Source organism: Streptomyces sp. NPDC005483 (assembly GCF_040606035.1).
Taxonomy (GTDB): domain Bacteria; phylum Actinomycetota; class Actinomycetes; order Streptomycetales; family Streptomycetaceae; genus Streptomyces.
The window spans coordinates 229,744-282,702 of the sequence record NZ_JBEXEA010000005.1; the positions used below are offsets into that span (position 1 = coordinate 229,744).

43 protein-coding genes, 2 tRNA genes and 2 pseudogenes (1 of these 47 only partly in view) are annotated in these 52,959 nt (G+C 71.0%); 23 read left to right on the forward strand and 24 right to left on the reverse strand.

The features are described 5' to 3' along the window. A protein-coding gene (locus tag ABZT06_RS12280) for a hypothetical protein (protein WP_355738799.1) crosses the window boundary here: on the forward strand, positions 1-118 show its final stretch. 857 nt of this gene lie to the left of the window's left edge; 118 of the gene's 975 nt are visible here — the last part of the coding sequence; its start codon lies beyond the left edge, outside the window; its stop codon occupies positions 116-118. A gap of 72 nt (positions 119-190) precedes the next feature. Here the strand turns inward: ABZT06_RS12280 and clpX are convergent, their stop codons facing one another. The 5 genes from clpX to ABZT06_RS12305 form a co-directional block, all read right to left on the reverse strand. Then, on the reverse strand, positions 191-1,477 hold the full coding sequence (gene clpX / locus ABZT06_RS12285) for an ATP-dependent Clp protease ATP-binding subunit ClpX (protein ID WP_053846477.1): 1,287 nt from the start codon (positions 1,475-1,477) through the stop codon (positions 191-193). A 160-nt stretch (positions 1,478-1,637) separates the two neighbouring features. Beyond that, positions 1,638-2,318: an ATP-dependent Clp protease proteolytic subunit gene (locus tag ABZT06_RS12290; protein ID WP_020136160.1), complete on the reverse strand. Its 681-nt coding sequence runs from the start codon at positions 2,316-2,318 to the stop codon at positions 1,638-1,640. A 70-nt stretch (positions 2,319-2,388) separates the two neighbouring features. After that, positions 2,389-2,997 carry an ATP-dependent Clp protease proteolytic subunit gene (locus ABZT06_RS12295; protein ID WP_355739323.1) on the reverse strand — a complete coding sequence of 203 codons (609 nt, stop codon included), beginning with the start codon at positions 2,995-2,997 and terminating at the stop codon, positions 2,389-2,391. Between the two features lie 326 nt (positions 2,998-3,323). Further along, on the reverse strand, positions 3,324-4,733 hold the full coding sequence (gene tig, locus ABZT06_RS12300) for a trigger factor (RefSeq protein ID WP_355738804.1): 1,410 nt from the start codon (positions 4,731-4,733) through the stop codon (positions 3,324-3,326). A 196-nt stretch (positions 4,734-4,929) separates the two neighbouring features. Continuing rightward, positions 4,930-5,006: transfer RNA gene (locus tag ABZT06_RS12305), tRNA-Pro, on the reverse strand. Between the two features lie 483 nt (positions 5,007-5,489). Between ABZT06_RS12305 and ABZT06_RS12310 the strand changes: the two genes are divergently transcribed. Continuing rightward, a tRNA-Gly gene (locus ABZT06_RS12310) sits at positions 5,490-5,563 on the forward strand. A gap of 72 nt (positions 5,564-5,635) precedes the next feature. Here the strand turns inward: ABZT06_RS12310 and ABZT06_RS12315 are convergent. Next, the gene (locus ABZT06_RS12315; RefSeq protein ID WP_352383949.1) at positions 5,636-5,830 is read right to left on the reverse strand and encodes a hypothetical protein; all 195 of its coding nucleotides are present in this window, start codon (positions 5,828-5,830) and stop codon (positions 5,636-5,638) included. Between the two features lie 365 nt (positions 5,831-6,195). Between ABZT06_RS12315 and ABZT06_RS12320 the strand changes: the two are divergent. Continuing rightward, positions 6,196-7,316 (forward strand): annotated as a pseudogene (locus ABZT06_RS12320) (acyltransferase family protein). On the opposite strand, the gene ABZT06_RS12325 reads toward ABZT06_RS12320, so the two are convergent. Both ABZT06_RS12325 and ABZT06_RS12330 read right to left on the reverse strand, forming a co-directional pair. Next, positions 7,313-7,768 carry an HD domain-containing protein gene (locus ABZT06_RS12325; protein ID WP_355738807.1) on the reverse strand — a complete coding sequence of 152 codons (456 nt, stop codon included), beginning with the start codon at positions 7,766-7,768 and terminating at the stop codon, positions 7,313-7,315. The pseudogene ABZT06_RS12320 and the gene ABZT06_RS12325 overlap by 4 nt on opposite strands. A gap of 632 nt (positions 7,769-8,400) precedes the next feature. Then, on the reverse strand, positions 8,401-9,582 hold the full coding sequence (locus tag ABZT06_RS12330) for a PP2C family protein-serine/threonine phosphatase (protein WP_355738809.1): 1,182 nt from the start codon (positions 9,580-9,582) through the stop codon (positions 8,401-8,403). A 169-nt stretch (positions 9,583-9,751) separates the two neighbouring features. Between ABZT06_RS12330 and ABZT06_RS12335 the strand changes: the two genes are divergently transcribed. Next, positions 9,752-10,981, forward strand: coding sequence for a GNAT family N-acetyltransferase (locus tag ABZT06_RS12335; protein WP_355738812.1), 1,230 nt, complete (start codon positions 9,752-9,754; stop codon positions 10,979-10,981). Positions 10,982-10,991: 10 nt separating this feature from the next. Here the strand turns inward: ABZT06_RS12335 and ABZT06_RS12340 are convergent, their stop codons facing one another. After that, complete coding sequence (locus tag ABZT06_RS12340; RefSeq protein WP_355738815.1) at positions 10,992-11,807, reverse strand: DNA-formamidopyrimidine glycosylase family protein; 816 nt, start codon at positions 11,805-11,807, stop codon at positions 10,992-10,994. Between the two features lie 291 nt (positions 11,808-12,098). Continuing rightward, positions 12,099-12,584, reverse strand: coding sequence for a ribose-5-phosphate isomerase (locus tag ABZT06_RS12345; protein ID WP_355738818.1), 486 nt, complete (start codon positions 12,582-12,584; stop codon positions 12,099-12,101). Positions 12,585-12,788: 204 nt separating this feature from the next. On the opposite strand from ABZT06_RS12345, the gene ABZT06_RS12350 reads away from it, so the two are divergent. Then, entirely contained in the window at positions 12,789-14,201 is a 1,413-nt protein-coding gene (locus ABZT06_RS12350; RefSeq protein WP_355738821.1) for an amino acid permease, read from the forward strand. Between the two features lie 80 nt (positions 14,202-14,281). Here ABZT06_RS12350 and ABZT06_RS12355 read toward each other — a convergent pair whose 3' ends face one another. Further along, positions 14,282-17,125, reverse strand: a complete 2,844-nt coding sequence (locus tag ABZT06_RS12355) for a protein kinase (RefSeq protein ID WP_355738824.1) — start codon at positions 17,123-17,125, stop codon at positions 14,282-14,284. A gap of 194 nt (positions 17,126-17,319) precedes the next feature. Between ABZT06_RS12355 and ABZT06_RS12360 the strand changes: the two genes are divergently transcribed. After that, positions 17,320-18,048 carry an LPXTG cell wall anchor domain-containing protein gene (locus ABZT06_RS12360; RefSeq protein ID WP_355739325.1) on the forward strand — a complete coding sequence of 243 codons (729 nt, stop codon included), beginning with the start codon at positions 17,320-17,322 and terminating at the stop codon, positions 18,046-18,048. A 73-nt stretch (positions 18,049-18,121) separates the two neighbouring features. Next, a complete protein-coding gene (locus ABZT06_RS12365) occupies positions 18,122-19,417 on the forward strand; it encodes an FAD-binding oxidoreductase (RefSeq protein WP_355738827.1) in 1,296 nt (431 codons plus the stop codon). Here the strand turns inward: ABZT06_RS12365 and ABZT06_RS12370 are convergent. After that, positions 19,407-19,982, reverse strand: a complete 576-nt coding sequence (locus ABZT06_RS12370) for a biotin transporter BioY (RefSeq protein ID WP_355738830.1) — start codon at positions 19,980-19,982, stop codon at positions 19,407-19,409. The two genes, ABZT06_RS12365 and ABZT06_RS12370, sit on opposite strands and share 11 nt — an antisense overlap. Positions 19,983-20,402: 420 nt before the next feature. On the opposite strand from ABZT06_RS12370, the gene ABZT06_RS12375 reads away from it, so the two are divergent. The 8 genes and pseudogenes from ABZT06_RS12375 to ABZT06_RS12410 all read left to right on the forward strand — a co-directional run. Then, a complete protein-coding gene (locus ABZT06_RS12375; RefSeq protein ID WP_355738833.1) occupies positions 20,403-21,605 on the forward strand; it encodes an ROK family protein in 1,203 nt (400 codons plus the stop codon). Positions 21,606-21,785: 180 nt separating this feature from the next. Beyond that, on the forward strand, positions 21,786-22,853 hold the full coding sequence (locus ABZT06_RS12380; protein WP_355738836.1) for an ABC transporter substrate-binding protein: 1,068 nt from the start codon (positions 21,786-21,788) through the stop codon (positions 22,851-22,853). After that, positions 22,850-23,698, forward strand: coding sequence for an ABC transporter permease (locus tag ABZT06_RS12385; protein ID WP_355738839.1), 849 nt, complete (start codon positions 22,850-22,852; stop codon positions 23,696-23,698). The genes ABZT06_RS12380 and ABZT06_RS12385 overlap by 4 nt, the downstream gene beginning before the upstream one ends. Then, the gene (locus ABZT06_RS12390) at positions 23,674-24,399 is read left to right on the forward strand and encodes an ABC transporter ATP-binding protein (protein ID WP_355738842.1); all 726 of its coding nucleotides are present in this window, start codon (positions 23,674-23,676) and stop codon (positions 24,397-24,399) included. The genes ABZT06_RS12385 and ABZT06_RS12390 overlap by 25 nt, the downstream gene beginning before the upstream one ends. Continuing rightward, positions 24,396-25,733, forward strand: coding sequence for an LLM class flavin-dependent oxidoreductase (locus tag ABZT06_RS12395; protein ID WP_355738845.1), 1,338 nt, complete (start codon positions 24,396-24,398; stop codon positions 25,731-25,733). The genes ABZT06_RS12390 and ABZT06_RS12395 overlap by 4 nt, the downstream gene beginning before the upstream one ends. Positions 25,734-25,748: 15 nt before the next feature. Beyond that, positions 25,749-26,645 carry a TauD/TfdA family dioxygenase gene (locus ABZT06_RS12400; protein ID WP_355738848.1) on the forward strand — a complete coding sequence of 299 codons (897 nt, stop codon included), beginning with the start codon at positions 25,749-25,751 and terminating at the stop codon, positions 26,643-26,645. Between the two features lie 113 nt (positions 26,646-26,758). Next, complete coding sequence (locus ABZT06_RS12405) at positions 26,759-28,150, forward strand: amino acid permease (protein WP_355738851.1); 1,392 nt, start codon at positions 26,759-26,761, stop codon at positions 28,148-28,150. A gap of 70 nt (positions 28,151-28,220) precedes the next feature. After that, a pseudogene (locus ABZT06_RS12410) lies at positions 28,221-28,655 on the forward strand (superoxide dismutase); the annotation flags it as partial. A gap of 122 nt (positions 28,656-28,777) precedes the next feature. On the opposite strand, the gene ABZT06_RS12415 reads toward ABZT06_RS12410, so the two are convergent. The 3 genes from ABZT06_RS12415 to ABZT06_RS12425 all read right to left on the reverse strand — a co-directional run bounded on the left by ABZT06_RS12415 (position 28,778) and on the right by ABZT06_RS12425 (position 31,868). Then, a complete protein-coding gene (locus ABZT06_RS12415) occupies positions 28,778-29,554 on the reverse strand; it encodes an SAM-dependent methyltransferase (protein ID WP_355738854.1) in 777 nt (258 codons plus the stop codon). A gap of 12 nt (positions 29,555-29,566) precedes the next feature. Continuing rightward, complete coding sequence (locus ABZT06_RS12420; RefSeq protein ID WP_355738857.1) at positions 29,567-30,196, reverse strand: histidine phosphatase family protein; 630 nt, start codon at positions 30,194-30,196, stop codon at positions 29,567-29,569. A gap of 229 nt (positions 30,197-30,425) precedes the next feature. Beyond that, the gene (locus ABZT06_RS12425; RefSeq protein ID WP_355739328.1) at positions 30,426-31,868 is read right to left on the reverse strand and encodes an FGGY-family carbohydrate kinase; all 1,443 of its coding nucleotides are present in this window, start codon (positions 31,866-31,868) and stop codon (positions 30,426-30,428) included. Between the two features lie 99 nt (positions 31,869-31,967). Here ABZT06_RS12425 and ABZT06_RS12430 point away from each other — a divergent pair, with 99 nt between their 5' ends. The 3 genes from ABZT06_RS12430 (at position 31,968) to ABZT06_RS12440 (ending at position 34,774) form a co-directional block, all read left to right on the forward strand. Continuing rightward, positions 31,968-33,011, forward strand: coding sequence for a 2-hydroxyacid dehydrogenase (locus tag ABZT06_RS12430; protein WP_355738860.1), 1,044 nt, complete (start codon positions 31,968-31,970; stop codon positions 33,009-33,011). A 20-nt stretch (positions 33,012-33,031) separates the two neighbouring features. Next, positions 33,032-34,456 (forward strand): FGGY-family carbohydrate kinase, encoded by a 1,425-nt coding sequence (locus ABZT06_RS12435; RefSeq protein ID WP_355738863.1) that lies wholly within the window; start codon positions 33,032-33,034, stop codon positions 34,454-34,456. A 111-nt stretch (positions 34,457-34,567) separates the two neighbouring features. Next, entirely contained in the window at positions 34,568-34,774 is a 207-nt protein-coding gene (locus ABZT06_RS12440; protein ID WP_355738866.1) for a hypothetical protein, read from the forward strand. Here ABZT06_RS12440 and ABZT06_RS12445 read toward each other — a convergent pair whose 3' ends face one another. Next, entirely contained in the window at positions 34,775-35,437 is a 663-nt protein-coding gene (locus ABZT06_RS12445) for a DsbA family protein (RefSeq protein WP_355738869.1), read from the reverse strand. It lies immediately after the preceding gene. Positions 35,438-35,573: 136 nt separating this feature from the next. On the opposite strand from ABZT06_RS12445, the gene pepN reads away from it, so the two are divergent. Both pepN and ABZT06_RS12455 read left to right on the forward strand, forming a co-directional pair. After that, the gene (pepN, locus tag ABZT06_RS12450; protein ID WP_355738872.1) at positions 35,574-38,159 is read left to right on the forward strand and encodes an aminopeptidase N; all 2,586 of its coding nucleotides are present in this window, start codon (positions 35,574-35,576) and stop codon (positions 38,157-38,159) included. A 206-nt stretch (positions 38,160-38,365) separates the two neighbouring features. Continuing rightward, on the forward strand, positions 38,366-39,412 hold the full coding sequence (locus tag ABZT06_RS12455; RefSeq protein ID WP_355738875.1) for a hypothetical protein: 1,047 nt from the start codon (positions 38,366-38,368) through the stop codon (positions 39,410-39,412). Positions 39,413-39,478: 66 nt separating this feature from the next. On the opposite strand, the gene ABZT06_RS12460 is transcribed toward ABZT06_RS12455, so the two are convergent. The 6 genes from ABZT06_RS12460 to ABZT06_RS12485 all read right to left on the reverse strand — a co-directional run bounded on the left by ABZT06_RS12460 (position 39,479) and on the right by ABZT06_RS12485 (position 45,842). Beyond that, positions 39,479-40,681 (reverse strand): glycosyltransferase, encoded by a 1,203-nt coding sequence (locus ABZT06_RS12460; RefSeq protein ID WP_355739331.1) that lies wholly within the window; start codon positions 40,679-40,681, stop codon positions 39,479-39,481. Positions 40,682-40,825: 144 nt separating this feature from the next. Beyond that, positions 40,826-41,962: a serine hydrolase domain-containing protein gene (locus ABZT06_RS12465; protein ID WP_355738878.1), complete on the reverse strand. Its 1,137-nt coding sequence runs from the start codon at positions 41,960-41,962 to the stop codon at positions 40,826-40,828. Positions 41,963-42,061: 99 nt separating this feature from the next. Next, positions 42,062-43,825, reverse strand: coding sequence for a TIGR03767 family metallophosphoesterase (locus tag ABZT06_RS12470; RefSeq protein WP_355738881.1), 1,764 nt, complete (start codon positions 43,823-43,825; stop codon positions 42,062-42,064). Positions 43,826-44,058: 233 nt separating this feature from the next. Further along, the gene (locus tag ABZT06_RS12475) at positions 44,059-44,505 is read right to left on the reverse strand and encodes an NUDIX hydrolase (RefSeq protein WP_355738884.1); all 447 of its coding nucleotides are present in this window, start codon (positions 44,503-44,505) and stop codon (positions 44,059-44,061) included. A gap of 9 nt (positions 44,506-44,514) precedes the next feature. Further along, the gene (locus ABZT06_RS12480) at positions 44,515-45,396 is read right to left on the reverse strand and encodes a pyridoxamine 5'-phosphate oxidase family protein (RefSeq protein WP_355738886.1); all 882 of its coding nucleotides are present in this window, start codon (positions 45,394-45,396) and stop codon (positions 44,515-44,517) included. A 2-nt stretch (positions 45,397-45,398) separates the two neighbouring features. Next, on the reverse strand, positions 45,399-45,842 hold the full coding sequence (locus tag ABZT06_RS12485) for a VOC family protein (protein WP_355738887.1): 444 nt from the start codon (positions 45,840-45,842) through the stop codon (positions 45,399-45,401). Between the two features lie 124 nt (positions 45,843-45,966). Here ABZT06_RS12485 and ABZT06_RS12490 point away from each other — a divergent pair, with 124 nt between their 5' ends. Beyond that, positions 45,967-46,509, forward strand: coding sequence for a CGNR zinc finger domain-containing protein (locus ABZT06_RS12490; RefSeq protein WP_355738890.1), 543 nt, complete (start codon positions 45,967-45,969; stop codon positions 46,507-46,509). Positions 46,510-46,751: 242 nt separating this feature from the next. Beyond that, positions 46,752-50,045: a S8 family serine peptidase gene (locus ABZT06_RS12495; RefSeq protein WP_355738893.1), complete on the forward strand. Its 3,294-nt coding sequence runs from the start codon at positions 46,752-46,754 to the stop codon at positions 50,043-50,045. 60 nt (positions 50,046-50,105) lie between these two features. Here the strand turns inward: ABZT06_RS12495 and ABZT06_RS12500 are convergent, their stop codons facing one another. Together ABZT06_RS12500 and ABZT06_RS12505 are read right to left on the reverse strand one after the other, a co-directional pair. After that, entirely contained in the window at positions 50,106-50,813 is a 708-nt protein-coding gene (locus tag ABZT06_RS12500; protein WP_355738896.1) for a hypothetical protein, read from the reverse strand. A gap of 1 nt (position 50,814) precedes the next feature. Further along, positions 50,815-51,336: a sigma-70 family RNA polymerase sigma factor gene (locus tag ABZT06_RS12505; RefSeq protein WP_355739334.1), complete on the reverse strand. Its 522-nt coding sequence runs from the start codon at positions 51,334-51,336 to the stop codon at positions 50,815-50,817. A gap of 207 nt (positions 51,337-51,543) precedes the next feature. Between ABZT06_RS12505 and ABZT06_RS12510 the strand changes: the two genes are divergently transcribed. After that, positions 51,544-52,560: an aspartate-semialdehyde dehydrogenase gene (locus tag ABZT06_RS12510; RefSeq protein WP_355738899.1), complete on the forward strand. Its 1,017-nt coding sequence runs from the start codon at positions 51,544-51,546 to the stop codon at positions 52,558-52,560. Positions 52,561-52,959 lie beyond the last annotated feature (399 nt).

Genomic DNA, 52,959 nt, shown 5'->3' on the forward strand with positions numbered 1-52,959 from the left:
GGTGACCTACGTCTTCGCGTACGACATGGCCGCCCTGACCGAGGGCAAGAGCACCACGATGACGGAGGCGGCCGAGCTGACCGCCAAGGTCCGCAACGACGTGCGCGTCAAGTCCTGACGGACTCCCCCCGCCTCAACCACGAAGGGGCCCCGGTCGGTTGACCGGGGCCCCTTCGCATGTCCTCGCGGACTAAGCCGTCTTCTGCTCGCCCGAACCCCGCCCGCGCGCGTCCCGCGGGATCAGTGTCGGGTTGACGTTGGAGTGGACGACGTCCGCCGTGATGACGACGCGGGCCACGTCCTTGCGGGACGGGATCTCGTACATGACGCCCTGCAGGACTTCCTCCATGATGGCGCGCAGGCCGCGCGCGCCGGTCTGGCGGAGGATGGCCTGGTCGGCGATGGCCTCCAGGGCCTCGCGCTCGAAGTCCAGCTCCACGCCGTCGAGTTCGAAGAGGCGCTGGTACTGCTTCACCAGCGCGTTGCGCGGCTCGACGAGGATCTGGAGGAGGGCTTCCCGGTCGAGGTTGTGCACGCTCGTGATGACGGGGAGGCGGCCGATGAACTCGGGGATCATGCCGAACTTCACCAGGTCCTCGGGCATGACGTCCTCGAACTGGTCCTTGGCCTCCAGCTCGCGCTTGGAGCGGATCGTCGCGCCAAAGCCGATGCCCTTGGCGCCTGCCCGGGACTCGATGAGCTTCTCCAGGCCCGCGAAGGCACCGCCCACGATGAACAGGACGTTCGTCGTGTCGATCTGGATGAACTCCTGGTGCGGGTGCTTGCGTCCGCCCTGCGGCGGCACCGAGGCCGTGGTGCCCTCGAGGATCTTCAGGAGCGCCTGCTGCACGCCCTCGCCGCTCACGTCCCGCGTGATCGACGGGTTTTCACTCTTGCGCGCGACCTTGTCGATCTCGTCGATGTAGATGATCCCGGTCTCGGCCTTCTTGACGTCGTAGTCGGCCGCCTGGATCAGCTTCAGCAGGATGTTCTCGACGTCCTCGCCGACGTAGCCCGCCTCGGTGAGCGCGGTCGCGTCGGCGATCGCGAACGGGACGTTCAGCATCCGGGCCAGAGTCTGCGCGAGGAGCGTCTTGCCGGAGCCCGTGGGGCCCAGCAGGAGGATGTTGGACTTCGCCAACTCGATCGCGTCGTCACGGCCGTTGCCGCCGCCGTTCTCGCCGGCCTGGACGCGCTTGTAGTGGTTGTACACCGCCACGGAGAGGGCTTTCTTGGCCGCCTCCTGGCCCACCACATAGCCCTCCAGGAACTCGTAGATCTCGCGGGGCTTGGGGAGTTCCTCCCAGCGCACCTCGCTCGTCTCGGCGAGTTCCTCCTCGATGATCTCGTTGCAGAGATCGATGCACTCGTCGCAGATGTACACACCAGGCCCTGCGATGAGCTTCTTGACCTGCTTCTGGCTCTTGCCGCAGAACGAGCACTTGAGCAGATCGCCGCCGTCACCGATGCGTGCCACGGTGTGCTTCCCCTTCGCCTGGGAGACGCCTAGGTCCAGCGGCTCCTGGTGCTGCCTTATGTCCGACGGTACCTTGCCGGGCCCCCCGTTCGGGCCCCCCTTGGCAGGGTTCACTTTGACGTGCACTGTGCCAAGGGGCGGCATATCCTACGGGTCCGCGTCAGCGGACGGCGGCGTTGTTCATCTTCCGGGTGGAGATGATCTGGTCGATCAGGCCGTACGCCAGGGCGTCGTCGGCCGTGAGGATCTTGTCGCGCTCGATGTCCTCGCGGATCTTCTCGATCGGCGTGGTGGAGTGCTTGGCCAGCAGGTCTTCCAGCTGCGCGCGCATCCGGAGGATCTCGTTGGCGGCGATCTCGAGGTCGGAGACCTGGCCGCGGCCGGTCTCGCTGTAGGGCTGGTGGATCAGCACGCGCGCGTTGGGCAGCGCCATGCGCTTGCCGGGCGTACCGGCGGCCAGCAGGATCGCCGCGGCGGAGGCCGCCTGACCCATGCAGACCGTCTGGATGTCCGGCTTCACGAACTGCATGGTGTCGTAGATCGCAGTAAGCGCCGTGAAGGAGCCGCCGGGGCTGTTGATGTAGACCGAGATGTCCCGGTCGGGGTCCATCGACTCCAGGCACAGCAGCTGCGCCATGACGTCGTTGGCGGAGGCGTCGTCGATCTGCACGCCGAGGAAGATCACGCGCTCCTCGAAGAGCTTCGCGTACGGGTCGTACTCGCGGATGCCCTGCGAGGTGCGCTCGACGAAGCGCGGAATCACATAGCGGGACTCGGCGCGGGGGCCGGTGTACTCGGCCTCGGTGCGGGCGTAGAGGCCGCTGCCGGGGAAGTCGTTCACTGTCTGTCTCCTAGGGGCTTAGGCGGTCGGCTGAGGGGCTGTACGGGGGTGCTGTGGCCCCGCATGGGGCTCAGGCCCCGGTGCCGCCGCCGCCCGGGATACCGGCAGCCGTGGCGATGACGTCGTCGATGAGGCCGTACTGCTTGGCCTCCTCGGGGTCGAACCAGCGGTCGCGGTCCGAGTCACGGGTGACCTGCTCGACGGTCTGACCCGTGTGCTGGGCCGTGAGCTCGGCCATGCGCTTCTTGGTGTGCAGCAGCCGCTCGGCGTGGATCTTGATGTCCGAGGCCGAACCGGCCAGGCCGGCGGAGGGCTGGTGGATCAGGATCTCGGCGTTCGGGAGGGCGAAACGCTTGCCCGGGGTGCCCGCGCTGAGCAGGAACTGGCCCATCGAGGCGGCGAGGCCCATCGCGATCGTCATCACGTCGTTCTTGATGAACTGCATGGTGTCGTAGATCGCCATGCCGGCCGTGATCGAGCCGCCGGGGCTGTTGATGTAGAGGTTGATGTCCTTGTCGGGGTCCGCGGCAGCGAGAAGCAGCAACTGTGCGGTGATCTTGTTCGCGATGTCGTCGTCGACCGGCTGGCCGAGGAAGATGATCCGCTCGTTGAGCAGCCGGTTGTAGACCTGGTCACCGAGGCCACCACCGATGGAAGGCTCGCCGGCGGCGTAGGGCATCAGATTCGTCACGTATCCACCTGCTCGTCTTACGACGGCGCCGGGCCGTCTCACGTGTTCCCGTCCGGGGGCTGGGCGGTCTGAGGGACTTCCCTGCCCTGGTACTCATGGACCCTAACGCGCTGGTCCCCTCGGGGAATCCCGGTAAGGGGGGTGTTCGCCGGGGGCGTAGCCCGTGGTATCGCCGGTTCACCACCGGGGGCGGCCGATCCGTGGCGCGCCGCGCGGTTCCCCGGGCCCCCGGCCGGGTCCTGCGCACACATGCCGGAAGGGCCCCGGAGACGTGTCTCCGGGGCCCTTCCTACGACGTTCGAGGTGCCGTGGGCTCAGCCCTCGGTCTTCTCCTCGGCCTCGGCCGGGGTCTCCTCGGCCTCGGCCGGAGTCTCCTCGGAGGCGGCCTCGACGGTCTCGGCCGTCTCGTCCTCGTCGTCGTCCAGGTCGACGACCTCGCCGTTGGTGTCCTTGACCGTGGCGGCCTCGACCACGACGGCCAGGGCCTTGCCGCGGGCGACCTCGCCGACGAGGAGCGGGACCTGACCGCCCTCGACGACCGCCTGGGCGAACTGGTCGGGGGACATGCCGGAGGAGGCGGCGCGGCGCATGAGGTGCTCGGTGAGCTCCTCCTGGTTGACGTTCAGCTTCTCGCGCTTGACGAGCTCGTCCAGCACGAACTGGGTCTTGATGCCCTTGACCGCGGCTTCCTTGGTCTCGGCGTCGAACTCCTCGGCCGTCTTGCCCTGGATCTCGAGGTACTTCTCGAGGTCGAGGCCCATCTGACCGAGCTGGTGATGCTCCAGGTTGTGCTTGCGGGTGTTGATCTCGTCCTCGAGGAGCTTCTCGGGGACGGGCACCTCGACGAGCTCCAGGAGCTTCTCCAGGACGCGCTCCTGGGCCTGGGTGGCCTGGTCGTACTGCTTCATGTTCTCGAGGCGCTTGCGGCTGTCGGCCCTCAGCTCCTCGAGGGTGTCGAACTCGGAGGCGAGCTGCGCGAACTCGTCGTCCAGCTCGGGCAGTTCGCGGGCGGCGACCTGGGTGACCTTGACGGTGACCTCGGCCTCCTTGCCAGCCGCGGAGCCGCCCTTGAGCTCGGAGGCGAAGGTGGCCTCGCCACCGGCCTCCAGGCCCTTCACGGCGTCGTCGATGCCGTCCAGCAGCTCACCGGAGCCGATGGTGTAGGAGACGCCGCTGGCGACGCCGTCCTCCAGCACCTCGCCGTCGACCTTGGCCTCCAGGTCGATGGTCACGACGTCGCCGTCCTCGGCGGCACGCTCGACGGGGGACGTCGAGGCGAAGCGCTCACGGAGCTGCTCGACCGACTCGGCGATGTCCTCGTCGGTGACCTCGACCGCGTCGACCTCGACCTCGATGCCGGAGTAGTCCGGGATCTCGATGGCCGGGCGGACGTCGACCTCGGCGGTGAAGTTCAGCGTCTCGCCGTCCTTCAGCTCGGTGATGTCGACCTCGGGCTGGCCCAGGACGTCGATCTCGGCCTCGTTGACCGCTTCGGTGTAGAACTTCGGAAGCGCGTCGTTGACGGCCTCCTCCAGCACCGCACCGCGGCCGAACCGCTGGTCGATGACGCGGGCCGGGATCTTGCCCTTCCGGAAGCCCTTCACCGTGACCTGCTGGTTGATCTTCTTGTACGCCGCGTCGAGGCTGTCCTTGAGCTCCTCGAAGGGCACCTCGATGCTGAGCCGAACCCGAGTCGGGTTCAGGGTCTCCACGGCGCTCTTCACGGTTCGGTCTCCTTGTGGCTGACTTCTCGGATTCTGCCGGGGCCAGAGCGGCTCCGGCGGATCGCCGCCCGGAGGATCTTCTGGGAAGGAGAGGCACACGGGCGTGCAGCTTGCATAGTAACGGCAGCGGCGACACGCCCCCAAAGGCGATCACGGACCCGGTCACGCGAGCGGTCACGCGAGCTGATCGTGCTGGTGGTCGGGGTGGCGGGATTTGAACCCACGGCCTTCCGCTCCCAAAGCGGACGCGCTACCAAGCTGCGCCACACCCCGTCTGGTGCGACACGTAGGGTACATGCCCGCAGGCTGCGGGGTTGCCGCATTTCGCGAGCCGCGGGCAGAACCGGGCCCGTACGCCCCGTGTGGAGTCCGGAGCAGCGGGACCGTCCCCCCTCTTGTGGCCCTCTCGTGGCCCTCTCACCCTCTCACGGCAGTCGTTGCCGGTCCCCCATCGAAAAAGAGTTCGGACGGGGACGCCCGCCCTGCGGCGGTCGGGCGGGCAGGCGCGACAACCCACCTCGTGACCGGCGCGTCGTCGCCGACCGCTCGGGCAGGACACGCGGAAGGGGCGCGCAGTCCGTGTTCTCAGGGCAGCCGGTCGCCGAGAGGGGCGGGTGTCGGTCATGAGAGCCCGCGCCCGGCGCCGGGTCCGCGCCGTGCCGTCGGAGGCGCGGGGCGGAAGGGGTGTGCGGCGAGGGGTGACGACCCGGTACGATGCTTTCGTGCCGTCGGTCGTCGGACCGCGGCGCGTGCTGTGCGGGCGTAGCTCAATGGTAGAGCCCTAGTCTTCCAAACTAGCTACGCGGGTTCGATTCCCGTCGCCCGCTCCATGAAGGCCTCCGGCCCGGTCCCTCAGGGGATCGGGCCGGAGGCCTTTGGTGTGGGCGTCCCGGGTGCCGGGGCTAGAACTGGATCGAGTTGATGGTCTCCGCTATCGAGTCCAGGAAGCGTTGGATGTCGTCGGCCATGCCGGTGGAGGCGAGGAAGAAGCCGAAGAGCACCGCGACTATGGCGGGGCCGGCCTTGATGGAGCCGCCCCGAATCAACACCACCAGGATGATCCCCAACAGCAGCACCACTGACAGCGAAATGGCCACAACTGATCACACCCTCGGTCGGTCCCGCTCTCCCGGCCCGGGGACGCGACCCCGCGACCCCCGCCAGAACCATCGTGCCACCAACGCGGCCCGCATATGCGGCCGGTGAGGCAACGTTTGGCCATGCCGATACACGCGCCGCACCCCCTGGCCGGTTCCTTTCGGTCGGCGGCCACCGTGTCCGCACATTCCGTCCGCAGGGAATCCGAAGCATCGACACAGATGCGCAACGAGCATAGTTATGCGGCATTTCAGAGGGATTAATCCTGACAATACAGGCCAGTTGAAGACGTCTCAGAAGTGAACAACCAGCAACGAGACGGCCGGTTTTACCGAAACACACAGCCGCGGCTAGGGTGCCTCAGATGTTTCCAGCCGCCGCCGACGCAGTCCCCCGTCCGCGCCCGCCGCAGGACCCGCCGTCTCACAAGCAGCGTGACGCCTTCTTCGACAACGCCAAGTACCTGGCGATCGTCCTGGTCGCGGTCGCGCACTCCTGGGAGCCGCTCAAGGGCGACAGCCGGATCCTGGAGGGCGTGTACACGGTGGTGTACTCGTTCCACATGCCGGCGTTCATCGTCATCTCCGGTTTCTTCTCCCGCAGTTTCGACATGCGCCCGGACCGGCTGAAGCGGCTCGTCACCGGCGTCGCCGTGCCGTACATCGTGTTCGAGACGGCGTACTCCCTCTTCAACCGCTACGCCGACCACGACCCGGGCATGGAGATCAGCCTCCTGGACCCGTGGTTCCTGACCTGGTTCCTGGTGGCGCTGTTCATCTGGCGGCTGACCACGCCGATCTGGAACCTGGTGCGGTGGCCGCTGCCGCTCGCGCTCGGCATCGCGATGCTGGCGTCCGTGACCCCGGACATCGGCGACGACCTGGACCTGCAGCGGGTGTTGCAGTTCCTGCCGTACTTCGTGCTCGGCCTGGTCATGAAGCCCGAGCACTTCCGGATGGTGCGCCGGCGCTCCATGCGGATCGCGGCGGTGCCCGTGTTCGCCGCCGCCCTCGCCGTCGGCTGGTGGGCGGTGCCGCGCATGAACACCGAGTGGTTCTACCACCGCAACGCCGTCCAGGAGATGGGCGCGCCCTGGTGGACCGGACCCTCATGGTGCTGGCCATGTTCGGCAGCTCGCTGCTGCTGACGGCCTGCTTCTTCGCCTGGGTGCCGGGCCGGCGCATGTGGTTCACCACGCTCGGCGCGGGCACGCTGTACGGCTATCTGCTGCACGGCTTCCTGATCAAGGGTGCCGGTTTCGCGGGCTGGTTCGACCACGCCTGGCTCCACCGGCCGCTCGGCGAGATCTTCGTGAGCGTCGTCGCCGCGCTCGCCGTCACCCTGCTGTGCACCGCGCCGGTGCGCCGCGTCTTCCGGTGCGTCATGGAGCCCGACATGGACTGGGCGTTCAGGCGGGAGGCCGCCGAGGTCGCGCGCGGGCGCGAGCAGAAGACGGCGGCTGCCCGGGAGAAGGTCAGCGCCTAGCCGGACGTCGGCAGACCGAGAAGCGCGCGCATTCCCGCGTACTTCTCGGTCAGTCGTTTCCGGGTCGCCTCGTCGAGGACCGCCAGGCGTTCCGGGTCCGCGTTGTGCGCCAGGTCGGCCTGTTTCACCAGCAGGGCGCCCGGGGTCGCCAGGATGCGCCCGGCGTACGCCTCGGGCGGCTCTCCGGCCCGCTTGGTGACGGCGCGCACGATGTCCTTGGTACGGCGGCTCAGCGCGGCCTCGTCGAGCCACTGCGCGGAGAGCGCGTCGTCCTCGACGGAGTCGTGCAGCCAGGCCGCCGCGATCTGCTCGTCGTCGCCGCCCCGCGCGCGCACTCCCTCGGCGACGGCGCGCAGGTGTTCGGCGTAGGGCCGCCCGGCCTTGTCGGTCTGGCCCTCGTGTGCGGCGCGGGCGAGGGCCTCGACCTCGGCCAGGGTCAACTCGTCGGTCATTCCCCCAGTGTGTCGCGCCGCCGCGCCGCCCGGGCCGGGAGGTAGGCCGCGGTGAGGCCGAGCACGACGACCGTGCCCGCGAAGACCCCGTGGAACGGCGGACGAGCGGCGGTACGTGCTGTCCCTCCCCCACCGGGGACTGTTCCGGCGAGGCGCCCAGGTGGGCCGCCCAGCGGTCATGCGCAGCACCTGACGGAGATGGAGCCGATGAGGCGGAGGGCCGAGGCGGCGAGGCAGCGGGGCGGACTTGGGCAGACGACCTAGCCGGGGCGGCCGAGCGGACGAGGCCAGCCGGGGCGCACGGGCCAGACGTCCCAGCCTGGGCACCCGAGCGGACGAGGCCAGTCGGTGCGGGCCGAGCGCAGAGGCAGCCGGGGCGCACGGGGTAGACGACGCAGCCGAGGTGCACGGGGCAGACGTCCCAGCCGGGGCGGCCGAGCGGACGAGGCCAACCAGGGCCGACTGGGGGCATAGACGACCCAGCCGACCCAGCCGAGACAGCCGACGAATGGGGCCAGCCAGGGCGGACTGAGCGCACGGGACGGACGACCCAGCCGGGGCGGACGAGCGGGCGAGGCCGGTCAGGGCGGACGGGACGGGCGGGCTGTCCCCACCTGGTCGCGGGCGAACGGCTAGCGCGGCATCGACTGAGCCGTCGGGCCCTCCCGGCAGATCAGCAGCAGCGCCCGGTCGTCGTTGACGTCCTTGGCGACCGCTTCGATCAGGTGCCAGGCGGCGCCGTGGAAGCCGCCGGCCACATACCGGTCGGCCTCCCCCGTCAGCCTGTCGATGCCCTCGACTATGTCCCGGTCGGACGTCTCCACCAGACCGTCGGTGAAGAGCATCAGGACGTCGCCGGGGCGGAGTGATCCCTTGACCGGGTCGAACTGGGCGCCGTCGTAGACGCCGAGGAGAGGACCCTCCGCGGCCTTCTCCTCCCAGCGGCCGCTGCCGGCGCTGAGCTGGAGCCCCGGCGGGTGGCCGGCCGAGTAGAGCTCGTAGTCGCCGGAGTCGAGGTCCAGGACCAGGTGGATCGAGGTCGCGAAGCCCTCGTCCCAGTCCTGGCGCAGCAGATAGCCGTTCGCGGCGGGCAGGAAGGCGTGCGGGGGCAGTGAGCCCAGCAGGCCGCCGAACGCCCCCGACAGCAGCAGCGCCCGCGACCCCGCGTCCATGCCCTTGCCGGAGACGTCGGTCAGGACGGCCTCCAGCGTACGGCCACCGTTCGTGCGGGCCGCGACCACGAAGTCGCCGGAGAAGGACTGCCCGCCCGCGGGTCGCAGCGCCATCTCCCGGTGCCAGCCCTGGGGCAGGTGCGGCAGCTTGCTCTGTACACGGATGCGTTCGCGCAGGTCGAACAGCATGGTGCCGCCGCGCCGCCAGGGCACCCCGACCCGGCTGCGGAACTGGGCGATCAGCAGGCCGAAGAAACCGCAGGCCGCCACAACCAGGACCACGCCCGGGGTGACCCGGGACGGTCCCTCGGTGTACGGCCCCAGCCGCACCGACTCCACGATCAGCGCGGTCGCCGCCGCCGCGTACAGGCCGAGCAGGCTCGCCGGGCGCAGCAGCAGACCGCCGGCGACGATCGGGAGGACCAGCGCGGCCGGTGAGCACCACACCGAGTTCATCAGGGTGACGGCCGCGATCACCGGGACGGTCAGGAGCAGGCCGGCCAGCGCGACCCAGTCCGAGCCGTCGCCGCGGAAGTAGTCCACGGCGCTTCTGCGCAGGCCGACGCGGACCCGGTGCCACTGCATCCTCAACCGGGCCGTGAACGTCTCGGCTTCCGCGCGCCGCTCTCGTCCTGCTGCCATTAGTTCGGGACCTTATCCGTCGAACCCCCTGCTTGGCACAGGAGGTACGACTTGTCCCCCGTGCGAGGTTCAACTTCACAGCTGTTCAAGGGCCGTACACGCCCCCGCTCACCACGAGTGCCGGTGAAATTCCCTCGCTCGTCCCGCAATGCGCTGGTAGGCATGGTTCATGGGGACTGACTTGCGGGTGCTTCGGCAGGACGACTGGGACGAGTGGTACGGCAACCTGATCCGCGCCTTCGGCGGGGTTCCGGAGTCGGCCGAGGAACTGGAGCTGTTTCGTCAGCTCACCGAGTACGACCGCTCCGTCGGCGTGTGGGACGGCGAGCGGTGTGTGGGTACGGCGGGGGCGTTCGGCTTCCGGATGACCGTGCCGGGCGGGGCCGCCGTGCCCGCCGCCGGCGTGACCATGGTCAGCGTGGCCGGCACGCACCGCCGGCGCGGGGTGCTGACCTCGATGATGCGCCGCCAGCTGGACGACGTGCGCTCCTGGGGCGAACCGCTGGCCGTGCTCACCGCCTCCGAGCCGGTGATCTACGGCCGGTTCGGGTACGGCGTCGGCACCTACCACCTCAACGCCGACATCGACACGACCCGGGTACGGCTGTCCCTGCCGCCCGGCACCGACGACGTACACCTGCGGTACGCCGCGCCCGCCGACGTGCTCGACGCGTGCGAGGCGGTCTACGCCCGGCTCGTGTCCCGGCGGCCCGGGATGGTCGCCCGGATTCCGGGCTGGGAGCGGCTGTGGCTGCTCGACCCGGAGAGCGAGCGGGACGGTGCCTCACCGCTGCAGTGCGTGGTCGCGGAGCGGGACGGGGAGGTCGTGGGGTTCGCGCGGTACCGGGTCAAGGCGGACTGGGAGCCGGCCGGGCCCAGGGGCACGGTGGTGCTCTCCGACCTGGAGGCGCTGGACCCGGCCTCGCACGGCGCCCTGTGGCGGTTCCTCTTCGGCCTCGACCTCACCTCGCGGATCGACGCCCGGCGGCGGCCGGTCGACGAGGCCTGGCAGTACCTCGTCTCCGACGTCCGGCGCTGCTCGCTGCTGGTGCGGGACTCGCTGCACGTGCGGCTGGTCGACGTCGGGGCCGCACTCGAGGCGCGGACCTATCAGACGCCGGTGGACGTGGTGTTGGAGGTCGAGGACTCCTTCTGCCCCTGGAACACCGGGCGTTGGCGGCTCAGCGGGGACGCCAAGGGCGCGTCCTGCGAGCGTACGACGGAGGCGGCCGACCTCGCCCTGTCCGTACGGGAGTTGGGGGCGGCCTATCTCGGCGGCGTGAGCCTCGCCTCGCTGGCGGGGGCCGGGCTGGTGCGGGAGGTGCGGCAGGGGGCGCTGGCCGAGGCGGCGGTGGGGTTCGGGTCGGCGGTGGCGCCGTGGCTGCCGCACGGCTTCTAGGGTCCGGTCGTCAGGGTTTCTGGCAGGCCGGGCACCAGAAGAGGTTGCGGGCGGCGAGATCGGCGGTGCGGATCTCGCCGCCACAGATGTGACAGGGCTGGTTCGCCCTGCGGTACACGTAGACCTCGCCGCCGTGGTCGTCGACGCGGGGCGGGCGGCCCATCGCCTCCGGGGTGTGCTCCGGGCGGACGGTGTCGATGCGGTTGTTCCGCACGCCCTCGCGCATGAGCTCGACGAGGTCGGTCCAGATCGCGTCCCACTCGGCGGGGGTGATGTCCTTGCCCGCGCGGTACGGGTCGATGCGGTGCCGGAAGAGGACCTCCGCGCGGTAGACGTTTCCCACGCCCGCGATGACCTTCTGGTCCATCAGCAGGGCGGCGATCGTCGTACGGCTGCGGGAGATTCGCCGGTACGCGGCTCGCGGGTCGGCGTCGGTGCCTGAGCGGAGGGGGTCCGGGCCGAGGCGGTCGTGTATCGACAGCTTCTCGGTGGGGGTGATCAGGGCGCAGGTCGTGGGGCCGCGGAGGTCGACGTACGCCGTTTCGTTCGCGAGGCGGAGGCGGACCGTGTCGGTGGGCGGGGGTGCGGGGGCCGAGCCGAAGGTGACCTTGCCGAAGAGGCCGAGGTGGATGTGGACCCAGTCGGTGTCACGGAAGCCGAGGAAGAGGTGCTTGCCGTGGGCCTCGGTGTGGGTGAGTTCCGAGCCGGTGAGGAGTTCGGCGGCGTCCGAGAACTTGCCCTGGGGGCTGGTGACGCGGGGTTCCGTCCCCTGGAACGCGGCGCCGTAGTCCTGGGCCAGGCGGTGGATGGTGTGCCCTTCAGGCACGGTGGCTCCTTAGTCGTCTGCCGGTGGGGGTGGCTGCCGGCCTTTTTCGCCCCCGCCGCCCCTACCCGTCCCGTCACCAGGGGGCGCTGCCCCCTTCGACCCCCGCCCCAGGGGGCTCCGCCCCCCCTGCACCCCCGCTCCTCAAACGCCGGAGAGGCTGGATTCACGGAACGCCGGAGGGGCCTGGATTTCGCGCAAGCGACCCGGTCAGGGGCGCGGGGAACTGCGCGGCCAGCCCCCACTCACCCGCACCCGACCGACGACCGGCCCCCGCCGCCCCAACGCCGGAGGCTACTGCTGCGGGTGGTGCGCCGGGATGGCCGGCAGGTCGCCCGTCGTCTCGTACGCCGACAGCATGTCGATGCGGCGCTGGTGGCGCTCGTCGCCGGAGAACGGGGTGGCGAGGAAGGTCTCGACGAACTTCGTCGCCTCCTCGGTGGCGTGCATGCGGGCGCCCACCGCGACGACGTTGGCGTTGTTGTGCTGGCGGCCCAGCGACGCGGTCTCCTCGCTCCAGGCGAGGGCCGCCCGGACGCCCTTGACCTTGTTCGCCGCGATCTGCTCGCCGTTGCCGGAGCCGCCGATCACGACGCCGAGGGAGTCGGCGTCGGCGGCGGTGCGCTCGGCGGCGCGGAGGCAGAACGGCGGGTAGTCGTCCTGGGCGTCGTAGATGTGGGGGCCGCAGTCGACCACCTCGTGGCCGGCCGCCTTGAGCCAGTCGACGAGGTGGTTCTTGAGTTCGAAGCCCGCATGGTCGGAGCCGAGATACACGCGCATAGGACGAGTGTGACACGGCCGTTTCAGGGCAGCAGCCTCGGGTGTCGGCCAGGAAAACCGTGAACCAGACATTGGAACCTCAAGCAAACCTCAAGTAACGATCTGGATTCAAAGGTTCACGAATTTCTTTGCCTCCGATTCACTGGACCGACCCGTACACCGCTCGTACGGGAGCCCCACACCCGGCACGAAGGAATTCCCCGTATGACTGGTCTCCAGGCCGGACTCAAGAACCGTCACCTCTCGATGATCGCCATCGGCGGTGTCATCGGAGCGGGCCTCTTCGTGGGCTCCAGTTCCGGTATCGCCACCGCCGGACCCGGCATCCTGCTGTCGTACGCCCTCGTCGGCACACTGGTCGTCCTCGTGATGCGGATGCTCGGTGAGATGTCCGCCGCGAATCCGAACTCCGGCTCCTTCTCTGCGCACGCCGACCGGGCCCTCGGGCGCTGGGCCGGTTTCTCCATCGGCTGGCTGTACTGGTTCTTCTGGGTCGTCGTGCTCGCCGTCGAGGCGACCGCCGGCGCCAAGATCCTCGAAGGGTGGATACCCGCCGTACCGCAGTGGGGGTGGGCGCTGATCGTGATGGTGGTGCTGACCGCCACCAACCTCATCTCCGTGGGGTCCTACGGCGAGTTCGAGTTCTGGTTCGCCGGGATCAAGGTCGTGGCGATCGGGGCGTTCATCATCATCGGCCTGCTCGCCGTGTTCGGCGTCCTGCCGGGCGTCGACGCCGACCAGGCGGGGCTCTCCAACCTCACCGACCACGGCGGTTTCCTGCCCCACGGGGCCGGCGCCATCCTCACCGGTGTCCTGCTGGTCGTCTTCTCCTTCATGGGCAGCGAGATCGCGACGCTCGCGGCCGGTGAGTCGGAGGACCCGCAGCGGGCCGTGACCAAGTCGACCAACAGCATCATCTGGCGTATCGCGGTCTTCTACCTCGGCTCGATCTTCGTCGTGGTCACGCTGCTGCCGTGGGACTCCAAGTCCATCCAGGACGACGGCTCCTACGTCGCCGCGCTCGACTCCCTCGGGATCGCGCACGCCGGTCAGATCATGAACTTCATCGTGCTGACCTCGGTGCTGTCCTGCCTCAACTCCGGCCTCTACACGGCCTCCCGGATGGCCTTCTCGCTCGGCGAACGGGGAGACGCGCCCAAGGCGTTCGCGCGGGTCAACGGCCGGGGCGTGCCGATGGCCGCGATCCTCGCGTCGGTGGTGTTCGGCTTCGTCGCCGTGTTCTTCAACTACCTCTCCCCCGACAAGATCTTCCTCTTCCTCGTCAACTCCTCCGGCGCGGTGGCCCTGTTCGTGTGGCTGGTCATCTGCTTCTCGCAGCTGCGGATGCGGAAGATCATCCAGGCGGAGGCGCCGGAGAAGCTGGTCGTGAAGATGTGGCTGTACCCGTATCTGACCTGGGCGACGGCCGCGTTGATCGTGTTCGTCCTCGGCTACATGCTGACCGACACGGAGCACGACGGGCGGGAGACCGTGCTGTTGTCGCTGCTCGTCGCGGCGGTGGTGCTGGTCATCGCCGTGGTGAAGGAGAAGGTCGGACGCGGGCGGGCGGGTGCCGCTCCTGCGGATGACGTGACGGACAAGGTCTCCGTCCGCTGAACAGGTGTGTGAGCGGGGCCCTGTGGCGTGTGCCGCGGGGCCCTTCTCGTGTGCGTTCTTCCTGTTTTCTTCCTGCGCGTTCACAGGATGGTGAAGCTTTCCTTCACCTTCTCGTACGTGTGGAGGGCCTGCGTCTCGATCTCCGGCTGATACCAGGTGTTGATCTGGTACGACTTGTCGACCACGTTGAAGCCCAGCAGTTGGGCGTGCCAGGGGACGCCGTTGAGGGTGAAGGTGTACTCCCAGACGACCGCGGGGTGATCGCGGAACGTCGTCTCCTCCAGGCGGATCTTGCGGTAGTCCTGGCCCTGGTGGGCGTTCTGCTCGGAGGTCCTCCAGGTCTCCATCAAGTCGCCCCGGGCGAGCGAGGACTTGGCCGCGAGCTCCTGCTGTCCGTCCGGCGAGGTGTAGTGGACCTCGGCCCCCGTCTTCACGTCCCGCCGCCAGCCGGTGGGAGTGGCCCACGCGAACCCCCCGGCCTCCTCGTGTGCGCCGGGCGGGAGGGAGCGGGGGCGGGAGGTGCCCTCGACGGTCGAGGCTGGGGTGCCGACGGGGGTGGAAGCGCCGGGTTCCGATGCGGAGACGGAGGCGGAGGCGGACGGGGAACCCCCCGCCTTGTCGGCGCCGGGTGAGCCGGACGTGGTGGCCAGGATGATCGCGACCACGACGGCACCAGTGGCCACCACGCTCCCGACGGCGACCAGAGCCGTCCGGCGCCGGCCGCGGTGAGGGGTGGCGGCGGGGCGGGCGGGGCCGGGGAGTTCGCCGGGCGGCATGCGGTGGGGGTGGGGGCCGAGAACCAGTCCTGGGGCTGGGTCGGGACCGGTGCCCGCCGTGGTGTCCTTGGCTCCCGATCCCGGCCCAGGGCCGGGATCGGGCTCGGGTCCGGGGTGTTGGTCAGGTACGGCCTGCTTGCCGCGGACCAGGGAGACTCCGGCGCCGGAGCGGCGCTGGGCCGGAGGTACCGGGCCGACACGGGTGGGGGCGGAGGCCGCGCGCCCGGGGGTGTCCCGTGTCGGTGCCTCCGGCATCGGGAAGTGCTCCGTGGGCGCGCCCGCCGACAGGGAGTCCAGCGTGGGAGCGCTGGCGAGGGGGGTGCTGGTCGTGGTGGCACCCGCCCGGAGCGCGGCTCCCACGGAACTCCCCGACGGTGTCTCCGACCCGGCCTCCGAACGCTCCTCGGAGGCGGCCTCGGTGGAGGCACTGGCGACGCGGTCGGTCGAGAACGGCTCGGCAGGGGTAGGGGGAACGGGCTGTGCGGCCACGCCCTCGGCTACCGCCGGGGACCCGCCGGGCGGCACGCCCGAGGCTTCGTCACCGGCCACGCCCGAGGAGGCATGCCCTGGCGGCACGGCATCGGACGGCTCCACACCGCCGGACTCCCCCACCGACCCGCCTACGACCGCCCCGGCGCCCTCGGCAACGGACTGAGCCCCGTCCGACGGCGTACCCGAGGACGTATGCCCGACCGGCACCGCATCGGACGGCTCCACAACGCCGGCCCCACCCACCAACCCGCCTACGACCGCCCCGGCGCCCTCGGCAACGGACTGAGCCCCGTCCGACGGCGTACCCGAGGACGTATGCCCGACCGGCACCGCATCCGACGGCTCCACGACAGCGGGCGCAGCTGCGGCCGCCTCAGGCTCCTGCTCCTGCTTCCTCTCCGGCTCACTCTCCGGCTCCGGCACCCGCGGATCCCGCACCGCCCGCACGAGCCGTGTCCCCAGATAGGCCGGGGTCTCTGACGAACCCGGTCCGGGTGCCCTGCTGGGCCGTTCCGGGGAAGGGTTTCTCAATTCCCGCTGGGCCCACGACGGTGCCGAAGTCCCCCCTTGCTCCGATACCGGCACCTCCTCCGACGTCTGCGCCCTGTCCTCGCGTCCGGCCCCTGTCGCCTGCGCAGGGTCCGCCTGTTCTGCGACCGGCACCCGCGCTGAGTCCACCCGCCCCGGGTCTTCCACCCCAGGTTCCCGGCTCCCCTCTTCCTCTAGCATCGGCCCCCGCCCGCCCCCGGGCCCTTCTCCCAGCCGCTGCTCGTCGGCCTCGTCGACGTCTCCCCCCGGGCCCCGCCCCTCACCCGGCTTCGCCGGCCCGACCTTCAAAGTCGGCGTAGGCGCCTGGAACGCGACCGTGTGCAGGGCCGACTCCACCTCGTCCAGGCCCGGCCGTATCGATGGGTCCTTCTCCAGCAGGGCCGTCAGGATGTCGGCCAACGGGCCCGCCGCAGCCGGGAGTTCGGGCTCCTCGTAGAGGACGGCGTGCAGCGTGGCCAGGGTGGTGTCGCGGGAGAAGGGGGAGCGGCCGCCCAGGGCCGCGCAGAGCGTCGCTCCCAGGGACCAGATGTCCGAGGGCGGTCCCTGCGGGCGTCCCGAGACCCGCTCGGGGGCCATGTAGTCGGGGGAACCGACGAGCATGCCGACCATGGTGAGCGCCTCGGCGTCCTGCATCGCGGCGATGCCGAAGTCGGTCAGCACGATCCGGCGGCCGGTGCGGTCGCCGGACTCCACCAGGACGTTCCCGGGTTTGATGTCCCGGTGCAGGACACCGCGTGCGTGGACCTGGCGGAGCGCCCGCACCAGCCCCAGGCCGAGCAGCGCCGTTTCGCTCGGGCCCAGCGGGCCGTCCTCCACCGTCATCCGTTCCAGGGAGCGGCCCTTGACCAACTCCATGACGATCCACAGGCGTTCGCCCTCGTCCACGACGTCGTAGACCCGTACGACGTTGGGGTGGTCGATGCGGGCGGTGGCCCTTGCCTCGCGCAGGGTGCGTTCACGGCGGGTGCGGGTGTCCTCCGCGTCGAGGCCGTCGATCCGCATCTCCTTGACCGCGACCTGCCGGTCGAGTACTTCGTCGGCGGCCCGCCACACCCGTCCCATTCCCCCCTGGCCGATACTTTCGACCAGGCGATAGCGTCCTGTCACCAGGAGCCCTGGAACTCCGCCACGCCTCGCGTTTCCCGTGTCTCCCGTATTCCCCGGCAATCCGCTGCACCCCCTCAACGATGTCCCGAGTGGAACACAATGGTCACACTTCGCGCCGTACCAGCATAGTGCGGAGAAATCTTGTGGTACCTCTTCAAGTACTGCGAATTCAGGCGCAGCCAAGGGGGGCGAACATGAGTTCTCGTCGTATGACGACCATCGCCGGATCGCTGGTCACGGCGGCTTTCTCGACGGTGATGATCTGTTCCTTCACCGCGAGCGCGGACGAGGGACCCGCAAGCGGCAAGGGGGGAAAGGCTGTTGACGAGGCGCCGGCGGGCGTGAAGCTGACGACGACACTGCCCGGGACGATCTCCGTCGACAACAGCTCGCAGAAGACCGATCTCACGGCCGGCGTGAAGAACGACGGGAGCAAGGACAGCGGAAAGATCAGGCTTTTGGTCGTCGGTTTCGACGGCATGACGGTCAAAAATGTTCAAGGCTGCTCTCCGATTGAAGAAAAGGATCTGCCGGAGGGCTCGAACAGCGGTTTTTCCTGCCCCATCGACAATCTCGCGGCCGGTAAGTCGAAGTCGTACGCCGTCGACGCGACGTTCGATCTCAAGAAGACCGGAAAGATCTGTCTGCCGGTGCAGACCGGCGACGGAAAGAAGACGTTCTGGCAGCAGGGCCCGGTTCCGTTCGGTACGACGAACCCGTCGCCGAATGCCCCGGCCACCCCGCTGCTGCTGGGCACCGACAACAAGCCGGTGGCACCCGGCGGGGACGCACCGAGCGAGCTGCCGAAGACCGGTGTCGGGCGGGACCTGCTGCCGCTCGGGGCCGCGGGCGCGTCCCTCATGGCGGCGGGCGTGGCCGGGCTGTGGTGGTCGCAGCGGCGGCCGCGGCACACCGCCGCCTGATCCGGTCCGGAACGGAGAACGTGGAGGCATAACCTGACGGGAACTGTCAGGTTATGCCTCCAGCATGTCCGACATGAACAGCATGAACAGCATGAACGGCAGGGACACCTCGACCGACGACGAAGTCCCCAGTTTCCAGACCGGCTTCGCCCTGCGACCCGACCTCGTGTTCCCGGTCCGCACCCCCGAGGACGTGGTCGCCGCCGTCCGCCACGCGGCCGGCGCGCGGCTGCCGGTGACCGTGCTGGCCACCGGGCACGGCCTGCCGGGCGCGGTGGAGGGCGGCGCGCTCATCAGCACCCGGCGCATGGACCGGGTGAGCATCGATCCCGAGGCCCGTACCGCCCGGGTCCAGGCGGGTGTCCGCTGGGGTCAGGTGGTCGAGGCGGCCGAGCCGTACGGGCTGGCGCCGCTCAACGGTTCCGCTCCGGGCGTCGGTGCCGTGTCGTACACGCTGGGCGGCGGACTCGGCATCCTGGCGAGGGAGTTCGGCTACGCCGCCGACCACGTCCGGTCCCTCGACGTCGTCACGGGGGATGGCCGGCTGCGGCACGTCAAAGAAGGGTCCGACCTGTACTGGGGCCTTCTCGGCGGTGGACACCGCCTCGGGGTCGTCACCGAGCTGGAGATCGGACTCGTCCCCGTGCGGAGGCTCTACGGCGGTTCGCTCGCCTTCGACGGCCGCGAGGTCGGTCCGGCGGCCGTGCTGCGGGCCTACGAGGAGTGGACCAGGACCGTGCCGTCCACGCTGACCTCGTCCTTCGCGGCCGTACCGTATCCGGACGTCCCGGCGCTGCCGCCACACCTGCGCGGGCGGTACGTCGTCTCCGTGCGGGTCGCGTACACCGGCGCCGACGGTGAGCAACTGGTGGCACCGTTGCGGGAGATCGGGCCGGTGCTCGCGGACACGTTGCGCGAGATGCCGTACGCCGAGAGCGGCACCATCCACAGCGACCCGGACTTCCCGCACAGTTACTACGGGGACAGCGCGGTGCTGAGCGAACTCGACGTGCGGCTGGCCGGTGAGCTGCTGGCGCGGACCGGACCCGACTGCGGCGCCATGGTCGTCGTACAGATCAATCATCTGGGCGGGGCGCTGGCGCGGCCCGCGCCGAACTCGGTGCCGTACCGCGAAGGGCGTTTTCTGGTGCGGCTGTTGACCGGCGGCGGGCGGCGGCAGGCGCGCGAGCTGCTCGACCCGGCCTTCGCGCTGCTCGCGCCCGGCACCCTCGGCCGTACCGTCAACTTCGCCTTCGGGGCCGGAGACCGGACCGAGGGCCTGTACGACGCCGGAACGCGCAAGAGGCTCGCCGAGTTGGAGTCGCGGTACGACCCGGCGAGCCTCCTGCGCAGGAGTGTCAGCGCTTGAGGAGCTTCCAGGCGGTGGGGAGCACGCCCATCGCCAGGGCTGCCTTGAGGGCGTCGCCGAGGAGGAACGGGGTGAGACCGGCCGCGATGGCGGCGGACAGCGACATGTCGGCCGCGTAGGCGAGGTACGGGACGCCAATCGCGTAGATGATCGCCTCGCCGACCAGCATGGCGCCGGCCGTCCGCCACACGTTCCGGTCGGCGCCGCGGCGGGCCAGGGCGCCGACGGCGGCGGAGGCCAGGATCATGCCGAGGATGTAGCCGAAGGAGACGGACAACCCGGAGGTGCCCTGGGCGAACCACGGGAGTCCGGCGAGGCCGGCCAGCGCGTACAGGGCGAGGGAGGCGACACCGCGGCGGGCGCCGAGCGTCGTGCCGACGAGCAGCGCGGCGAAGGTCTGGCCGGTCACCGGCACCGGGGAGCCCGGCACGGGCACGGAGAGCTGGGCGGCCAAGCCGGTGAGGGCGGCACCGCCCACCACGAGCGCGATGTCCCGGACGCGGGAGGCGGGGATCAGGTCGGCGAGGACCTGGCCGGTGCGGGCGGGGGCGAGGGCGGTGCTCATGGGGACTCCGCGGGTGTGATCGACAGGGGACACGGTGACGCTATCCCGGCGCCCTCGGGCCGATCACCGTCAACGCTCGACAAAGCCTTGAACGGGGGCTTGGTGGGCTCCGGACAAAGAGTGTGGGTTACACCGGGTTCGGCGTGACGCCTGTCACTGAGGTGAGGTGGTCCGGGATACAGGGAGCGTGCCGCGTCCCGCTGTGGGAAATCACCAAATGAATCCTAGCGGTCTGGTGGGATTCGCCGTTCCTGACCTACTCTTCAGGCATGGTCGCCCAGTCCCGGTACTTCTCCTCGCGTCGTCACGTCGACCTGCGACGCGTGGGCACGGCTGTCTGTCGCCGTCCGGAGTGAGGCGGGCTCCGGCGCGCCTCACCCTCCGAGACGTGTCGGCCCCCGTTCCCGAGGACGGTCTTCCATGCCCCGTACCGAGGCACCCCCTGTCAGCCCGACTCCCACCTCCCGGCGCCGGACCAGCGCCAGCGTCGTCCTGCGGTCCGTGCTGGAGCACGGCCCGGTGGCCCGCAGCACCATCTCCCGGCTCACCGGGCTGTCCCCGGCCTCCGTCACCGACTACTGCGCCCGCTTCAGCGAACTCGGCCTGATCCGCGAGTCGGAGGCACCCCGACGGTCCCAGGGTGTGGGCCGTCCCCATGTGCCCCTGGACCTGGACGAGTCACGGTTCGTCGTGGGCGGGGTCCATGTGGCCGTCCCCTATACGACGGTGGCGCTGCTCGATCTGCGCGGGCGGGTGGTGGACCGGCGGGAGCTCCGGCACAAGGGAGCCGACGCGGTCGACAGTGCCGATCCGTCCGCGGTGCTGGCGCGGGCCGCCGACGGGCTCGCCGCGCTGCTGGACCGCTCCCCGCGCCTGCGGGCCCTTGGTGTCGGCTTCACGGCCGGCGGCTGGGTGGACCGGGACACCGGGACCGTCGTGGAGCATCCGCTGCTGGGCTGGCGCGAGGTGCCGGTGCGGGAGGTGCTCGGCGCCCGCACCGGCCTGCCGGTCCATGTGGACGGGCACGCGCGGGCGTTGGTGAACGCGGAGCGGCTGTTCGGGCGGGCCCGCGGCGGCCGGAGCATGCTGCATCTGTTCGTCGGCAACGTGGTGGACGCGGCCTTCGCCACCCACGACGAGGTGCACCACGGGCCGCGTTCCCAGGCCGGCGCGATCGCCCATCTGCCGGTGCCGGGCGGCACCGAGCCCTGCCCGTGCGGACGGACCGGGTGCCTTCAAGTCGAGCTGAGCGAGCGGACGTTGTGCGAGCGGGCGCGGCGTGCGGGGGTCACCGACGGCACCAACCCGATGCATGTCGTCGCGGCGGCGGCCGCCGGTGACGCCGAGGCCGTGCGGCTGCTCGTGGAGCGGGCAGGGGCCGTCGGGCGGGCCACCCGACTGCTGCTGGACGTGCTGAACCCGGAGACGGTCGTGGTGACCGAGGTGGGTGTGCTGCACCGGGAGGACTGCCTCGCCGCGCTGCGCGAGGGGGTCGGCGACGACCGTGCGTCCTCCGTCGTGCCGTCGAGTTTCCCGGATTCCGTGCTCGCGGTGGCGGGCGGTTCGGTGGCGCTCGACGTGCTCTACCGGGATCCGCTGACCCTGTCACCTGAGCGGACTTAATTCAGAAACTCCGAATATTGACAGGGCCTCCGCACGACCGGGAACATCTTTTCCATGAGCCCGCACCTGTACTGTCGCGCCCTTTGTTGCTGACACGTTGCCCCGTGTGACGCGCTCATTTCTCCTGCGTGAATTCATTTCCGCATGACTTTCTTCTGCACCGATTCAGGGAGTTTTCCCATGCCTTTTTCCCGCACGTCCGGCATCGACCGGCGGCTGTTCCTCTCCTCGGTCCTCGGCGCCGCGGCCGGTGTCGCCGGCCTCAGCGGCTGCGCCGACGGCAGTGCCGCCGCCGACACCAAGGACGCCCTGTCCGCCCCGCTCGCCGCCAAGGTCCCGGCCGGTACGAGCCTGAAGATCGCCTCGTATTCCGGCACCCAGCAACTCCAGTTGAAACTCGGCAGACTGGGTGAGTTGCCGTTCAAGGTCAGCAGTTGGGCCAATATCAGCGCCGGGCCCGATGTCATCAACGCCTTCCGGTCCGGCTCCCTGGATGTCGCCAACAACGCGGGAATCCCGCCGATCCAGGCGCACTTCCAGGGTTACGACGCGAAAATCGTCGCGATCAACATCACCCGCAAACCGAACTACCTCTTCGCCACCAAGCCCGGCAGCGACATCCGCTCGGTCGCGGATTTCAAGGGGAAGAAGCTCGCGTTCTCGCAGGGTCAGGCACAGGGAGTCGTCCTGCTGCGGGCGCTGAAGAAGGCCGGGCTCTCCTACGACGAGGTGAAGCTCGTCCCGCTGACCAGCAACCAGTTCTTCACCGCGCTCCAGTCCGGCCAGGTGGACGTGGCGCCGCTCGCCAACAGCCAGGCGCCCGCCTATCTCCAGCAGTACAAGGCCAAGGGCGCGCACGCCATCACCACCGACGTCGTCGACCTGCTCAACCTGCTGTGGGCGCCGACCTCCGTGCTGAGCGACCCCGCGAAGGCCGCCGCGGTCGCCGCGTACATCCCGTACTGGGCCAAGGGCCAGGTGTGGACGTACGAGAACCCCGACGTCTGGAACGAGGAGTTCTACGTGAAGACCCAGAACCTCACCCTCGCCCAGGCGAAGGCGGTCACCGCGCTCGCCAACAAGCCGCTCTTCCCGCCGAGCTGGAACGAGGCGATCAAGTGGGAGCAGGAGACCGCGGATCTGCTGGCGGATGGCGGCTTCGTGAAGAAGTTCGACGTGGCCGAGCTCTTCGACCACCGCTTCGAGGGCATCGCGGCGCGGTCCGTGGCCGCGGAGTACCGGCGGTGAGCGCCGTGACCACGACCCAGGCCGCCGTCGCGCTCGCCCCGGCCGAGGACCCGCCCCAGGTCCGCAGGCGCCGCCGGCTCTCCCCCGGTAGGCGGCTGCCCGCGGCCCGGCTCGCCGGACCGGTCCTCCTCCTCGCGCTGTGGGCCGTCGCTTCCGCCGCCGGGCGGCTCGATCCGGCAGCGATCCCGGAACCCTGGACGGTGGTGCGGACCGGCGTCCATCTGTGGACCGACGGAACCCTGCCCAACGACGTCCTGACCTCGCTCCAGCGGGCCGCGTCCGGGTTCGCGATCGGCCTGGTCGCCGGCGTCCTGCTGGCCCTGGTCTCCGGGCTCAGCCGGACCGGCGAGGCGCTGATCGACGGGACGGTCAGTCTCAACCGGGCGATCCCGACCCTCGGTCTGATCCCGCTGTTCATCCTCTGGCTGGGCATCGGCGAGACCTTCAAGGTCGCCATCATCGCGATCGTCGTCTACATCCCGATCTATCTGAACACCCATGCCGCGCTGTCCGGCATCGACAACCGCTTCGTCGAACTCGCCGAGGTCCAGGGCCTGTCGAGGTTCGCGTTCGTACGGCAGATCGTCATCCCCGGCGCGCTGCCCGGATTCTTCGTGGGACTCCGGCTCGGCGTCACCGGCTCCTGGCTGGGCCTCGTGGTCCTGGAGCAGATCAACGCCACCAGCGGACTCGGCTACATGATGTTCCAGGCCCAGAACTACGGCCAGAGCGATGTGATCCTCGTCGGTCTCGTCGTCTACGGCATCTTCGGCCTGGTCTCCGACAGCGCGGTCCGTCTCATCGAACGGAGGGTGCTGTCATGGCGACGCACACTGAGCAGCTGACCCGGCCGGCCGTACAACTGCGCGGCCTGACCCGGTCGTTCGACGGGCGTACCGTCCTCGACGCCATCGATCTCGACATCCCGGCCGGACAGTTCGTCGCCCTGCTCGGGCACAGCGGCTCCGGCAAGAGCACGCTGCTGCGGGCGGTGGCGGGGCTGGACCACGAGGTGGTCGGCAGCGGGCAACTCACCGCCCCCGAGCGGGTGTCCGTGGTCTTCCAGGACTCCCGGCTGCTGCCCTGGCGGCGGGTGCTGGACAACGTCCTGCTGGGCACCGACGGTGAGGAAAGGGGCCGGGAGGCGCTCGCCGAGGTGGGACTCGCGGGCCGCGAACGCGCCTGGCCCAACGAGCTCTCGGGCGGCGAGGCCCAGCGTGCCGCCCTCGCCCGCTCACTGGTCCGCGAACCCGAACTCCTGCTGGCCGACGAGCCGTTCGGTGCCCTCGACGCGCTCACGCGCATCAGGATGCACGCGCTGCTGCGGGAGCTGTGGAAGCGCCACCAGCCGTCCGTCCTGCTCGTCACCCACGACGTGGACGAGGCGATCGTGCTCGCCGACCGGGTGCTCGTACTCGAAGAGGGCCGTATCGGCCTCGACCTGACCATCGACCGCCCGCACCCGCGCTCGTACCGGGACCCCCTGCTGGGCGAGTACCGCGAACGACTGCTTGCCGCACTCGGCGTCACGGAGGACCACGCATGACCGCGAGACAGCTCCACCTCAACGCGTTCCTGATGAACACCGGCCACCACGAGGCCTCCTGGCGGCTGCCCGAGAGCGACCCGTTCGCGCACGTCTCCCTCGACCACTTCGTACACCTCGCCCGGATCGCCGAGCGCGGCACCTTCGACTCGCTCTTCCTGGCCGACGGACCGCAACTGTGGAGCAACCTCGCCCAGCGGCCCGCCGGCGCACTGGAGCCGCTCACGCTGCTGACCGCGCTGGCGACGGCCACCGAACACATCGGGCTGATCGCGACCGCCTCGACCTCCTACAACTCCCCCTACAACCTGGCCCGGAAGTTCGCCTCGCTGGACATCATCAGCGGCGGCCGGGCGGGCTGGAACATCGTCACCACCGCGGGCAAGGAGGCCGCCCGCAACTTCGGTCTGGAGCACGAGCCCGCGCACGCTGACCGCTACGCCCGGGCGGCCGAGTTCCTCGACGTGGCCCTCAAGCTCTGGGACAGCTGGGAGGACGACGCGATCGTCGGCGACAAGGCGGCCGGCGTTTGGGGCGACGACACCAAGGTCCACCCGCCCCGGCACCAGGGGGCGTACTTCAGTGTCGAGGGCGCGCTCAACGTGCCCCGCACTCCCCAGGGTTACCCCCTGCTCGTGCAGGCGGGCTCCAGCGAGGACGGCAAGGAGTTCGCGTCACGGTACGCGGAGGCGGTGTTCACCGCGCAGCAGACCATCGAGGACGCGCGGGCCTTCTACGCCGACCTCAAGGCCCGGACCGTCGCGGCCGGCCGGGACCCCGACCACATCAAGGTGCTCCCCGGGATCGTCCCCGTCATCGGTGCCACGCAGACCGAGGCGCTCGCGAAGGAACAGGAGCTGGAGGACCACATCGTGCACCGGCACGGGGTGGCCAACCTGGAGCGCCTGCTCCAACTACCGCAAGGCACACTGGAGTTGGACCGGCAGCTCCCGTCCGACCTGCCGCCCGAGTCCGCCGTCGAGGGCGCCAAGAGCCGCTACACACTCGTCGTGGAGCTGGCCCGGCGCGACCGCCTCACCGTGCGGCAGCTGATCGGGCGGCTCGGCGGCGGGCGCGGCCATCTCACCTTCGCCGGTACGCCCGAGCAGGTCGCCGACGCCATCGAGACCTGGTTCACGCAGGGTGCCGCGGACGGCTTCAACATCATGCCCGCGGTCCTGCCGTCCGGCCTGGACGCCTTCGTCGACCACGTCGTCCCGATCCTGCGCACCCGCGGTCTGCTCCGCAGAGAGTACGGCCCCCGGCAGACCCTGCGAGAGCGCTACGGCCTCCCCCGCCCCGTGAACCAGTACGCCCAGCCCGTCCACGCCTAGGAAGGACCCCCACACATGTCCGGTATCGAGATCCGCAAGGTCACCGCGAACATCGGCGCCCACGTGTCCGGCGTCGACATAGCGAAGCCCCTCGACGAGGAGACCGCCACCGCGCTGCGTGACGCCCTCAACGTCCACAAGGTCCTGGTCTTCGACGACGTGAACCTCGACGACGAGGGCCAGCAGGACTTCGCCCGGCAGTTCGGCGAGCTCACCACCGCCCACCCGACCGTGCCCGCGATCGACGGCGCCCCGAACGTCCTGCCCGTCGACAGCGAGGGCGGCCAGGCCGCCAACCACTGGCACACCGACGTCACCTTCGTCCTCAACCCGCCCCAGGCCAGCACCCTGCGCAGCCTGACGATCCCGCCGTACGGCGGCGAGACCCTGATCGCCAACTCGGCGGCCGCGTACCGCAATCTGCCCGAGCCGCTGCGCCGGCTGGCCGACGGACTGTGGGCCGAGCACACCAACGACTACGACTACGCCGTACCGCAGGAGTCGCTGGACGAGGAACAGGCCGCCCGACGCGCCCAGTTCACCTCGATCAAGTTCCGCACGGCCCATCCGGTGGTCCGGGTGCACCCGCTGACCGGTGAACGCGGGCTGTTCATCGGCGGGTTCGCGCAGCGGATCGTGGGGCTGTCGGTGAGCGAGTCCCGCAAGGTCCTCGACCTGCTCCAGGCGTATGTGACCCGCCCGGAGAACCTGCTGCGGCACCGCTGGTCGGAGAACCAGCTCGTGCTCTTCGACAACCGCATCACCCAGCACTACGCCGTCGACAACTACGACGGCCTGCCGCGCCGGCTGCACCGGGTGACCGTCGCCGGGGACGTGCCGGTGGGCATCGAGGGCAAGGAGAGCTACTCGATCGAGGGCGACGCCTCGCACTACACCGCCGTAGCCGCGTAGTCACAGCCGGTGCCGAATCTGTCCACAGTCTGGGCGATCTCCTCTCTGACCTGGGGAGACCGCCCAGACTGTGCGCGTTTTTGCCCGTCTCACGCACTGGACGAACCGCGCTCATGCCCAGCACCACCGTCAAGGCTCCACACGAGCCCGACGCCTCCCTGACCCACGGCCTCAAGCAGCGCCATCTGTCGATGATCGCCCTCGGCGGGGTGATCGGCGCCGGACTGTTCGTCGGTTCCGGCGCGGGGATCGCCGCCGCCGGACCGTCGATCGTCCTCGCCTACACGCTCTCCGGCCTCCTCGTGATGCTGGTGATGCGGATGCTCGGCGAGATGTCGGCCGCGTATCCCTCCTCCGGTTCCTTCTCCGCGCACGCCGAGCGGGCGTTCGGGCCCTGGGCGGGCTTCACCGTCGGCTGGTCCTTCTGGATCCTGCTGTGCACGGCCGTGGGCCTGGAGGGCATCGGCACGGCGAAGATCGTGACGGGCTGGCTCCCGGGGACGCCCGAGTGGGCCTGGGTGGCCCTGTTCATGGTGGTCTTCTGCGTCACGAACCTGGCCGCGGTGAAGAATTTCGGCGAGTTCGAGTTCTGGTTCGCGGCCCTGAAGGTGGGCGCGATCGGCCTGTTCCTGGTTCTCGGGGTGCTGGCGATCGCCGGTGTCCTGCCCGGCGCGGACGCTCCGGGCACCGCGAACCTCACCGGGCGAGGGGGCTTCTTCCCGGGCGGCGGCGAGGGCCTGGTCGTCGGCCTGCTCGCCTCCGTCTTCGCGTACGGCGGTCTGGAGACGGTCACCATCGCGGCCGCCGAGTCCGAGGACCCGGTGCGCGGGGTGGCGAGCGCGGTCCGTACGGCGATGTGGCGCATCGCGCTGTTCTACGTCGGCTCGATGGCGGTCATCGTCACCCTGGTCCCCTGGGACTCGAAGGCGGTCGTGGAGAAGGGCCCGTACGTCGCCGCCCTCGACGAACTGGGCATCCCGGGAGCGGGACAGCTGATGAACGTCGTCGTCCTGGTCGCCCTCCTGTCCGCGATGAACGCCAACGTCTACGGCGCCTCCCGCATCGCCTACTCCCTGGTCGGGCGGGGTCTCGGCCCCGCCGCCCTGGGGCGCGTCTCCGGCGGCGCCCCGCGCCGGGCGGTCCTCGCCTCCAGCGTCTTCGGCTTCGTCTGCGTGGTCCTCAGCTACTGGCGTCCCGACGATGTCTTCTCCTGGCTCCTCAACATGATCGGCGCGGTGATCCTCGTCGTCTGGGCGTTCGTCGCCGCCTCCCAGCTGCGGCTGCGCCGCGCCCTGGAACGCGAGGCCCCCGATCGGCTGCCCGTCCGTACCTGGGCCTTCCCGTACCTGACCTGGGTCGCCCTGGCGGGCATGGCCGCGATCCTCGTCCTGATGGCGCGCGAACCGGACACGCGCGTGCAGCTGTACTGGACGGGCGGCCTGACGCTGGTGCTGGCGAGTGTGGGATACGCGCGACAGAAGCGCCTTCTTGTTGTTAGCTTGTAGTTGCAATCTCTATGCAATAAGAGGTTCGGAGGGGACCCCCGCATGCCCGTCTACACGCTGCCCGCCAACGCACCTGGCCTTCCACCTCTCCGGGCACATCCTGCACTCCATCTACTGACGGAACATGTCCGGCGACGGCGGCGGCGAGCCACTGGAGGCCGACGGGGTGGGTGAGCCGGCGGACGCGATCGCCGAGTCCTTCGGGTCGTTCGCCGGATTCAAGGCACAGCTGACCAAGGCCGCGGCCACCACGCAGGGTTCGGGCTGGGGCGTCCTCGCCGACGAGCCCCTCAGCGGACGCCTGATCGTCGAGCAGGTCTACGACCACCAGGGAGCGACCCCGATCCTGGTCTTCGACGCCTGGGAGCACGCCTTCTACCTGCAGTACAAGAACCAGAAGGACGACTTCATCGACGCGATGTGGGCCGTCGTCGACTGGCAGGACGTGGCCCGGCGCTACGAGGCCGCCAGGTCCCGCGCGGACGTGCTGCTGCCGGCGCCCTGAGCGGCCCTGCACCGGAGCGTCCCGCCTCGTGATCGTCTTCTCAACCTTCATGCGGGCGGGCGGAATGGCGGAGACCCCCGCGAGGACGTGACTCGCGGGGGTCTCCCATGCGGGCGGCAGGCTCAGGTCTTGCGGCCCACACCGCCGTGCTGGCCGATCGGGGCCGGGGTCGCGTCGCCCTCGGGGCGCCACAGCGGGACGGACACCACACCCGGGTCCACGAGCTCCAGGCCCTCGAAGAACGCCTCGATCTTGTCCACCGGGCGCAGGAAGTAGGGCACGGCACCGGTCTCGTTGTAGGCGTCCTGGGCCTGCTCGTAGTCCGGGTCGGTGCCGCGGGAGCCGTCGTTGACGCAGAGGCAGCTGCCGGAGGGCAGGCCCGCCACCAGACGCCCGACCAGCTCGCGGGCCAGGTCGTAGTCGGCGACATGGCCGAGGATGCCGCTGAGGATCAGAGCGGTGGGGCGGCTCAGGTCGAGGGTCCGGGAGGCCGCCTCGAGGATCTTCTCCGGCTCGTAGAGCGTCAGGTCCTCGTACGCCGTCTCGCCCTCCGGTGTGGAGGTGAGCAGGGCACGGGCGTGGGCGAGGACCAACGGGTCGTTGTCGACGTAGACGATCTTCGATTCGGGGGCGAAGCGCTGGGCGACCTCGTGGGTGTTGTCGACCGTGGGCAGCCCGGTGCCGACGTCCAGGAACTGGCGGACGCCCGCCTCCTCGACCAGGTACCGGATGCTGCGGCCGAGAAAGGCGCGGCTGCTGCGGGCGATCGTGACGATGCCGGGGAAGACGGCCGTGTAGGCGTCGCCGGCCGCCTCGTCGACGGGGTAGTTGTCCTTGCCGCCGAGCCAGTAGTTCCAGATCCGGGCCGAATGCGGCACCGAGGTGTCGATCTCCGTCATGGATCTATCGTGCTACGACCGATCCTGCTCGCACGGCACATTGAGGGAGAGAAGTGCCGCGAATCCGTCCTCGCCGAGCCGGAGTTCGGTGATCGCCGCGTTCCGCAACCGCGGGAACACTCTGCGGTACCCCCTGAGCGGGATCGACAGCAGCGTGCACAGCACCAGCCGCAGCAGGGTGTTGTGGGCGACGACCAGGACGCGCTCGCCGGGGTGTGCGGCGGCGATGCCGCGCAGGGCGCCGGCGCCACGGGCGGCGGCTTCGAGCGGGTCCTCCGCGCCGGGGAAGGGGTACGTCACCGGGTCCGCCCGGAAGGCCTCGGCCGCCTCGGGCACCTCGGCGGCGAACTCCGCGAGGGTACGGCCCTCCACCACCCCGAAGTCGCACTCCCTGAGGCCGGGTTCACGGTGCGGGGTGATGCCGAGGGCACGGCAGGCGGGGTCGGCGGTGGCGATCGCCCGTGACAGGGGTGACGTCCAGATCGCGTCGGGGCGGTGGACTGCGGCCCATCGCCCGAGCGCCTCCGCCTGGGCCCGGCCCTCGTCGGTGAGCCCGATGTCGCTCACGCCCGCGTAACGGTTCTCGGCGTGCCAGATGGTCTGCCCGTGCCGGGCCAGCAGCAGGGTCGTGCTCGTGCTCATGAAACGGTCCGCTCGGTCGGGGTCGGGGTCGGGGCGTGGGGGCCTTGGTCGAAGGGCTGCCGGGCGCGCCGCGCGGGGCCACCGGCCGGGAAACGGCCACCCTGAGCGGGTGCCCCGGACAGGCGCCCGGAACAGGCACCCGGAGCGGGCGAAAGTATCCGCCGCCCTGGCGGGACCGCCGGCGGCCGGGGCAGGCTCCGGATGCGCCCCTCAAGGCGCGGGGACCCGGTCATGGTGCCGTGGTGTCCCGGGCCAGGCGGCCGCGCGCGTGGGCCGCGACCGGCACGGGGAGCCAGCCCCGCTCGGTGAGTTCGTCGACGAGACGCGCGTACGGCTCGGCGAAGAGGGCCGTGCGGCCGGGGCGCGGTGTCACGACGGTGCGGATGCGGACCATCTGCCCGGCGGCCTCCGCCAGCGCGGTCCCCATGCTGCCGTGCAGCGCCAACGCGGCCATTCCCAGGGCGGGTTCGGTCTGTTCGGGGACGCGGGCCGGGCGGCCGAGGATGTCGGCGCGGAGCTGGTTCCAGTACGGGCTGCGGGCCGCGCCGCCGGTGAAGGTGAGGGGGCCGTCGAACGGGGCGCCCAGGTGGTGCAGGTAGTCGAGGCACAGGCGCTCCGCGAACGCGACGCCCTGGAGGAGCGCGGCCCAGCGGTCGGCGTCGCCGGCGGGGGTGCCCAGCAGGAGGGCGGTGGCGTCCGGGGCGCGGAAGGGGAACCGCTCCCCGCGCGACACCAGGGGGTAGGCCACCGCGCCGGACGGCTCGAACGCGGCCGCCCGTGCGTCCATGGCCACGGGGTCCACGTCCGTCGGAAGCGCCCCCGCGCCCACGCTCGACGCCCCACCGGGCAGCCAGGTGCCGCCCGGCGCACGGTGGTTGTAGACCACGCCGGTCGGGTCACGGACCGGATCCGGGGCGGCCCCCTTCAGCACGAGGGTGGTGCCGAGCACCGAGTTCCAGGAACCGTGACGCAGGGCGCCCGCCGCGATCTGGGCCGCGCAGCCGTCGGTCATCCCGGCGATCACCGGAGTGCCCGCGGGGATGCCGGTCTCCTCGGCGGCGGCCGGGCAGACCTCGCCGAGACGGGTGCCGGGCAGGACCACCTCGGGAAGGTCCAGGGCGACATCCGGCCAGGCGTCGCGCTCGACGTCGTAGCCCGTCTTGAGCGCGTGACTGGAGTCGGTGGGCACCGGCCTGCCGACCAGGCGTGCGGTGACGACGTCGGGCTGGTGGGTGACCCGGCCAGCTCCGCCGTACTCCCGCACCAGCCACAGTGCCTTCGGCAGCGCCCACGTGTCCTGGACCGCGAGGCCCGCCGCACGCAGCCCGGCCGCCTCACCCGCCGCGCGTGCGTCGTCGTACATGAGCGCCGGGCTCGTCGGCCGGCCCTCCGGGTCCGTCAGCAGGACCGTCCCCGACGTCCCGCACACCGCGAGGCCGCCGATCCGTACGCCCGTCCGGGTGAGAAGCGCGGAACGGCACGCCGTGCGCACCGCCTCCCACCACTCCCCCGGATCCTGCTCGTGCCGGCCGCCCTCGCGCCGGCCGCCGAGCGGGGCGGAACCCCGGCCCAGCACGGTTCCGCCGGCCGTGACCGCCAGCGCGCGCACGCTCTGGGTGCCGAGGTCGATCCCCAGCCACGCCGTCTCGTTCTCGTCCGTCATCCCTGTCATCTCCGCCATACAGGCGCCTCCCACCCGCACGGGGTCTATGCGTACCCGGGATCCGCGGCTCAACATCGTCTCAGTGAAGCGACGACTCGGAGGTCGACGATGACCCAGAGGACCGATCCCGTACGTGTCGTGGCGGCCGGCGACCACTTCGTCCTGCCGGGGCTGATCGCCGGGGCCGTCGAGGCCGAGCTGGGCGGCATCGCCGCGGAGACGAGGGAGTTGACGCTCGGCTGGCCGCTGCAACCCTTCGGGCCCGTCTCGGAGGTGACGGAGGCGAGCGACGCCGAGGACGAGCTGATCGAGGCGCTGGACGGCGCGGAGGTCCTCGTCACCCAGATGGGCCCCGTCACCGAGCGGGTGCTGAACGCCGCCGACAGCCTGAAGCTGGTCGTCGTGTGCCGGGGCGGGCCGGTGAACGTGAACCTCGACGCGGCCAAGGCCCGTGACGTCCGGGTGTGCTTCGCGCCCGGCCGCAACGCCGCCGCCACCGCCGAGTTCACCGTCGGCATGCTGCTCGCCGCCGTGCGCCGCATCCCGCAGGCCCACGACCTCCTTGCCGGACAGGACAGTTGGGAGGGCGGCGCCGCCTACTACACGTACGAGCACAGCGGCCTGGAGCTGGAGGACCTGCCCGTCGGGCTCGTCGGCTACGGCGCCGTCGGCAGCCGCGTCGCGCGCGTGCTGTGCGCGTTCGGGGCACAGGTCATGGTGTACGACCCCTATGTGCGCGGCGAGATCCACGGCCTGCGCGTGTCCGCCCTCGACCAGCTCCTGGCCCGCTCCCGGGTGATCACCCTGCACGCCCGCCTCACCGCCGAGACCCGCGGCCTGATCGGCGCCCGTGAACTGGCGCTGCTCCCGGAGGGGGCGGTCGTGGTGAACATCGCCCGCGGGCCCCTGGTGGACGAGTCCGCCCTGTGCGACGCGCTGGAGAGCGGCCGGCTGTCGGCTGCCGCCCTCGACACCTACGAGCACGAGCCGCTGCCCCCGGACTCCCGGCTGCGCGCCCTGGCCGACCGGGTCGTCCTGACCCCGCACCTCGGCGGGGCGAGCCGCGCGGTGGCCGAGAAGGCGGCGAGGATCGCGGCGGAGGAGGTGGGCCGCTGGGCGCGGGGGGAGCGGTTGGCGCACTGCCTGACGTGACGTCGTAGGAGGGAATCTGTATGTACGTCGGTATCGATGTGGGCACGTCCGTCGTCAAGGCCGCCGCCTTCGACGCCGAGGGCCGTCAACTGGCCGTCGAGTCACGCCCGGTGGAGCTCTCCCTGCACGGCGGGTTCGTCGAGCAGGACATGGAGGAGGTCTACGGCGCGGTCGTCGACGTCCTCGGCAAGTTGACCGGGCGGGTGCGGGAGCCGGTGGAGCTGGCCGGGCTGACCGGGCAGGGCGACGGGGTGTGGCTGGTCGACCAGGAGGGGCGGCCGGTGCGGTCGGCGCTGTCCTGGATGGACGGGCGGGCGCACGAACTCCTCGACCAGTGGCTCGCGGACGGCACCTTCGAGACGGTGTTCCGGCGGACCGGCGGCGCGATGTTCCCGGGCTCACCGGGGCCGCTGCTGGCCTGGCTGGACCGGTACGACCCGAAGTCCCTGAACGCCGCCGCGGCGGCCGTGTACTGCAAGGACATGGTCTTCCAGCGGCTCACGGGGGCCGCGCGGGCGACGACGGACGTGTCGGACGCGTCCATGCCCTTCCTCGACCCCCGGGCACGGTCGTACGACAACCGGGTGGTGGAGCTGCTGGGGCTCACGCGTCGTCGGCGGCTGCTGCCTCCCCTCGGGGACCCGATCGCCACGGGTTCGGCTCGGGAAGGGCTGCCGTCCGGGACGCGGGTCTCGAACGGGCCGTACGACCTGCCGGCCTGCGCGCTGGGCGCCGGGGTCACCGCGCCGGGGGACGGACTCCTCATCGTCGGGACGTGTCTGGCCGCGCTCGTCGCCACCACCGAGCTGGACCTGACCGGGGAGCCGGCCGGGCTGTACATCTCCACCGACCGGCCCGGGCACCGGCTGCGGGCGATGCCGGCGATGGTCGGGACGGCCGCGCTGGACTGGGTGCTGTCGACCACCGGGGTGACGCATGCGGAGGTGGACGACCTGTTGGCGTCCACCCCGCCGGGGGCGCACGGCGTGCGGGTGCTGCCGTACTTCGCGCCCTCCGGGGAGCGGGCTCCGTTCGTCGAGCCGCATCTGCGGGCCGAGCTGAGCGGGGTCTCGCTGGAGACGACGCCCGCCGATCTGATCCGCGCGACCTGCGAGGGGATCGGGTACGCGGCCCGGCACTGCCTGGAGGCGGCGGGACTGACGGGGTCGCTCGCGGTGTGCGGGGGCGGGACGCGGAGTTCCGCGTGGATGCAGTTGCTGGCCGATGTGCTGGGGCGGCCGTTGCGGGTCGTCGAGGGAGAGGTGGGGGCTCGGGGGGCGGTCCTGGCCGCGACGGAGCGGTTCGGGGTTCCCCTGGACGCGGGCGCCTGGACGGAGCCGACGGCGATCGTGGAGCCGGACGCGGGGCGGGCGTCGTCCTACGCGAAGGGCTACGAGGAGCACCTGGTGAGGGTGGCGGAGGCGCGGGGGCGAGCCCGCAGGTGAACGTGCCCGGAATCCGCCCCGGCGGGACGGATTCCGGCCTGCCGCCCCACCCCGGCGGGAACCTGCGCTCGCGGGGCCGGGACACGGCCTCTGACCACCCGAAGGGGTCTCATGACGAAGATGCCGTGCAAGAACTGCGGTTCGTCCGAGGAGTTCGAACCTCTGAGGAACGACGCAGAGCGGGCCCACGTCCAGAAGCACAAGCCGAAGTGGACCCGCCTGAACGCGTACCTCCGCTGTTCCCGCGGCAGCTGCCGGCGCTTCCAGCGGCTGGGTGACGTGAACGACGGCGGCACCTTCCCGGAGCCGAAGAAGTGACTACAGGTTGCTGAAGTCCGGGCCCTTGGTGCGGCTGCGCTTGATCTCGTAGAAGCCGGGGACCGAGGCGACCGCCACCGTGCCGTCCCAGAGGCGGGCCGCCTCCTCGCCCTTGGGGGCCGGGGTGACGACCGGGCCGAAGAAGGCGATCTGCTCGCCGTCGGGGCCGGGAACCGCGATGACCGGGGTGCCGACGTCCTGGCCGACCTTGTCGATGCCCTCCTTGTGGGAGGCGCGCAGCTCGGCGTCGAACTCGAAGTCCTTCTGGTCGAAGTAGTCGATCAGGTCGGCGGGCAGGCCGACCTCCGCCAGGGCGCCTTCGACGGCCTCACGCGTGGGGCCCTGGCCCTCGTTGTGGATACGGGTGCCGAGCGCGGTGTACAGCGGGCCGAGGATGTCGGAGCCGTGCTTCTGCCAGGCCGCGGTGACCACCCGGATCGGCTGCCAGGCCTTTGTCTCGAGGAGCTCGCGGTACTCCTCGGGCAGCTCGTCGATCTTCGGCTCGTTGAGCACTGCCAGGCTCATGATGTGCCAGTTCACCTCGATGTCCCGGACCTTCTCCACCTCGAGGACCCAGCGGGAGGTCATCCAGGCCCAGGGGCACAGCGGGTCGAACCAGAAGTCGACGGGGGTCTTGCCGGAGGCGTTCGCGGTCTCGGACATGGGTCTCCTCGAAAAGTGTTCGTTTCAACCAGGAACACCGGTCGTCGCCCTCCCCATTCCCGGCTGACCGATGTCAGGAGCACATGGCAGGATCGGGCCTGTCCGCATGCTGAACACCATCCGAGGGAGCATCGCCGTGCCCGGTGAGAATCTGTCCCGTGACGAGGCCCGGGAGCGGGCCGCCCTGCTGTCCGTCGACGGGTACGAGGTGTCCCTCGACCTGCGCTCGGCGGTCGGTGACCAGGCCGGGGACGGTCCGCGCACCTTCCGGTCGGTGACCACGATCCGCTTCCGGTGCAACGAGCCGGGGGCCACGAGCTTCGCGGACCTGATCGCCCCGAGCGTCACCGCGGTCTCGCTGAACGGCCGGGACCTCGACCCCGGCGAGGTCTTCGACGGCTCCCGGATCACCCTGGAGGACCTGGCCGCAGACAACGAACTGATCGTGGACGCCCGGTGCGCCTACTCCCGCACCGGCGAGGGCATGCACCGCTTCGTCGACCCGGAGGACGGCGAGGTCTACCTCTACACCCAGTACGAGCCGGCCGACTCCCGCCGCGTCTTCGCCAACTTCGAGCAGCCCGACCTCAAGGCGCCCTACCGCTTCGAGGTGCGGGCACCCGAGGGCTGGACGGTGTGGAGCAACGGGGCCGGCTCGGAGAGCGACGGCGTCTGGCGGTTCGCGGAGACGAAGCCGATCTCGACGTACATCACCTGTGTGGTGGCGGGGCCCTATCACTACGTGACGGACACCTACGAGCGGGTCCTCGAGGACGGCACGCGCCTGGAGATCCCCCTCGGCGCCCTGTGCCGCAAGGGGCTCGCCCCCCACTTCGACTCCGACGACGTGTTCCTCGTGACCAAGCAGGGCCTGGACTTCTTCCACGAGCACTTCGACTACCCGTACCCCTTCGGGAAGTACGACCAGGCGTTCGTGCCCGAGTACAACCTCGGCGCGATGGAGAACCCGGGCCTCGTCACCTTCCGCGAGGAGTTCATCTTCCGCGGCAAGGTCACCCGGGCGTCCTACGAGGGCCGGGCCAACGTCATCCTGCACGAGATGGCCCACATGTGGTTCGGCGACCTGGTCACCATGGTGTGGTGGGACGACCTGTGGCTGAAGGAGTCCTTCGCGGACTTCATGGGCACCTTCGCCAACGTCGGCGCGACCCGCTTCACCGACGCCTGGATCACCTTCGCCAACCGCCGCAAGGCCTGGGCCTACCGCGCCGACCAGCTGCCCTCCACGCACCCGATCACCGCCGACATCCGCGACCTCCAGGACGCCAAGCTCAACTTCGACGGCATCACGTACGCGAAGGGGGCCTCCGTACTGAAGCAGCTCGTCGCCTACGTCGGCCAGGACGCCTTCCTGGAGGGCGCGCGGCGCTACTTCAAGCGGCACGCGTACGGCAACACCCGCCTCGGTGACCTGCTGTCGGTGCTGGAGGAGACCAGCGGGCGGGACATGGCCACGTGGGCCCGGTCCTGGCTGCAGACGGCCGGGGTCAACTCCCTCACCCCGCAGGTCCTGTTGAGCGCCGAGGGGCGGGTCGACGAGCTGGCGGTCGTGCAGGAGGCGGCCGAGTCGCACCCCGAGCTGCGGCCGCACCGGGTGGCGGTGGGGCTGTACCGGCGCTCCGGGGCAGGTGCGCTGGAGCGGTACGCGCGCGCCGAGGTGGACGTCGACGGCCCGCGGACGGTCGTGGCGGAACTGGCCGGTGCCGAGGCCCCGGAGCTCGTGCTGGTCAACGACGACGACCTGACGTACTGCAAGACCCGCTTCGACGCGGGCTCCCTCGAGGCCCTGAAGTCGGGGCTCGGCGACCTCACCGACCCGCTGGCGCGCGCCCTGTGCTGGTCGGCGCTGTGGAACATGACACGGGACGCGCTGCTTCCGGCCAGGGAGTTCATCGACATCGTGCTGCGCTTCGCGGGCCGCGAGTCCGACATCGGCGTCCTGCAGATGCTGCACGCCTGGGCCGAGTCGGCCCTCGTGCACTACGTGGCGCCCGAGGGCCGGGAGCGGGCCGGGGCGCTGCTCGCCGAGGGGGCCGAGCGGGAGCTGCTCGCCGCCGAGCCGGGCAGCGAGCAGCAGCTGGCGTGGGCGCGGTTCTTCGCGCGGACGGCTGAGGACCCGGGCGGCTTCGAGCTGTTGCAGGGTCTGCTGGACGGCACGTCGGCCATCGAGGGGCTGGACGTCGACCAGGAGCTGCGGTGGGCGTTCCTGCAGCCGCTGACCGTGTGGGGGGTCGCCGACGAGAAGGCGCTGGCCGCCGAGCTCGCCCGCGACGACACCGCGTCCGGCAAGCGGCACCAGGTCCGCTGCCTGGCCGCCCGGCCGTCCGAGGCGGTGAAGGCGCAGGCGTGGGCGCAGGTCGTGGAGTCCGACGCGCTGTCCAACGCCCTGGCCGAGGCGACCATCGCGGGGTTCAACCAGCCCTCCCGGCGCGATCTGCTGGAGCCGTACACGGAGAAGTACTTCGCGGCGATCGAGCGGGTCTGGCGGGAGCGTTCGATCCAGATCGCGATGAACATCGTCTCGGGGCTGTTCCCCTCCCTCCAGGACTCGCGGGAGACGCTGGACGCGGCCGACGCGTGGCTCGCGGCGCACGAGGACGCGGCGCCGGCGCTGCGGAGACTGGTGCTGGAAGGGCGGGACGATCTGGCGCGGGCGCTGCGGGGACAGGCGTGCGATGCGGGGGCCGTCAACCACGGATGACCTTTGGCCCGAGCTTTGGCGGGCGGTGACCGTTACGAAATACGGTCAATAGGAGCCGTAACCCCTGGTCCACCCCGAATGGACCAGGGGTTTTCGCTCCCTACTCGGCACCCGAACACCCGTCCCTTAGTACCGCCTTGTTCGTATTTGTCGACGAGCGTGTAACAGCGGTTAGCGGGCGGATCGAGTGCGGAAATCTCCGCTGCATGAACCACAACACCCCGGTCCCCCCGCTCTCCCCCCGCCCCCTGCGTCACCTCTCCGAGGTGCACCGCCGTGTCGTGACGGCCGGCCGGCTGCGTGCGACCGGCGTCTCGGTCGCCGAGGCCAACGAGCAGTGCCGGCCCGGCGGCCCCTGGCAGCAGATCCTCCCGGGTGTCTTCCTGCTCCACCCGGGCCCGCCGACCAGCGAGGAGCGGCTGCACGCGGTGCTGATGTACGCGGCACGCGAGCAGAGCGCCGGGGTCCCCACCCAGCCGGGCGCGGACGAGCCGCACCGCCCGGTCTACGCGGAGGCGATGATCACCGGCCTCGCGGCGCTGACGCTGCACGGGTTCAGCTCGACCCCGCCGCTGCTCTCCCTGGGCCGGATCGACGTCCTGGTCCCGAGGTTGCGCCGGCTGCGCTCGACCGGCGGCGCGCGGATCGTCCGCACGTCGGCGCTCCCCGCCGCCGAACAGGTCACCGGCCTCCCGGTCGCCCCGGTGCCACGCGCCCTCGCCGACGCGGTCACCGAACTGACCGACGCGGGCGCGGTATGCCGGCTGCTGACGGAGGCGGTACGCGGCGGCCACTGCGAACCGGCCGCGGTCGTCCGGGAGCTCAAGCACGCCAAGCTGCTGAGCCGCCCGCACGTGGTGGACGCCGTGGACTCCCTGCTCGCCGAGGGCCGCGCCATCGCGGAGGACCGCCTCTACCGCATGGTCGAGGAGTACGGCCTCCCCGACCCGGTGTGGAACGTCGACCTCAGACTGCCCGGCGGCCCCCACCTGGGCGGCCTGGACGCGTACTGGCCGGAGCAGGCGGTCGCGGTCGAGCTGGACACCCGGGCGCCCCGCCAGGAAGAGGACGCGCTCTGGTCCGAGTACGCCCGCAAGCGCGAGCACCTGGAGCGCCTCGGCATCACGGTCGTCCACATCACCCCGCGCAAGCTCCGGGACGCGTTGGAGCAGCAGGCGACGGTGGTCCGTACGGCGCTCATGGCCTCCGGCGACCGAGATCCCGCCGCCTACGTCGTGGTACTGCCCCGGTAGGAGGGGCCGGGGCGGGACCAGGAGGGGAGAGGAGGGGCCACGGCACTGGGGAGCCGGGGCCCCTCCTCATGGCGTGTGCGGCCGCTGGAGCGGGTCGGGCAGCACGGGGAGGGCGGTGCCCGCGGCGGCGCGGTCCAGCAGGGCCGCGTACGACGCGATCATCCGCGTACGGCTGAAGCGTTCGCGGCTCGCCGCGAGGGCGGGGGCGAGGCCGGCGCGTGCTGCCACGGCCTGCGACCAGGCGGCCGCGATCACCTCCGGGTCCGGGGCCGTGACCAGGCCGTGGCCCGCCACGATCGCCGCGCTGTCGCCGACGTCCGTCGCCACCGGGACGGCGCCGCACATCATGCCCTCGATCAGGCACAGCGGGGCCGCCTCACCCCACGCGGAGGTGAGGGCGACGACGTCGGAGGCGGCGTACAGCGCCTCCATGTCACGCCGGACGCCCAGCAGGCGCAACCCCCGGTCCGCCAGGGCCGTGGCCCCGGGGAACGCCGTCGCGATGTCCGCGGCGAGCCCGGGATTCGCCGCCGTCATGCCCGCCCCGCACATCAGCACCTGCCCGTCCGGGACCCGGCCGAGCCAGACGCGGGCGGCGGCGAGCAGCAGCGGGACGTTCTTCATGGCGTCGTAGCGGGCGGCGAAGACGACCACGGGGGCCGCGGGGTCGATGCCGAGTTCCGTGCGCACCGCGAGGCGGCGGGCGGCGTCGGGGCGGAAGCGGAAGAGGTCGACGCCGTTGGGGATCACGTGGAGCAGGTCGGACGGGATGCCCGCGGCCCGGTACGCCGCCCTCGTCGACTCGGCACAGCAGACGCAGGCCACGACCGTGCCGTCGGCGACGGCGGCCTTCAGCTCGTCGAGGGCGGTGCCCTGGTTCTCCGGGTCGGAACGGTGCAGACAGACCACGACCGGGCGGCGCGGCAGTCCCGCCTGGTTGAGCAACCGCAGCGGCTGCTCCTTGAGGGACAGGACGACGTCCGCGCCGGCCGTCGCCCGGGCCGTTCCGGCCAGCTCAGGTCCGGTGAAGTCGGCCGAAACGCCGGCGCTCGGGAAGATGCGGCCGAGGGAGGTGACGCCCACTCCGGCCGCGGTCAGCGCCCGGTAGCAGGCGTCGTCCTCCATCCGCTGCCGGGTCGCCTCCCGGTGGACCTCGCCGTACAGGCTCAGCACCTGATGGCGCAGGCCGCCCTCGGTGAGGCCCAGCACGATGTCGCTGTGCACGATCCGGGCCCCACCGGAGAAGAAACCCTCGTACACCGACAGCACTCGCAGTTCGTGTCCCGTACGCACACGACCACCCGCCTTGCACATGAAATCGAGCCATCCCCGTGAAGTGCGGGCTAGCCGATATGAGGCGGTACGGACATTACGTCCGGATGAACTGGGTGCTTCGGATCCGAGTCGGCGCGACTACTCGCCGCAGAACTCCGCCTCGACCACCGCGTCGCTGTCCCCCGACCAGTCGCCGTTGAAGTTGAAGGCGACGGAATGCCTGCCGTCGGCCGTGGTCACGGCCTCGGAGGACGAGCCGTGGATGCCGCCGCCGTGCCCCCAGACGTGGACCCCGCAGCTGAGCTTGCGGTCCATCAGGCCGAGACCGTACCCGGCGTTCGGGATGCCCGGGGCCGCCACCGTGGTCTTCATCTCCTTCAGCTGCTTCGCCGGGAGCAGCCTGCCCTTCAGCAGGGCCGAGTAGAAGCGGTCGAGGTCGGCCGAGTCGGAGATCATCTCGCCCGCCGAGGAGGCGAGGGAGGGGTTGAGCTCGGTGACGTCGTACGTCGGTCCCGTCGCCGTCCGCGCCAGCTTGGAGTAGGCCCGGCTGCTGGGCCGCGGGACGGTGACCCGGGTGCCCGGCACCGAGGTGGCCGTCAGGTGCAGGGGACCGATGATGCGGTGCCGGATCTCCTCGCCGTACGACCGTCCGGTGACCTTCTGGATCACCATGCCCGCCACGACGTAGTTGGTGTTGGAGTAGTTCCAGGACGTGCCCGGCGCGAAGTCCGGCTGGTGGGCCATGGCGATCGCGACGAGATCCCCGGGGCTCTGGGTGTCGTAACGGTGCTCGAGGAAGCCGTCCTTGAGGAAGTAGGTGCGCCCGAACGTCTCGTCGGCGGTGTAGTCGAAGATCCCGCTGGTGTGGTTGAGGAGCTGGCGGACGGTGATCCGGCCGCCGTCGTGGCCGTTGCCGTGAACCAGGCCCGGCAGCCACTTCTCCACCGTGTCGTCGAGCGACAGCCGTCCCTCCGCCTCCAGTTGGAGCAGCACGGTGGAGACGAAGGTCTTGGTGATGCTGCCGACGCGGTAACGGTCGTCCACCGAACGCGGCGCGTGCGTCCTGAGGTTGCCGGTCCCGGCGGTGATCGACCAGGTGCTCCGGCCGTCCTTCGCGGTGAGCGTCACCCCCGGCACGCCGTCCTTCACCGCGGCACGGGCGGCCTGCCGGGTGCCCTCGTGGGTGTCGGCCCCGGCCGCCAGCGCCGGGGCGGCGAAGCCGGCGGTGAGCGCCACGGTCGTCGCCGCCACCAGCACACTCGTACGTACGGTCATGTCTTCCCCCTGCTCGGGCACGCTCGGCGAGCGGGCTCGGAGTCGGAGACCTGTACCGACCGGGGGAGGTTGAGGCGGCTCAGGAGGGTTGATCCTTTTTCAGCCCTTGTTCAGGACCAGCTCCGTGTTCCGGTCCCCCGGGGCGCCGCCGAGCTTGTTGCTCGAGCCGGGGGCGTTGTAGGCCAGTTCGCGGTAGAGGGCCGCGAGGCCGGTCTGGGAGAGGTCGGTGAAGTCGGTGCGGTGGGGGGCCGCGGACTCGATCAGGGTGGTGAAGATCGAGATCGTGCCGTCCTTGTTGTCGGCCAGCTCGATGACCCGGGCGAGGTGCGGGAAGTCGATGTGCGAGGCGGTGGAGATCTCCCAGAAGGAGCGGCCGTCGGGGGCCGAGTGGGCGGTGATCACGTTGCGGTGGATGTGGCCGTTGACCCAGGCGAGGACGTTGCTGTGGCTGGCGAGGAGGGCGACGACCTCATTGCCGTTGTGCCGGCGCTCGCCGGGGTGGGCCGGGTCGGGGCGGGTGTTGTCCATCGAGTCGCTGGTGTGGTGGCTGAAGACGACGGCGAAGGAGTCCTTGTTCTCCCGCAGCGTCCGGTCCAGCCACCGCAGCTGCTCGCTGCCGATGGACCCCTGGTAGTGGCCGCCCGGGTCGGTGGTGTCGAGGCTGATGCCGATGACGTCGTCGGCGATGCGGAAGCTGTAGTACTGGGTGCCCGCGTCGAGGTTGGCGGTGGAGTACCCGTGGCCGACCGGGCCGACGCCGCGGTGCGCGGGGTCGAGGTGGGCCTTGAGGTAGTCGCGGGCGGTGTAGGGGGCGCGCCGCTCGTCGGGGGTGACCGAGCGCATGTTCCGGGCGTGCGCCTTGAGGAGGTCGCGGAAGGCGTGGCCCTGGGGGTCGCCGGCCTTCCGGATCATGTCCTGGAGCTTCTTGGACTCGGACGCGGGCAGCGACATGAGCTTCTTGCCGCCGACGGCGTACTCGGCGAGCCAGGAGTCGCCGTGGCCGTAGCAGCCGAGCGGCAGGCTGTCGTGGTTGCCGACGGTGGAGTACCAGGGGATGGTGAGGCCGGGGCTGTTGAGCTGCCGGATGGCGGCGGCCAGGTAGCCGTGCAGGTGCGGGAAGCCGAGCTGCTTGTCCTGGTCGCGGGTGGTCGAGTCGGGCTGCCAGTACTGCTTGAGGCCGCTGTTCTGGACGCCCTCGTAGTGGCGCGGGTCCCCGGAGTTGGGGGTGATCCGGCCGCCGCTCATGACGGTGAGGAACCAGTCGAGCTCGGTGCGCGAGTTGTTGTCCGTGTTGTCGCCGGTCGTCATGGCGAACTGGAGCGGGGCGCCGGTGGCGGGGGCGCCGCGCAGCGCGTTGATCCGCTCGACGAGCGAGATCGCGCCGGGCACGGTCAGCGCCTCCTGGGGCCGCCAGGCGTGCACGTCGGTCGAGCGCAGGTACTCCAGGCGCATCGGGTGCTGGCTGTCCATCAGGTGCAGGTCGGTGAGCTGCACGAACGCGGCCAGCGGGGTACGCCGGCCGGCCCGTCCGGCCTTCGGGTCGGCGAGGTCGGGGCGTACCTTGCGGCTCCAGCCGATGCCGTTGCCCAGGCGCCGGTAGCCGGAGCTCGTGCGCGGTGCGGCGACGGAGGCGACGGTGGTGCCGCGGGTGTACGGGGCGAGAGGGGCCTCGGCCGGGGCGGCCTGGTGGACGGACTGGGCCACCGGCGCCTCGGCGGCGCCGGCGGTCGTCGCGGCCTGGCTGTCGGTGGGCCGCAGGGCGTAGCCGACGCCCGTGGAGACGGCGGCCGCGCCGGCGGCGGCGAGGACGGTACGGCGGTGGACCCCCAGCGTGGTGCTGGCGACAGAGCGTATGCGCGACATGGCGCGATCTCCCCGAGTGCGAACTGCGTCGGCAGTGGTCGCGGGGTGATCGCGTTCGCGAACAACCCGCTCGCATTGGATGCTTGGCACCGGGGATGACCTGCGCGTGAACGAGGCGGCAACGCGCAACGCCGATCACCGTACGTGGATCTTGGCCCACCCTGCGCGTTCAGGAGCGCTCGTCGAACGGCCCGGGGGCGGTCACTCCGTGTTCATCTTCCGGGGTACGACACCTATCCCGCGGGCCGTCCGGCCACCGGCCGCTCCCGCCACAGCCGCAGGCCGAAGTCGACCAGGGGCACCCGGTTCAGCTCCGGTACCCCGTCGAGGTCGTGCCACTCGGCCATGTCCGTGGAGCCGCCGACCTCGAAGCGCAGCTCGCCTCCGGTGACGCGGGCCTCGTAGACGAGCCCCACGTGGTGCCGGTCGACCGTGCGCCCGAAGCGGCCCCGGGACGGGAAGCGCACCGACCGCACCCCCAGCAGGCCGGTGACCTCGACGCGGTACCCCGTCTCCTCCCCCACCTCCCGCAGGACGGTGTCGTGGGGGTCCTCGCCGTGTTCCATCCCGCCACCCGGCAGGGTCCACTCCGGCCGGCCGTCGTTGAGCCAGCGGGCGAGCAGGATCTGTCCGTCGCGGACGCATATGGCGTAGGCCGCCACCCTCAACTTCTCGCGCATACCCGCAAGTTAGTCCGCCTCGTCCGGATTGGCCGGTGAGTATCGAGGCGCGGACCAGCGCAGTGGAAGCGCCGAGGGGGTCTCGACGGTCTCCCGTACGGTGAAGCGGACTCGGCGCTCGGGGCCGAACTCGGTGGTCGCCTCGCCGCTCAGCTGGAGGGCCGTGCCGGTCGTCCAGTCGAGGAACAGCAGGCCGGCCCGGGGGTCGGTGGCGAGGTTGCCGAGGGTGAGGAACATGGAGTTGCCCGGGTAGTCGCGCCAGCTGAGCTCGCCCGGTGAATCGACGCGCACGAAACCGGGGTTGCCGCCCCGGTGGCTGACGTCGGCCCCGCCCTCGTGCACGGAGGCCAGGAAGAGGGTGTCCGCCGCGGAGACGAACTCCGCCTGCTCGTCGGTGAGTTCGGCGCCGCGCCGGGGATCGCCCGGCCGGCGGTCCGGCACGATCTCGTACGACTCCCTTTTCTGGAGGTACTTGGGGCAGTTGGCGAAGACCTGGTCGGCCTCGATCGCGAACCCCCGTGCCGTGGGCCGGAGTCGGCCGTTGAGGCGCATACGGCGGCGGGTCCTGGGGTCCAGGGCGATCGTGCCGACGGGTGTGCCGGGGGTGGCGAACGCCGTCGCGAGGGGGTCGGCGGGCAGCCGTCCGCCCGCGACCGAGACGCGGTGCGGGCCGGTCGCCCGGACGAAGCCCGGCGCACCCGTGAGCGGGGACGCCCAGACCCGGCCCGTCGAGGGGTCCGCGGCGCCGGCGACCAGCAGCGGCTGGAGTTCCAGGAAGGCCGCGGCGACCTCCCGGATGCCCCGGCCGACCGAGCGGCCCACGTGATCCGCCTGCTCGCGCACCCCCACCCGGTCCTGCACGGCCCGCGAGCCCGCGTGAAAGACGCTCATGGTTAGAAGAACCCGCAGGTCGGGGCCGTACCGGAGGGCGCCGGCGCCCCCTCGGCGCCGCTCGGCACGGAGATCTCCAGGCGGGTGCCGTCGGGGTCGTGGAAGAAGATGCCGCCGGACCCCGCGCCCTCACGGTGGGCGACCACGCCCTCGTGGGCGAAGTCCACGCCGTAGGCCCGCAGCGCCTCCTCGTACTCCCTGACCTTGTCGATCGACTCCGCCTCCAGGGCGAGGTGGTGCAGGCCCGCGCGGTCGGATCCGTACGGCTGCTCCGCCTGCTGCCAGAGGGTGAGGACGAGGGTGTCGCCGTCACCGAGGAAGGCGTACCGGCGGCCCTCCTCCTTGCCCTCGGCGAGCGGCGTGAAGCCGAGGACGTCCCGGTAGAAGGCGAGCGAACGGTCGAGGTCGGTGACGTTCAGGCCGATGTGGCCGGTGTGCAAGGTCACGGCTGTCCCCTTCAGCTTGGATGACTCGCTTACTTAACCCTTGTAAGTGACTTTAGGGGTTAGAGGCGCGGGATGCAACCAGTCACGTACGCTTGACCGGTTAGTAGTGAAGGGAGCCCCCCGCATGCCCGCCGCCCGCGACCCCCGCCCTCTCACCGGCGAGCCACTCGCACTCGACCTGCTCAACACGCGGTGGATGAGCGAGGGAGCCCTCCAGGACCTGCTCGCCGACGTCGAGGGGCTCGCGGTGTGGCTCGACTCGGCCGGACTCGGCGGTGATCACACCCCCGACGACAGGATGCTGCGGCACGTCCGGCAGGCCCGAAAGGCCCTGCGCACGGCGGTGGACGGGTCGCTCGAGGAAGGCGCACCCCTGGTCGACGCCGTACTGGAGCACGGGCGGGTCCGGGTCGCACTCACCCCCCAAGGGCCCGTCGAGCACCCCGAGTTGACCGACCCCGCCTGGGCTCCGGCCTGGCTCGCCGCCCGCGACTACCTGAAGCTGCTCAGCACCGCGCCGGACCGGATCCGGTCATGCGCCCACGAGTCGTGCGTGCTGCACTTCTTCGACACGTCGAGGAACGGCACCCGGCGCTGGTGCTCGATGGCGGTCTGCGGCAACCGCGCGAAGGCGTCCCGGCATTACGCGCGCACCAAGGACGTCTGAAAAGGCCGACCAAAGGGCTCGTAGGCCGAATTGCCCGCTTTCTTGCGGGTCTTCACCGATGTCCCCAAAGGGCATCGCGGGTTTTCCCCATACACCCATATCGATTCGGTCAACTCTCCCTAAACATCCATCCCATACGTAAAGCTGTGCGGTCATCCGGGGTCTTCTTCCGGATCACCGTGGTCAGGTCCGATCGGACCCGGTCACACACCCGCTCGTTCCTTTACCTACAAGGGATGCCGATGACCCTCACCCCCCAGCGCGCTCCGATATCGGGCGCGAGACGTGTGGCGCGCATAGCGGCGGCCGCGGGACTGGTCGCCGCGCTCTCCGCGGCGGGGCCGATACCCATGGCCTTCTCCGCCGACGCGGGCACCACCCCTGCGGCCTCGGACCCGGGCCTGAAGTCCGCCGACCAGAAGCTCGGTTCGGACGACGCCGACGCGCTCGCCGAGGCCAAGGCCGACGGTGCCAAGAACATCACGCTGATGGTCGCCACCGCCCCCGGGAAGACCGAGCAGGTCGCCGCGGAGCTGGACGCGGTCAAGGGCGGCCTGGTGGGCCTCACGTACGACAAGCTCGGCTACGTCCGGGCCACCGTCCCCACCGCGAAGGCGGACTCGGCCATCGCCGCCGCCGCGAAGCTCTCCTCCGTGCACGGCATCGACGTCAAGCAGGACATCCCGCTGGACGACCCGACGCCGAGCGCCGACACCGCCAAGGGCGCCGCGCACAAGGCCGCGCAGACCTACCCGGCCCCGAGCGCGAAGACCCCCGCCGAGAACCCGTACAACCCGTCCTTCGAGACCGGCGCCGTCGACTTCGTGAAGGAGCACCCGAAGGCGGACGGCCGCGGTGTCACGATCGGCATCCTGGACTCCGGTGTGGACCTAGGCCACCCGGCGCTGCAGAAGACCACCACCGGTGAGCGGAAGATCGTCGACTGGGTGACGTCGACCGACCCGGTCTCCGACGGCGACGCCACCTGGCGGCGGATGAACAACCCCGTCAGCGGCCCGACCTTCACCATCGCGGGCGCCACCTGGAAGGCCCCGGCGGGCTCCTACCAGTTCAACCTGTTCCGCGAGTCGGCCACCACCGGCGGTGACGCCAAGGGCGACGCCAACCGCGACGGCGACACCACCGACGTCTGGGGCGTCCTCTACGACGCGGCCGCCGGAACCGTCCGGGTCGACCTGAACAACAACAACGACTTCTCCGACGACACCCCGATGAAGCCGTACAAGGACGGCTACCAGGTCGGGTACTTCGGCACTGACGACCCGTCCACCGACGTCGCCGAGCGCCAGCCGTTCGTCGTCGAGATCCGCAAGGACGTCGTCTACGACGCCGCGGGCAGCAAGGCCGACTACGTCAACATCGGCGTCATCGAGTCCGAGCACGGCACCCACGTCGCCGGCATCACCGCCGCCAACGGCCTGTTCGGCGGCCGGATGAACGGCGCGGCCCCGGGTGCGAAGATCGTCTCCTCCCGCGCCTGCACCTGGACCGGCGGCTGCACCAACGTGGCGCTGACCGAGGGCATGATCGACCTCGTAGTCAACCGCGGGGTCGACATCGTCAACATGTCGATCGGCGGCCTGCCCGCGCTCAACGACGGCAACAACGCGCGCGCCGAGCTCTACACGCGCCTCATCGACACCTACGGCGTCCAGCTGGTGATCTCCGCGGGCAACTCCGGTCCCGGCGCGAACACCATCGGCGACCCGGGCCTGGCCGACAAGGTCATCTCCGTCGGCGCGACCATCTCCAAGGCGACCTGGGCCGCCAACTACGGCTCCGCCGTGGAGAAGAAGTACGCGATGATGCCGTTCTCCTCGCGCGGTCCGCGTGAGGACGGCGGCTTCACGCCGACCCTGTCCGCCCCGGGCGCGGCCATCAACACCACGCAGACCTGGCTCCCGGGCTCCCCGGTCGCCGAGTCGGGCTACACGCTGCCGGCCGGCTACTCGATGCTCCAGGGCACCTCGATGGCCTCCCCGCAGGCCACGGGCGCCTCCGCGCTGCTCATCTCGGCCGCCAAGCAGAAGCACCTCGCGCTGACGCCGGCCACCCTGCGCACCGCCCTGACCTCGACCGCCGAGCACATCAAGGGTGTGCAGGCGTACGAGGAGGGCGCGGGCCTCATCGACATCGTGGACGCCTGGGACGCCATCAAGGATGGTGCCACGGCCCACGACTACACGGTCAAGGCGCCCGTCGACACCGCGATCGACCAGCTCCTGAAAACCCCGGGCTACGGCACCGGTCTCTACGACCGCGAGGGCGGCCTGAAGGCCGGTCAGAAGAAGACGTACGACGTCACCATCACCCGTACGTCCGGTGCGGACAAGGCGCTCCGCCACGAGCTGTACTTCGAGAACAACGCCGGTGACACCTTCCGGATCCTCGGCAAGGACGACATCAGCCTCCCCCTGAACCAGCCGGTGACCGTCAAGGTCCAGGCGCAGCCGAGGTCCGCGGGTCTCAAGAGCGCGATCCTGGTGGTCGACGACCCGAAGACCGAGGGTGTCGACCAGCAGATCCTGACCACGGTCGTCGTCTCGGCGCCGGTGCAGTACACCTACACCGCGTCGAACACCGTGCAGCGCAACAGCACCCAGTCGTACTTCGTGACCGTGCCCGCGGGCGCCAAGTCGCTGGAGGTCGCGATCGGCGGGCTCAAGGACAAGAGCCAGACCCGCTTCATCGCCATCCACCCCTACGGCGTCCCGGTCGACAACACCGGTACCCCGTACTGCTACAACAACTACCTCGACGGCAACGGCTGCAAGCCCGACGCCCGTTCCTACGCCGACCCGCAGGCCGGTGTCTGGGAGATCGAGGTCGAGGCGCGCCGCACCTCGCCGCTCCTCGACAACCCGTACAAGCTGGACGTCGCCGTCTACGGCGCGGTCTTCGACCCGGAGACCGTGACCGTCCCCGAGGCCAAGGTCGGCACCCCGGCCACCGCCTCCTGGAAGGTGACCAACACCCTCGCCGCGATCGACGGCAAGCTGGCCGGCGGCCCGCTCGGCTCGTCCAAGACGGCCCGCCCGACCATCGCCGAGGGCGCCACCCAGACCACCACGGTCGAGGTGCCCGCGGGCGCCAAGTCGCTGGACGTCGCGATCGGCAACGTCTCCGACGTCTCCGCCGACCTGGACCTGACGGTCTACAACGCGGCCGGCACCGTGGTCGGCACGTCCGCCGACGGTGACTCGGAGGAGGCCGTCTCGGTCGCCTCGCCGGCCGCCGGCACGTACACCATCGAGGTCGCGGGCTACTCGGTCCCGGCCGGCTCCACGGCGTACGACTACCAGGACGTGTTCTTCTCCAGCACCCTGGGCACCGTCTCCGTCGCCGACGCGCCGGTGAAGCTCGCCACGGGCGCCTCGACGACCGTCTCCGGCAGCGTCACCGCCCTGGCGGCCGCTCCGGCGGGCCGTGAGTTCTTCGGCCAGGTCAGCCTCGTCAACGCGCGCGGCACGGTCGCGGGCGTCGGCAACGTGAAGATCGAGAAGGTCACGCCGTAACACTTCTCCGTACGGCGGCAAGGGGCGGGCGCCCGAGAGGCGCCCGCCCTTTCTCGTGCCCTAGCAGGTCAGCCCGCGCGAGGCCGGGAGCGAGGCGGTGATCCAGGCCCGCTCCCGGGCGATCTCCCGCTCACCGACGACCCAGTGGTCCGGGCCCGGCGAGCCCTGGGTCATGCCGAACAGGACGCGGGTGCCCTTGGCGAGCGGTTCGGGAAGGGCGTACTCGCTGATCACATAGGTGAGGTCCTTCACTCCGAGGGTCGGCTTGTAGTAGTGGCTCACCCGCACGGTGACCTGGACCTCCCCGCCGACGGGGAGCTCCTTGACCGCGGTGACCTCGCCCTCGGCGACCGTGGTGGCGCAGGCCAGGTAGGCCGGGCTGCCGAAGCGGACGTCCGACTCCGCCTTGGAGGCCGAGTCGGCGCCGCCGCCCGAGGACAGGTCGCTCGCGCCACCGTGCCCGACGAGCCAGCCGAGACCCGTGACGACCCCGGCGACGGTGGCCACCGCGAGCGTGCCGAAGGCCAGGACGCGGGCGCGGCGGCGGGCGCGGACGGGCCGTACGGGAACGGGCTCGACGGCGGGTGGTGCCTCGGCGAGAGCGTCGCCGAGGATGCCGAGCTGCTCCCTCAGCAGCTCGAGGTCGGCCTCGGCCGCCCGGTACTCGGCCAGGAAGGCGGTGTCCGCGCGGGCTTCGTCGCCGAGCTCCTCGCCGGTGATCGCGGCCATGAGCGCGTCGCTGTCGTACGTCTCGTTCTCGGCGCTCATGTCACACCACCTCGTCCTCGTGCAGGCGGGCGCGAAGGGCCCGCACCGCCGTGTGCAGGCGGCTCTTTACCGTGCCCTCCGGGACGCCCAGCTCCTGGGCGATCGAGCGCACCGGCAGGTCGGCGAAGAAGCGCAGCACGAGGACCTGGCGCTGCTGGTCGGGCAGCTCGTCCAGGCCCTGGGCGACGGCGAGGGAGAGCACGCTGGTGTCCTCCCCGGAGGGGTGCTCGTGCTGGCGCAGCGAGGCCAGCCGCTCCCCCAGCCGTTCCTGGCGCTTCTTGGCCCGGTGCCAGTCCATGGCGAGGTTGGAGGCGACGACGGCGGCCCACGCGGACACGTCCCGTGGCGCCTCGTACCCCTTCGCCGCCCGCTCCAGCAACCGCAGGCGGACCTGCTGCACCCCGTCCGGCAGGTCCGCCTGCGGCACCCCGCCCAGGGCGAGCACGGCCCGCACCCGGCGTTCCTGCGCCGCGTCCAGGGGGTCGTCCCCCTCCTGGACCCGGCGTGCCCTTCTGCGCAGCACAAGCCACCCCCTCACCGCGTTTCCTCTACGACGCCGTGGAGCACGGAAACGTTCGGCGGATCCCCGCGAAAATCTTTCAGAGGCGTACGTCACACCGTCCAGCAGTCCATTCCTCGGGCATGGGGCGCAAAGAATTGGACAGGCGGACCCGGGTCGGCCGCATGATGGAAACGCCGCAGACGTACAGGAACACATGAGGGAGTCACCGTGAGGGTCGGAATCGTCGGAGCCACCGGTCAGGTCGGCACGGTCATGCGCGGGATCCTCAAGGAGCGGAACTTCCCCGTCACGGAGCTGCGGCTGTTCGCCTCCGCCCGCTCGGCGGGGTCGGTCCTGGACGGCGTGACGGTGGAGGACGCGGCGACGGCGGACTACACCGGCCTGGACATCGTGCTGTTCTCCGCGGGCGGCTCGACCTCCAAGGCCCTGGCCGAAAAGGTCGCCTCGCAGGGCGCCGTGGTGATCGACAACTCCTCGGCCTGGCGCAAGGACCCCGAGGTCCCCCTGGTCGTCTCCGAGGTGAACCCGCACGCGATCGCGGACCGCCCCAAGGGGATCATCGCCAACCCGAACTGCACCACGATGGCCGCGATGCCGGTCCTGAAGGTGCTGGACACCGAGGCGGGCCTCCAGACGCTGATCGCCACCACCTACCAGGCGGTGTCCGGCTCTGGCCTCGCGGGCGTGGCGGAGCTGCACGGCCAGGTGCAGAAGGTCGCCGCCGACGCGGACAAGCTCACCCACGACGGGGGGGCGGTCGACTTCCCCGAGCCGCAGGTCTACAAGCGGCCCATCGCCTTCAACGTCCTGCCCTTCGCGGGCAACCTCGTCGACGACGGCCTGAACGAGACCGACGAGGAGCAGAAGCTGCGCAACGAGTCCCGCAAGATCCTGGAACTCCCCGAGCTGAAGGTCTCCGGCACCTGTGTGCGCGTCCCGGTCTTCTCCGGCCACTCCCTCCAGATCAACGCCCGCTTCGCCCGCCCGATCTCCCCGGAGCGCGCGACGGAGCTCCTGGCAGGTGCCCCCGGGGTGACCCTCTCGGACATCCCGACCCCCCTCCAGGCCGCCGGCCAGGACGCCTCCTTCGTCGGCCGCATCCGCCGCGACGAGACGGTCGACAACGGCCTCGCCCTGTTCGTCTCCAACGACAACCTCCGCAAGGGCGCCGCGCTGAACGCGGTCCAGATCGCGGAGCTGGTGGCAGCGGAGCTGAAGGACTGACGCCGGTCCGCCTCTGCCGGAAACGGCACGTGCCTGCCGGAACGAGCACGTTGCCGGGTGCCCGCGCAGAGTCGTCGGTACGCCTCGGCCGGGCTGCGCGGGCCGAGACGACGTCTTCGCGCAAGGACCCGGAGCACGACCCGGTGCAGCGTGCCCCCGACCGCCGGAAACGGCACTCGCCTGCCGGAGCGAGCTCGCCGCCGCGTGCCCCCGCGCAGGCTCGTCGGTACGCCTCGGCCGGGCTGCGCGGACCGAGACGACGTCTTCGCGCAAGGACCCGCAGCACGACCCGGTGCAGCGTGCGCCCGACCGCCGGAAACGGCACTCGCCTGCCGGAGCGAGCTCGCCGCCGCGTGCCCCCGCGCAGGCTCGTCGGTACGCCTCGGCCGGGCTGCGCGG

Coding starts and splice junctions, on each gene's coding strand:
- ABZT06_RS12295 (WP_355739323.1), bottom strand. CDS start 2,997: ATGCCCTACGCCGCCGGCGAGCCTTCCATCGGTGGTGGCCTCGGTGAC.
- ABZT06_RS12325 (WP_355738807.1), bottom strand. CDS start 7,768: ATGACCGACGAGTTGACCCTGGCCGAGGTCGAGGCCCTCGCCCGCGCC.
- ABZT06_RS12330 (WP_355738809.1), bottom strand. CDS start 9,582: ATGGCAGCAGGACGAGAGCGGCGCGCGGAAGCCGAGACGTTCACGGCC.
- ABZT06_RS12335 (WP_355738812.1), top strand. CDS start 9,752: ATGGGGACTGACTTGCGGGTGCTTCGGCAGGACGACTGGGACGAGTGG.
- ABZT06_RS12345 (WP_355738818.1), bottom strand. CDS start 12,584: ATGCGCGTGTATCTCGGCTCCGACCATGCGGGCTTCGAACTCAAGAAC.
- ABZT06_RS12350 (WP_355738821.1), top strand. CDS start 12,789: ATGACTGGTCTCCAGGCCGGACTCAAGAACCGTCACCTCTCGATGATC.
- ABZT06_RS12360 (WP_355739325.1), top strand. CDS start 17,320: ATGAGTTCTCGTCGTATGACGACCATCGCCGGATCGCTGGTCACGGCG.
- ABZT06_RS12365 (WP_355738827.1), top strand. CDS start 18,122: ATGAACAGCATGAACAGCATGAACGGCAGGGACACCTCGACCGACGAC.
- ABZT06_RS12370 (WP_355738830.1), bottom strand. CDS start 19,982: ATGAGCACCGCCCTCGCCCCCGCCCGCACCGGCCAGGTCCTCGCCGAC.
- ABZT06_RS12375 (WP_355738833.1), top strand. CDS start 20,403: ATGCCCCGTACCGAGGCACCCCCTGTCAGCCCGACTCCCACCTCCCGG.
- ABZT06_RS12380 (WP_355738836.1), top strand. CDS start 21,786: ATGCCTTTTTCCCGCACGTCCGGCATCGACCGGCGGCTGTTCCTCTCC.
- ABZT06_RS12390 (WP_355738842.1), top strand. CDS start 23,674: ATGGCGACGCACACTGAGCAGCTGACCCGGCCGGCCGTACAACTGCGC.
- ABZT06_RS12395 (WP_355738845.1), top strand. CDS start 24,396: ATGACCGCGAGACAGCTCCACCTCAACGCGTTCCTGATGAACACCGGC.
- ABZT06_RS12400 (WP_355738848.1), top strand. CDS start 25,749: ATGTCCGGTATCGAGATCCGCAAGGTCACCGCGAACATCGGCGCCCAC.
- ABZT06_RS12405 (WP_355738851.1), top strand. CDS start 26,759: ATGCCCAGCACCACCGTCAAGGCTCCACACGAGCCCGACGCCTCCCTG.
- ABZT06_RS12415 (WP_355738854.1), bottom strand. CDS start 29,554: ATGACGGAGATCGACACCTCGGTGCCGCATTCGGCCCGGATCTGGAAC.
- ABZT06_RS12420 (WP_355738857.1), bottom strand. CDS start 30,196: ATGAGCACGAGCACGACCCTGCTGCTGGCCCGGCACGGGCAGACCATC.
- ABZT06_RS12425 (WP_355739328.1), bottom strand. CDS start 31,868: ATGACAGGGATGACGGACGAGAACGAGACGGCGTGGCTGGGGATCGAC.
- ABZT06_RS12430 (WP_355738860.1), top strand. CDS start 31,968: ATGACCCAGAGGACCGATCCCGTACGTGTCGTGGCGGCCGGCGACCAC.
- ABZT06_RS12435 (WP_355738863.1), top strand. CDS start 33,032: ATGTACGTCGGTATCGATGTGGGCACGTCCGTCGTCAAGGCCGCCGCC.
- ABZT06_RS12440 (WP_355738866.1), top strand. CDS start 34,568: ATGACGAAGATGCCGTGCAAGAACTGCGGTTCGTCCGAGGAGTTCGAA.
- ABZT06_RS12445 (WP_355738869.1), bottom strand. CDS start 35,437: ATGTCCGAGACCGCGAACGCCTCCGGCAAGACCCCCGTCGACTTCTGG.
- ABZT06_RS12455 (WP_355738875.1), top strand. CDS start 38,366: ATGAACCACAACACCCCGGTCCCCCCGCTCTCCCCCCGCCCCCTGCGT.
- ABZT06_RS12465 (WP_355738878.1), bottom strand. CDS start 41,962: ATGACCGTACGTACGAGTGTGCTGGTGGCGGCGACGACCGTGGCGCTC.
- ABZT06_RS12470 (WP_355738881.1), bottom strand. CDS start 43,825: ATGTCGCGCATACGCTCTGTCGCCAGCACCACGCTGGGGGTCCACCGC.
- ABZT06_RS12475 (WP_355738884.1), bottom strand. CDS start 44,505: ATGCGCGAGAAGTTGAGGGTGGCGGCCTACGCCATATGCGTCCGCGAC.
- ABZT06_RS12480 (WP_355738886.1), bottom strand. CDS start 45,396: ATGAGCGTCTTTCACGCGGGCTCGCGGGCCGTGCAGGACCGGGTGGGG.
- ABZT06_RS12490 (WP_355738890.1), top strand. CDS start 45,967: ATGCCCGCCGCCCGCGACCCCCGCCCTCTCACCGGCGAGCCACTCGCA.
- ABZT06_RS12495 (WP_355738893.1), top strand. CDS start 46,752: ATGACCCTCACCCCCCAGCGCGCTCCGATATCGGGCGCGAGACGTGTG.
- ABZT06_RS12500 (WP_355738896.1), bottom strand. CDS start 50,813: ATGAGCGCCGAGAACGAGACGTACGACAGCGACGCGCTCATGGCCGCG.